We start from the raw sequence: 55,861 nt of genomic DNA on the forward strand, positions 1-55,861 counted from the left end.
AGTGGCAGTTCAAGGTCCCGTTCGTGTGCGGATGCCGGGACCTCGGCGAGGCGGCGCGGCGGATCGCGGAGGGGGCGGCGATGATCCGCACGAAGGGCGAGGCCGGAACGGGGAACGTGATCGAGGCCGTCCGCCACATGCGCCTCCTCAACGACCAAATCCGACGGATGGCCGGGATGAGCCGGGCCGAGCTCGTCTCCTACGGGAAGGAGCTCGGTGCCCCAGCGGAGATCCTCGAGCTCATCCAGGAGCACGGACGCCTCCCGGTGGTCAACTTCGCCGCGGGGGGGATCGCCACCCCGGCCGATGCGGCCCTGATGAGGCTGCTCGGCTGCGACGGGGTATTCGTGGGGTCGGGGATCTTCAAGAGCGCCGACCCGGAGAAGAGGGCGAAGGCGATCGTCCTCGCCTGCACGAACTACGACGACCCCCAGGTCCTGGCGCAGGTCTCGATGGGCCTCGGGGAGGCGATGCCCGGGATCACGATCGAGGCGATCCCCAGCGCGGAGCTGATGCAACACCGATGACGGTCGGGGTCGTCGCGGTCCAGGGGGATGTGCGCGAGCACCTGCGGACCCTGGCCCGCCTCGGGGTGGAGGGGTGCCCCGTGCTTCGGCCGGAGCAGTTGGCAAGGCTCGCGGGGATCATCCTTCCCGGGGGCGAGTCGACCGCGATGTGGCGGCTCATGACGCGGACTGGACTAGCAGCCCCGCTCCGGGAGGCGCTCGCGAGGGGGCTCCCCGCGTTCGGGACCTGCGCGGGGATGATCCTCCTCGCCCGCCGGATCACGAACTGGGGGGAGACGTTCCTCGGGGTCCTCGACGTCGCGGTGGAGCGGAACGCCACCGGCCGCCAGGTGGACTCGTTCGAGGCCCGCGTCTCCGCGGACGGGCTCGGGGAGATCCCGGCCGTGTTCATCCGCGCGCCCCTCGTGCGGCAGATGGGCCCGACCGTCGAGGCGCTAGGCTGGCTGGGCGATGTCCCGGTCCTGGTGCGGGAAGGCCGCCTCCTCGCCGCGAGCTTCCACCCCGAGCTCACCGACGACGCGCAGGTGCACGACTTGTTCATCCAGATGTGCCGAAAGGAGAGACCATGGCAGCACGTGTAGCGATCAACGGATTCGGACGAATCGGACGGATTGCCCTCCGCATCATCGCCACGGGCGGATGGCCGGTAGAGGTGGTGGCGATCAACGACCCGTTCCTCCCGGCCGAGACGGCAGCCCACCTCCTCCGCTACGACACGGTATACCGGCGGCCCCCGTTCCCGATCCACGTCGAGGGCGAAGCGCTCATCGTGGATGGACGGAAGATCCCGTTCCTCGCGGAGAAGGAACCGGGGAACCTCCCGTGGGCGAAGCACAAGGTGGACGTGGTCATCGAGTCGAGCGGGGTGTTCACCGATCCCGACAAGGCGGAGGCGCACCTCAAGGCGGGCGCGAAGCGGATCGTCCTCTCCGCCCCCCCCAGCGGGCCGCGCAAGGGCGAGGTGCTGCAGATCCTGTGGCGGGTGAACGAGGGTCAGTTCGCGGAGCGGGGGAAGCCAGCGATCGTGTCCGCTGCCTCCTGCACCACGAACTCGCTCGGGCCGGTGGTGAAGGTCCTCCACGAGGCGTTCGGGATCGAATACGGGTTCCTGACCACCGTCCACGGCTACACCGCAGATCAGCGCCTCGTGGACGCGCCCCACAAGGACCTTGCGCGGGCGCGGGCCGCGGCGGCGAACATCATCCCCACCTCCACCGGGGCGGCGCGGTCCATCCCCGCCATCTTCCCCGATCTCGCGGGCAAGCTCGACGGGATCGCGATGCGCGTCCCCGTCCCCGCGGGCTCGGTGTCGGACTTCGTGGCGAAGTTGCGGAAGCCCCTGCCGGGGAAGAGCGCCAAGGAGGCGGCGGCGCTCGTGAACAAGGCGTTCCACGCCGCAGCGCAGACGCCCCTCGGGGAGGCGATGGCCGTTGAGGACGACCCGATCGTGTCGAGCGATGTCATCGGCCGGAACCATTCGTCGGTCGTGGCCACGAGCTACACGATGGTCCTCTCCGACCGGCTGGATGTGGTGAAGGTCCTTGCGTTCTACGACAACGAGTGGGGTTATGCGGCACGTCTCATCGATGTGGCGAGGTTCGTCGCCTCCTAGAACGGCGCGGGCCGCGGCGGGGGCGGTGGGGCTCCTATTCCGGCCGGTCTGTTTCGTGTGCGAGGAGCCGGTACCGGATCTCGCCCCGCTCTGTAAGGCGTGTACGGATGCACTCCCTCGCTGGGAGGGGGCGATCTGCCTCGTGTGCGGGATGGGGATCGAAGAGGGGTTGGACCTGTGCCGGGCGTGTGCCGTCGCGGGGCGGAGCTACGCCTGGGCCCGCACGATTGGGCCCTACGAGGGGACGTTGCGAAGAGCGGTCCAAGCCCTGAAGTACGAGGGGGAACGCGCCCTCGCCCGACCCCTCGGGCGGCTCCTCGCGGCCGCGCTGGACGACGTCCCTTCCGCAGAGCTGACCACCGTCACCTGCGTGCCGCCGGACCCGCGCCGCCTGCGAGAACGGGGGTACCACCCCGCCGAGCTCCTGGCACGGGAGGTGGCAGCGACGTTGGGGATACGGTTCCGCCCCCTCCTCGCGAAGCGACGTCCGACCCCACCCCAGGTGGGGCGCCCCCGTGCCGAACGGGAGAAGGCGATGACCGGCCTCTTCTCCGCCCGCGTCCGCGGCGAGGGGGAAGCCGTCCTCGTGGTGGACGACGTGATCACGACCGGCGCTACCGCCTCCGAGGCAGCGCGGGCCCTCGGGGAAGCCGGGTTCGGGGAAGTCGGCGTCCTGGCCTGTGCCCAGGCCGTGCCCGGGAGGGAGGGATACTAGTGGAGTTCAAACGACTCGTGGTGGGACCACTGCGCACGAACGCGTACGTCCTGGTGGCGGACGGCGAGGCCGCGGTCGTGGATCCGGGCGACGCTGCGCCGGACCTCGCTGCAGCGTGGGACGGCCATGCGGTGCGGTACATCCTCCTCACCCATGGGCACTTCGACCACGCCGACGGGGCCGAGGCGATCCGCGCCCGCACCGGCGCCCCCATCCTCTACCACCCCGACGAGGTGGGCTCGTTTTGGCTAACGGGCCGTCAGCCTCCTCCCCTCGCGCGTCCCCTGGCCGAGGGCGACCGCCTCCCCCTCGGGGACGAGGAGCTCGTCGTGTGGCACCTCCCCGGCCACTCCCCGGGATCGGTCGCCTACCTGTGGGAGAAGGGGAAGGTGGCGATCGTGGGCGACGTCCTGTTCGCCCGGTCGGTGGGACGGTCCGACCTGCCCGGCGGCTCGTGGGAGGCGCTGTCGAAGTCGCTCCGCCGGCTGCTCAGCCTGGACGACACGTGGCAGGTCCTGCCCGGCCACGGCCTGACCACCACCATCGGCCGGGAGCGGGAGCGGAACCCCTACCTGGAGGGCCTTGGCGATGCCGAGCGTTGACGTCGAGGAGGTGAAGTCGCGGGTCAACATCGTCGAGCTCATCGGGCGGTACATCACCCTCAAACCCTCCGGCCAGAGGTTCAAGGGCCGCTGCCCGTTCCACCCCGACGACACCCCCTCCCTCCTCGTCTCCCCGGATAAGGGGCTCTGGCACTGCTTCGGCTGCCACGCCGGTGGCGACGCGATCGGGTTCCTGATGAAGATCGAACGGCTATCGTTTCCCGAGGCCCTGTCCCGCCTGGCCCGCGAGCTGGGGATCGAGATCCGCACCGCGGGAGGAGAGGGCAGGGCGAAGCTCCTCCAGGCAAACGAGCAGGCAGTCCAGTACTTCGCCCGCGAGCTACGGAGGCCCTCGGGGAAGAAGGCCCGCGACTACCTCCTCGGCCGGGGGCTGGAGGAAAAGGTGTGGGAGCGGTACAAGCTCGGCTACGCCCCGGAGGGCTGGGATGGGCTCCTCCGCACCCTCGGTCAGGTGGGGGTGGATACGCTCCGCGATTTAGGGCTGGTTGTGGCCGGCGAGAGGGGCTACTACGACCGGTTCCGGGACCGGGTCATGTTCACGATCGGCGATGATCAGGGCCGCCCCGTGGCGTTCGCGGGCCGGAGCTTCGCCGGCGATCCCAAGTACGTGAACATCCCCAATACGTCCCTCTTCACGAAGGGGACGCTCCTGTACGGACTCGATCTCGCCCGGGACGCGATCCGCTCCGCCGGCCGCGCCGTCCTCGTCGAGGGGTATACGGACGTGATCAGCCTCCAGACGGCGGGGATCGGGGAGGCGGTCGGCTCGATGGGCACCGCCCTCACCGACGCCCAGGCCCGCCTCATCGCTCGGCACGCGGACCAGGTCGTGATCGCCTACGACCGCGATGCGGCCGGGGAGGCCTCGGCCCTGCGCGGGCTCGTCATCCTCCGCGCGGCCGGGCTCAGGGTGGCAGTGGCCGTGCTCCCGCCGGACGAAGACCCGGATTCCCTCGTCCGCGGCCAGGGGGCCGATGCGGCGCGGGAGGTCCTCGCCCGGGCGCTCCCGTTCCATCGTTTCTTCGTCGAAGCCATCGCCAGTCGGCACGACGTGGCCACGGTGGAGGGCAAGGAGCAGGTCCTCGTCGAGGCGAAGACCTTCTGGCCCGAGATCCGCAGCGTCCCCCTCCAGCACGAGCTCGCCCGCGAGCTCGCCGCCCTCCTTTCCCTGCGCGAAGAGGAGGTGTGGGGCTACCTCCGCGGCGAGGCCCGCGTGGCCGTGCCCAACGAAGAGCGGCCCCGGATCGGGCCGGAGGAGATCTTCCTCCATTTTCTCGTCGCGGGGAAACTACCGGAGCGGGTGCTTGGCGACCTTGACCTCGCCGAATTCCGCCCCGAACACCGCCCGATCGTGGCGAAGTGGGTGGAGCTCTGGCACGGGGGCGAACGGCCGACCGCCAGCAGGCTGGCGAGCGAGCTCCCCCCCGATTCGGTGCAGGTCCTGACCCAAGTTGCCCTCCTCGACCTCCCGTTCTCGAACGAGGCGCAGGCCATCGCCGATGCGGAGACCCGCTTCCTCCACCTTCCGCGCCTGAACCGACGGTTGGATGAAGCCCGCCGGCGCCTCGTCGAGGCCGAGACGGCCGGCGATGCGGACGAGGTGCAGAGGCTCAACGCCGCGTTGCAGGCGCTGTGCCAGGAGCGCCTCCGGTTGATGCGAAGGAGGTGAGGATGCCCGACGACCCGGAGATCGTTCCCCCCAACCTGCCTGAACCGGGGACGACAGAGGAGGAGGAACTCACCGACCTCATCCCCCTCATCGCTGAGCTCGCCGACTCCGAGCCGGAGGAGGAGCCGGTGGAGCGGGGCCGCGACCCGGTGCGCACGTACCTCCGCGAGATCGGCCGCGTCCCCTTGCTCACCCGGGAGGAAGAGGTGGAGCTCGCCCAGAAGATCGAGGCGGGTACGGCAGCGCTGGAGGAGCTCGCCCAGGGGGTCGCGGATCCGGAGCGAAAGCGCGAGCTCGAGCGGATCCTCCACGAGGGGGAGGCGGCACGGGAGAAGCTCGCCGTGTCCAACCTGCGGCTCGTGGTCTCGATCGCCAAGCGCTACATGCACCGCGGGCTATCGTTCCTCGACCTCATCCAGGAGGGGAACATCGGGCTCATGCGGGCGGTGGAGAAGTTCGATTGGCGCAAGGGGTACAAGTTCTCCACCTACGCCACGTGGTGGATCCGCCAGGCGATCACGCGCGCGATCGGGGATCAGGCGCGCACGATCCGCGTCCCCGTTCACACGATGGAGGCGGTGCAGGAGCTGAGCCGGCTGCGGCGGGAGTACATCCGCGAGCACGGGGGGCCGCCGAGCTACGAGCAGCTCGCTGAGCTCCTCGGAACGAGCGTGGATCGGGTGAAGAAGATCGAGCAGGCCGCCGCGTTCACCACCTCGCTCGAGCGCCCGCTGTCCGACGAAGATGATGACACCTTAGGGGATTTCATCGCCGATGAGACGGCGCAAGACCCGGCCCAGGAAGCGATCCGGGCCCGGCTGCGGGACGAGTTGCGGGAGGCGCTGGCCGAGCTCGACCCGCGGGAGAGGGAGATCCTCGAGCTGCGCTACGGCCTCCTCGACGGCCATCCCCGCACGCTGAAGGAGGTGGCGAGCCAGTTCGAGATCACCCGGGAGCGGGTGCGGCAACTCGAACTGAAGGCGCTGGAGAAGCTGAAGTACCCAGCGCGGCACCAGTTGCTCCGTTCCCTACGGGAGCTCCTCCTCTCCGAGGAGGCATGACGGTCCTCCTCCTCGTTGGGCCCACCGCGGCGGGGAAGTCGGAGGTCGCGGTGGCGGTGGCGGAGGCGGTGGGAGGGGAGATCATCTCCGCCGATGCCCGGGCCATCTACCGGGGCTTGGAGATCGGGACGGACCGGCCTCCCCGAGAGGTCCTCGCTCGGGTCCCACACCACCTCGTCGGCACCCTCGACCCCTGGGAGCACTACGATGCGGCCCGGTTCCGTGCGGACTGCGAACGGCTTGTCGCCGAGATCCAGGGCCGCGACCACCGGGCGATCATCGTCGGCGGGAGCACGCTCTACGTGCGGGCCCTCACCCGCGGGCTCTCCCCCGGGCCGGCCGCCGACCCGGAGCTCCGGGCGGAGCTCGCCCAGCGCCCCACCGCGGAGCTCCGGGAAGAGCTTGCACGCGTGGATCCGGCGTCCGCCGCCCGGATCCACCCTGCAGATCGGGTGCGCCTCGTCCGCGCGGTGGAGGTGCATCGCCTCACCGGCCGGCCGCTTACCGCAGCGTGGGGGAGCGAGAAGGCGTTCCCGTGGCCGCTCGTCCCGGTCGGGCTCACCGTCGAGCGCTCGGAGCTCGGGCGGAGGATCGAGGCCCGTGTGGCGCGGATGCTCGCGGAAGGGCTGATCGAGGAGGCACGGCGGCTGTGGAACCTCGACCTCCCCTCGGATGCCCCGGCCGTACGCACGATCGGGTATCGGGAGCTCTTCCCCTACTTCGCCGGGGAGTACGACCTCGATGAAGCGCGGCGGCGGATCGTGCGGAACACGAAGGCCTACGCACGACGCCAGCTCGCGTTCTTCCGCGCCGAGCCGCGCGTCCACTGGCTGGACGTGACCGGCCGCCCGGCACCTGAGGTCGCAACGGAGGTCATCGCCCATTGGCAGGCTGCGGAGTCGGGCCTAGAATGAAACCCGTGCTGAAGGTGTTCACTGCGGAAGCGATCCGAACGCTCGACCGCCGCGCCGCCGAGCACGGGGTGGCCCCGCTCCTCCTCATGGAGTCGGCCGGACGGGGGGCCGCCGCGGAGATCAGCGCCTGGAACCGTGGCCTCGCCACCGGCCGCGTCCTCGCCGTGTGCGGGAAGGGCGGAAACGGCGGCGACGCCCTGTCCGCGACGCGGTGGCTCGGGCTCGCCGGGGCCGACGTACAGGCGGTCGTCCTCGGGACCCCCCACGGTCCCACCGCTGAACAGGAACGTGCATTCCGCGCGTCGTTCCCGGACCGACTCGTTGCCATCCGCCGCGCGGCTGAACTCAACGTGCTCCGCACGAGGATTGCTGAGGCAGATCTCGTGCTGGACGGGATCCTCGGGATCGGGCTTGCCCAGGGGGCGCGCGGTCTGGCCCGGGGGGCGATCGAGATCGTCGTCGCCTCCGGCTCCCCGGTGGTGGCGCTCGACCTTCCATCGGGACTGGTCGCCGACTGCGGCGCCGTCCCCGGCCCGGCGGTGCGGGCCGAGCTCACGCTCGCCATGGGGGCGCTGAAGCCATGCCACCTCCTCCCCCCCGCGGCGGGGCTATGCGGCGAGGCGCGGGTGGTGGATGTCGCCTACCCCCCGTCGGTGTGGGATGAGGTGAGCCCCGTAGCGCACGTCGTGGACGCGTCGTTCTGTGGTTCCCTCCTCCCCCGCCGGCCGCGGTTTGGCCACAAGGGGACGTTCGGGAAGATCCTCGTGGTGGCGGGCGCGGTGGGGATGGCCGGCGCGGCCGCCCTCTGCGCCGAAGGGGCGCTCCGCGCCGGTGCGGGCCTCGTCCACGTCCTGTGTCCGGAGCCCGTGTTCCCGATCGTGGCAGCCCTCCTGCCAGAAGCGCTCGTCCACCCCGGCCGGGCCGCGGACGGGATGCTCTCCCCTGAGGCGGCCGCGGAAGCGGTGCGGCGGGCTCAGGAGATGGACCTCGTCGTGGTCGGCCCCGGCCTCGGGCGGGGTCCCGGCCCCAAGGAGGTGGTGCACGCGCTCGTTGCGTCCGGGGTCCCGCTCGTCGTCGATGCCGATGCCCTGTTCGCCCTCGCCCAGGACCCGTCGCTCCTGCGGGCGGGGCATGGGGAGATCATCCTCACCCCGCACGTCGGCGAGTTCGCCCGCCTCGCGGCCGTGGATCCGGACGAAGCCATGTCGGACAAGATCCGCTGGGCACGGGGGATGGCCAGAAGCTCGCGCGCCACGGTGGTCCTCAAGGGGCCCCCCACGGCCGTTTCCGGCGGCGGGGACGTGTACCTCACCACGACCGGGAACACGGCCCTCGCCCACGGCGGTTCAGGCGATGTCCTCGCCGGGATGATCGGGGGCCTCTGGGCGGGCGGGGCAACGCCTCTCGCCGCAGCGGTTGTGGGGGCCTACGTCCATGGCCTCGCTGCCGAGCTCGCCACCGCCGGCGCCTCGGAGCGGGCCGCCCTCCCCCGCGACGTGGTGGGGTCCCTCCCGTGGGCGTTCGCCTCAATCGAGCCCGAGCCTCGCCGGGATTCATGAACCTGTTCGACACCCACGCCCACCTCGACTTCCCCCCGTTCGATCGCGACCGCGCGGAGCTCCTCGCCGCGCTGCGGGTGGAGGGAGTAGCGGTCCTCAACGTAGGGGTGGACCTCCGGTCGTCGGAGGCGGCCCTCGAGCTCGCCCGCCGGCACGGGCACGTGTTCGCCTCCAGTGGGCTCCACCCCCATGACGCGAAGGCGTTCACCCCTGAGCTAGAGGCGCGACTGGCGGGCCTCCTCCGCCAGGGGGCGGTGGCCGTCGGCGAGTGTGGGCTCGACTTCTACCGCGACCTCTCCCCGCATGAGGTCCAGATCGAGGCGTTCCGGTCCCAGCTCCGGCTCGCCAAGCGGCTCGCCCTCCCAGTGATCCTCCACGAGCGGGCGGCGTGGGATCCGTTCCTCCAGCTGCTCCGCGCGGAGCGGCCGCCCCGCGGGGTGGTGCACGGGTTCGGCGGGGACGAATCCCGGGCCCAGGAGATCGTGGGCCTCGGGCTCCACCTCGGCATCGGGGGCCCCCTCACCTACCGCCGGAACGACGCCCTCCGCCAGGCCGCCGCGGCGATCCCTCTCGAGCGGATCCTGCTCGAGACCGACTCGCCCTACCTCCCGCCCGAGCCGTTCCGCGGCCAGCGCAACGATCCGGGGAAGGTGCGCCCGGTGGCGGAGCGGCTCGCCGCGCTGCGGGGGATCCCCGTGCCCGAACTCGCGGAGGTCACGTGGGAAAGCGCGTGCCGGCTGTTCTCCGTGCATCCCTCGTTCGGGCCAGCGCCGGCCGGTCACGGAATGTAGCCCTGCTCGCGCAGCGAGGTGTGATTCGTCTTCGTCACGATGATGTGGACGAGGACCTCGATCCCCAGATCTTCCCCGCCTCGACGAGCTGGCGGGGGGGGGCGAGGTCGTCCCCGCTCCACCGCGCGAGCTGCGGACCGGCGTCCTCCAGGCGCGCTTGGGCCAGCTCGACCGCGCTCTTCCCCCTCGTCCCGGTGCGGATGAGGACGGCGAGGAATTCGGCGTCCGACAACGCCTTGGGACCCGCGGGCGCGGAGCTTCTGCGGCCGATCCATCTCCGGGAGGTCCTTGATCCCCATCGTAGCCCCCTGCCCCCAAATCGTAGCCCTCCGCCCGGCTCATTCACCCCGAAACAATAGCGCAGAGACAGATCTCACAGTACGACGGCCCCGCCTCGCGCCTCTCTCGCCGACGGCTGACCGTGGCGTACTGGAGGCCCAAGGCCTCGGCGATCTCCTTGAGGGTGTATCCGCGGCCTCCACCACGCAGGACGTGCCCCAGCCGGTTGTTCCGGCGGTTGAAGCCCGGGGGGTAGGCCCCGTTGAGGACCTGCATCCCCTGGGATTGGTTGAGCGCGTCTGCACAGGCCGGTGACAGTGGTTTGGCATCAAACAGGAGGCGTGACAGATCCAGTTGTACCGTGTGACGACGTCCTCCAGGACCTTCAAGAAGCTCAACCGGTCTTCGTCGTCCAGGAAGATATCTTGGCGGTCATTACCACGGCTTTTGATGTGGCACACCGCGCCCTCATATTCGATGCGTAACGGGCGTGCCACACGCCAAGTGTGTCGCGCCTAACACCAAAGGTGAAGACCTGACCCCTTCACTTCACTGGATGGAGTCGTTCTGGGCCCACTTTAAGGGGGAGAACGTGTCGCTGTTTCTAGACGCGGCGACGTTGGAGGAGCTGGAGTGGGTGATCGGGAGGCAGATGGACTACTACAACTGCGAGCGCAGGCACTCTAGCCTTGACTATCGATCGCCCATGGAGTATCTTGTAAATATAGGGTTTATCCCCGAAACGGTAGCGGAAAACGGGGGGGGTAAAAGTGGTTCCGCCACAGGGGCGCAGGGCCGGCGTGCCCGAACGGCTGTGGTGAATTCTGGTTGCCGGAGGAAGATGATGACGAGTGAAATGTAAGGAGGTACAGTCTAAAAGGAGGTAATACCAATGCTCAAGCTAGTCAAGTCCAAACAAACCCGTTGGGAAGAACTGGAGGCCAGAAAGCAGTCTTAGAAGGAGGTTTTCCGCATGGCTGTTTTGCTGGGTTATGGCATTGTTTGGCGTGGCTGGAATAGTTGTAACCTTAGTTATGCTGATTGTTAGATCTATCTTTAAACGCGACGGGGGCAAGAAAAGGCTTTGGATAATTGGTGCTGCGTCGTTAGTTCTGTTTATAGTTGGAGTAGTTACGGGGATATGGTCAGTGCCAGATGGATATAATGCAGGACAGCAGGTTGCAGAGGTTAGCGAACCCGTGTCTCTTCAACAAGAACAAGAGCAAAAACCAGAGCAAGAAATCGAGCAACCTTCCACTCCGGAACAATCGGCGGTTACCCCTATAGAAGAGGAACAAGTGTTTCAAAAAGAGGAAAAACCAAAACCATACCAGGAATGGCTTAAAAGCACGGTGGAGGCAGAAATCGGCGCAGAATCAAATTTGAATCTGCCACGGGTTGCGGGGATCGATTTCGAGAATGGCGATGAGTCTAAGCCGGTAATTTCTTTGGTCGCTGACGATAACCTAACGATTAATTTAGTAAGGACTGTAATGCTGTTTGATGCAACTAACGTTTTTAAGGCGATATTTGCTGATGGTAGAGCAAAGGTGGTCACCATCGTTTGGGGTCGGCCGGTTACTGATAAATATGGAAACACAAAAATGAAGGCTGTTATGGGAATAGAAATGTCCAGAGATACGGCAAACAAAATCAACTGGAGTAATTTTCTTCATAGCAATTTGCCTAAAGTGGCGGATGATTTCTATGAAGCGCCGCAGTCTGAATGGTGAGTTGAGTGAGGTCATGAGGGTCAGGTCTTCATTTTTGGTGTTTCCTCGCCTCCGCCACCCGGTTGGTGATGATGCTCACCGTCGAATAGTACAACCCCAATGCATTTGCCACTTCCTTGAGGGTATACCCGTAAACACGAACGGCTTGATAGATCCGTTCATTTCGATCGGACTTGTCCTTGATGCCGGAAAAGAGCTCCTCTAGTTTGGGCCGGGTCACCAGCCTCTCCCTCCGGGGAATCTCCACCGCGGAGGACCTCCCTCGCAATAGCGGTTCCAGCGCCTCCACGAACCGCTCCGTTCCCAGGATCACCCCACCGCGAAGATCGGCCCAGACGTCGATCCCGCGCCCCTCCTTGACAAACTTCCGATATTCCTTCTCCGCCCGAGCACGGTCCTGGTGAAATTGGGACAATACCCAATCCGTGGCGAGAAAGTCCGGGGGTTCTTCTTCCCCGGCTGTTGCTCGGTAGCTGCTCCACCGCCAGGCGCCAGGATGGCGGACGAGCCCTAAGGCAAGTCTACCACCCCCGGCGCCAAAAGTGATGACCATGCATTGCCTTTGGCGCACATCGAGTGTGCCGGTCTTGCCAGTATAATGCATCGCCTTAAGACGCACGGACCGATACAGGAGCTCACCCTCCGCTAGGCCCGGTTGGCTTGGGGGCAAGCCTCGGGTACCATCGCCCGCCGATGGGATCCAAGGTCCACGTCGCGTTCCTGTGGCACATGCACCAACCGTGGTACGCCCTCCCGGGGAGCGGAGAGAACCTCCTCCCCTGGACCCGCCTCCGGGCGACGAAGGACTACACGGACATGGCGGCGTTCATCGGGCGGGGCGAGGTCCCCGTGACGGTGAACTTTACCCCCTGCCTGACGGAGCAGCTGACCCGGTACGCCGCGGGTTCCTTGAGCGATGGCTACTTCCCCGCCACGGCGGGGGAGGGGGCTGTACGCGACCTCCTCTCCGGCGCAATCCCGCTCCCGGTGGCGCGGCGGGGGCTTCCGGTCCCGGATCTCAATCGCCTGCGGGCGGCCGCCGTCACGCCGGAGGGGGAGCGGGCGTTGTGGGGATGGTTCCTCCTCTCGTGGATCGGCCAGACCGTCCTCGATGGGGATCCCTCGCTCCGGGATCTGGCGCAGCGCGGCCGGTTCGCGCACGACGACCTGGAGTATCTGTCCGGCGTCCATCGCCGCCTCGTGGGCGAGGTCCTCCCCCGCTACCGGGCCCTCGCAGCGGAGGGGCTGGTCGAGCTCACGGCGACGCCGTTCTACCATCCGATCCTCCCCCTGCTCCTCGACTCCCAGGTCGCCCACCGGGCGCAGCCGAGCGACCCGATCCCGCCCCTCGCCGCCCCGGACGACGCCCGCGAGCAGGTCCTCCGGGCCCTCGCCCACCACGAGGCCACGTTCGGGGGCCGCCCCCTCGGGATGTGGCCGGCGGAGGGGGCGGTGAGCACGGACGCGGCCGCGGTGTTCGCCCAGGCCGGGGTGCGCTGGATCGCGACCGACGGGGCGATCCTCGCCCGCTCGCTCGGCCGACCTCCCCACCGCGAGGACCTGTACCGCCCGTGGCGCTTCGCGACCGGTAGGGGCGAACTGACGATCCTGTTCCGCGACACGTACCTCTCGAACCTCATCGGGTTCGACTACCACCGCTGGCCGGCGGCCGACGCGGCCGAGGACCTCGTCCGGCGGCTACGGGAGATCGGCCAGACGTGGCGCGGGGATGCACCCCCGCTCGTCCTCATCGCCATGGACGGCGAGAACGCCTGGGACTTCTACGAGCGGAACGGCCAGCCCTTCTTGGAGGCCCTGTACCGCCTCGTTCGCTCCTCCCCCGACCTCGTGCCGACCACGGTGTCGGGGTACCTCGATCCGCGGCCCTCCGTCCCGCGGACCCTGCCCGATCTGTGGCCCGGATCGTGGATCGACGCCGACTTCCGCACGTGGATCGGCCACCCCCAGCAGAACGCGGCCTGGAGCCACCTCGCACGGGCGCTCGATGCGGTCCGGTCCTGCCCGGATCCCGCGGCGCGGGCGCGGGCTCGCGACCACCTCCTCGTCGCGGAGGGAAGCGACTGGTTCTGGTGGTATGGTCCGCACCACACTTCTGCCCACGAACCCGTGTTCGACCGCGTGTTTCGAGGTCACGTCGCCGCTGCCTACGGCGAGATCGGCCTCCCCATCCCACCCGACCTCGGTTGAGCCGGGGATCGCGGCCCCGTGCGGCCGGGGACCACGCCCGGTAAAGTACGGGCGGTGCGAGAACGCAGCCGGGGTTACTCGCACGGGGAGGGCATGGTGAGCGGCGTACTGGCGTTCGTGCTGGCGGGCGGCCGCGGGCAAAGGCTCTATCCCTTGACCCGCGATCGGGCCAAACCGGCGGTCCCCTTTGCTGGCCTGTACCGCATCATCGACTTTACCCTCACCAACTGCCTCCACTCCGGGCTCCGCCACATCCTCGTCCTCACCCAGTACAAGTCCCTGTCCCTGGAGCGGCACATCCAAATCGGGTGGAGCATCTTCAGCCCTGCGCTGGGGGAGTTCCTCATCACCGTCCCTCCCCAACAGCGCGCGGCCGAGCACTGGTACCTCGGAACTGCTGATGCAATCTATCAAAACTGGTACTCGGTCGAGCGGTTCGCCATGGAGCAAGGGGCTCCCGAGGCGATCCTCATCCTCGCCGGGGACCACGTGTACAAGATGGACTACCGGCCCATGGTGCGGTTCCACCAGGAACGGGAGGCCGATCTCACGGTGGGGGTGGTGGCGGTGCCCCTCGCGGAGGCCGCGGGCGAGCTCGGGGTCCTCGTGGTCAATGGCGAGGGCAGCGTGCTCCACTTCCAGGAGAAGCCAGCCCAGCCCGCCCCGTCCCCCACCGATCCGGCGGTGTGCCTGGCCTCGATGGGGATCTATGTGTTCCGACCCGAGGTCCTCGCCCGGCGGCTCGAAGAGGACGCCCAGACCGCGGACTCCTCGCATGACTTCGGCCGGGACGTCATCAACCGCATGGTGGGCGAGGATCGGGTGTTCGCCTTCCCACTCGAGCGTGCGAACAAGAACCCCCTTCCCTACTGGAGGGATGTGGGGACCCTGGATGCGTACTGGGAGGCCCACATGGACCTCGTCGCCATCACCCCCAAGTTCAACCTCTATGACAGGGAATGGCCCATCCACACCTACCACGAGCCTTGGCCCCCCGCCAAGACGGTCCATGATGAGCCGGACCGCACTGGAACCGCAGTGAACTCGCTCCTCTCCCCAGGCTCCATCGTGTCTGGGTCGCACGTGGCGCGGTCGGTCCTCTCGCCGGGGGTCCGCGTGAACAGCTACGCCACCGTTGAGGACTCGGTCCTGTTGGCGGGGGTGGACGTGGGGCGGGGGGCGAGGATCCGCCGCGCGATCGTGGATAAGGGGGTGCGCATCCCCCCCGGGGAGAGGATCGGGTACGATCCCGAAACGGACCGAGCTCGGTTCACCATCACCGAGGCCGGGATCGTCGTCCTCCCCAAGGAAGCTCGCTTCTAGCGGTATCATTACGGGAGGAAGGAGGCCGTCCTATGCCCTACTTGGGAGGAAGAGAACTGGCACAGGTGTACCGTCGCGCTCACGAGGAGCGGTTCGCCCTCATCGCCAACAACTTCGCTGAGCCGAATGTCCTCCTCGGGCTCCTCGCCGCCTACGAGCAAGCGAGAAGCGATCTATTGGTCCAAGTGTCGGTCGGGGCCGCAAAGTTCGCCGGGGGGGGCCGCCCCCTCGCTGGACTGCGGGCCCTCGTCCGCTACGTCCAGGCGGTGGCCGCGGACGCGAAGATCGGGGTGTTCGTGAACCTCGACCACGTCACGCCCGACCAGAGCGACGGGTTCATCCGCCCCGCCCTCGCCGAGGGCCTCTGCTCATCGGTGATGGTGGATGCCTCGGCGCTCCCGTTCGCGGACAACGTGCGCGCGACGCGGGCCGTGGTCGAGCTCGCCCAGCCCTATGGGGTCCTCGTGGAGGGGGAGTTGGGGGTGATCCGGGGCGCGGAGGACGAGATCGTCTCCGACGCCGCGTTCTACACTGACCCAGAACAGGCCCTTCAGTTCGTCGCGGAGACCGAGGTCGATCTCCTCGCGGTCTCGGTGGGGACCGAGCACGGGGTCTCGGCAGGGCGGGAGCTCTCCTTACGCGTGGACCTCGCGCGCGCGATCTCGGACCGGCTACGGGCGGGCCGCCGGCCGCGCCCGCTCGTCCTCCATGGGGCATCGGGGCTGTCCTCTTCTCAGGTCGGGGCCCTCGTCGCGGCGGGCGTGTGCAAGGTGAACAAGGACACCACCTACCAGTACGTGTACGCCCGCACCGCGGCGGAGTTCTTCGCCGACCACCGCGCAGAGATCCTCCCCCCTAGAGGGGTGGCGTTCGATCCGATCACGTTTGATGCCGGGGGAAGCCCGTGGCGCCCCAACAAGAAGCTGTTCGACCCCCGGGTGGTGGGGAAGGAGATCCAGGAGGCGATCTGCTCCGTCGCGACGGACATGATCGCCCAGGTCGGTTCAGGAGGGAGGTCTCTCTATGCCTAGCGTGAAGAGGATCGGGGTCCTCACGGGGGGCGGTGACTCCCCGGGGATCAATGCGGCGATCCGGGCCATCGTGCGGCGCGCCGAGCCGGCAGGCCTCGCGGTGGTCGGGTTCCGCGACGGCTGGCGGGGAGCGGTGGAGGACGACCTCGTGCCGCTCGGCCGGAGCGAGGTCGCGGGGATCCTGCACATCGGAGGCACGATCCTCGGCACCTCGCGCACGAACCCGTACGAGAAGGATCCAGCGACCGGAACATGGACGCCCACCCCAAAAGTGGACCGGATCCTGGACACCCTGAACCGGCGGCGGGTGGATGCGGTGCTCGCCATCGGGGGGGATGACACCCTCGGCGTGGCCCACCGACTGGCGAGCCACGGCGTGCGGGCGGTGGGGATCCCCCAGACGATCGACAACGACATCGGCGGCACGGACTACGCGATCGGGTTCCACTCGGCACTCGCCGTGGTCACGGAGGCCCTCGACCGGCTGCACACCACGGCCCATGCCCATCACCGGGTGCTGATCGTGGAGGTCATGGGGCGCGACGCGGGGTGGATCGCGGTCCTCGGCGGGCTGGCCGGCGGGGCAGACGTGATCCTCGCCCCCGAGGAACCGTTCTCGGTCCCCCAGGTGGAGGAAGCGCTCCAGTGGCGGCTCGACGCCGGGCGGCGGTTCTCGATCATCGTCGTCGCCGAGGGCGCTCGGCCGCTCGAGCTCGGGAGCCGCCCGGTGGCCGAGGAGGCCAGAACGGACGCGTTCGGCCACGCCCAACTGGGCGGCGTAGGGTATTGGCTCGCGGCGGAACTGGAGAAGACGGGCCTCCCGTTGACCCCGCGGGTGACCGTCCTCTCCTACCTGCAGCGGGGCGGCGGCGCCACCCCGTTCGATCGCCTCCTCGCGACCCGGTTGGGGGTCGCCGCGGTGGAGCTCGCCTGCGCCGGGCAGTACGATGCGATGGTCGGCTTCCATGGCACGGACGTGGGGCCGGTCCCCCTGGCCGCGGCCCTCGCCGGGTGCCCGAAGCCGGTGCCGAGGGAGTACCTTGAACTGGCCCGAAACATCGGAGTGAGGTGAGCGAGATGGTGCGGAAGTCGTTCGTCGCGTTGCTGCTCGTGGGCGTGCTCGCCATTGGCGCCGCCCCCGGCGATACCCTGTTCTCCCCGCTCGGGCAGGTCTACCAGCTCATCCACGATTACTACTACCGAGCCGATAAGATCTCCGACTCGACCCTCCTCCATGGGGCGATCAGGGGGGTGGTGGAGTCCTTGGGCGACCCGTACTCCACCTTCTTCACCCCCGAGGAGTACCAGAGCTGGGAGGAGTCCCTGTCCGGGGAGTACTCCGGGGTGGGGATCGAGATCACCCTCCGCGACGGCCGCATCACGGTGGTGGCACCGTTCCCGGGGACCCCGGCCGAAGCGGGGGGGATCCGCCCCGGGGATTGGATCCAGGCCGTGGACGGGGAACTGACCGAGGGTTGGACCCTGGAGAAGGCGTCGTCGCACATCCGCGGCCCGGAGGGGACGGTGGTCGTCCTCACGGTCCAGCACGACGACGGCACCGTCGAGGAGATCCCCCTCGTCCGGCAGAAGATCCAGATCGAGTCCGTGTGCTCCGAGTACCGGGCGGAGGAGAAGGTCGGCTACGTCCAGATCTTGAGGTTCGACTTCGATACCCCGGGGCTCCTCGGGAGGGCGCTGTTCTCGTTCCCGCTCCAAGACCTAGCCGGCATCGTGATCGACCTCCGCAACAACCCGGGAGGGATCCTATCCGCAGCGGTGGAGTCGGCGAGCTACTTCGTGGACCGCGGGCCCATCGTTCGCGTCCAGGGCCCATCGTTCGGGGAGCGCACCTACAGCTCGCGTGGAAACAGCGTCCCCAACATCCCCGTGGCGATCATGGTCAACGAGGGGACCGCGTCCGCAGCGGAGATCATGGCCGGAGCGATCCAAGATCACAGCATGGGCATCCTCGTCGGCCGACCCACGTTCGGCAAAGGGCTCGTCCAGGAGATCGTGATGCGCCTCCCCGACGGGGGAGCGATCAAGCTCACCACCGGTGAGTACTTCACCCCACTCGGACGGACCGTCCACGATGTCGGCCTGACCCCGGAGATCCTCGTCGAACGGACCGAGGGAGAGGAAGGGGATCCCGAGCTCGAGGCCGCTCTCGCCTGGATCCGAGACGGGGCCCCCATCCCGGTGGGAGCGGGACGATGAAAGAGCAGGTCTGGAAGAGGATCGATGAGCTTGGGCCTCAGCTATGGGACCTCGCCCTGCGCATCCACGACCACCCTGAGCTCGGGTTCGAGGAACACCAGGCCGCGGCGTGGCTGGCGGAGGCCCTGGAGGGGGGCGGGTTCCGCGTTGAACGGGGAGCGGGCGGGATCCCGACCGCGTTCCGCGCCGTCCACCCCGCCGCAAAGCCAGGGCCGCGGGTGGCGCTCCTCGCGGAGTACGACGCCCTGCCTGAGCTCGGGCACGCCTGCGGCCACAACCTGATCGCCGCGATCGCGGTGGGGGCCGCGCTCGGCCTCGCCCCAGTCAAGAAGGACCTCCCAGGAGCGCTCCTCGTCCTCGGCACCCCCGCCGAGGAGGGAGGCGGCGGCAAGATCAAGCTCATCGAGGCCGGCCTGTTCCGGGACCTGGACGCAGCGATGATGGTCCACCCCTCAGACCAGACCGTCGTGGACCGGGGCTCGCTCGCCATCACCGAGGTTGGGATCGAGTTCCATGGGGTGGCCGCCCACGCCTCGTCCGAGCCGGACAAGGGGGTCAATGCCCTCGATGCGGTGATCCAGACGTTCGTCGGCCTAAACGCCCTCCGCCAGCACATCCGCGACGGGGCGCGCATCCACGGGATCATCACCCACGGGGGCCTCAAGCCGAACATCGTCCCGGAGCACGCCGCGGCCCGGTTCTACGTCCGCGCATCCGACAATGGGTACCGGGACGAGCTGGTGGAGAAGCTGCGGCGGTGCGCAGAGGGGGCAGCTCTGGCCACGGGGGCTCGGCTCGAGTTCCGCCTCGTGGGCCATGCCTACAAGGCGATCCGCCCCAACCGCGCCCTCGCTCACGCGTTCGCCGAGCACCTCGCCCCCCTCGGGTTCCCCGTGGAGGAGCCCACGGGAGGCGTGGGGTCCACGGACATGGGGGACGTGTCGTGGGAGGTCCCCGCGATCCACCCCTACATCCGCATTGCGGAGGGCACCGTGCCCGGGCACTCCCGCGCGTTCTGTGAGGCAGCCCGAGCGGAGCCGGCGCGAGCGGCGATGATCGCTGCCGCCAAGGCCCTCGCCGCGGTGTGCCTCGACCTATGGACGAACCCCGCCCTGATGGCGGACGTGGCGCGCGAGTTCAGCGAGGGTCAGGGGACGGGATCGTAGCCGCCGGGGTGCCACGGCCCGCAGCGGACGAGCCGCCGCAGGGCGAGCCATCCTCCGCGGAGGGGGCCGTACCGGAGGATGGCCTCCCGGGCGTACTCCGAGCACGAGGGGACGAACCGGCAGCGGCGGGGGAGGAAGGGGGACACGGCCCGCTGGTAGACGACGAGCGGGAGGATGAGCACCCGCCTCACCACAGGTGCGCGGTGGCGGTGATGACGATGCTCTGCTTCCACGCCGGGGCCTCCGCCAGCTTCACGAATTCCATCTGCAAGGTCATGCCCACCCAGCGCTGGCTGATCTCGAGCTGGAACGAGGCCGACTGCCGGCCGGCGGGGAGCTGGCCGAGCGGCTTGTCCTGGAACAGGCTGTAGCGGGTGGAGAAGCTGATCGCGCTGTCGAGCTGGACATCGAACGTCACGTCCAGGGCGAGGGTGTACTGCTCGGTGATCCAGTACGGGCCTGAGACCCGGGCCCTGAAGAGGAGCTGGGAGTTCGGTTCGGGGGCAAGGGCGGCGTCGAGGGCCAGGGAGAGGAGGAAGTCACGGGTCGCCCCGTTGGGATCCAGGAGCTCGTGGGCGAAGCCCGCCTGCACCGTCCACCCGCAGTACCTCTCCCGGCCCGTGGCCGCGAGGGCCTCCTCGATCAGGAGGACCGTGGTCGGATCGAGCTCCCGCCCGGCCTCCGCCTCGATGAGCGACACCACCGCGGCCACCCGCTCCGCCACCACCTCCCCCTCCACCCGCTGCCCGATGGACTTGGCCACGGCGAGGAGGTTCGCATCGGTCAGGGGCACCGGCAGGATGCCCCGCGTCAGCAGCTGTCCCTCGATCTGGAGCGCCTTGGCGAGCGGGGTCACGTCGTAGAACCGGCCGTACCCCAGTCCAGCCTGGGCCTCCACCCGCGGTTGGGGGAAGGCGGTATCCAGGGTCGCCGCGAAGCCCCCGAAGGTGAACAGGGGGAGAGGGCTCTCCAGGTACTGCCGCACCGCACCGCTTGCGCCAACCTCCGCCTGCGTCAGGCTCAGCTCCGCGAACCCCACCTGGCCACTCCCCGCGAGGGTGAACCCCTCCGTCATGCTGTCGTACTGCCGTCGGGCATCGAACGATAGCCAGCCCGAGCTGAGGTCCACGCTGGGGGTGGTGGGGTCATCCGTGTGTTGGTAGAAGAACGACACCTTCCCCTGGAGGAACTCCGTGGTTGGGGTCCGGTATTCGCAGAGTCCAACCCCGAACCCGGTCACGGCGACCCCGATCGCTGCCGCAATCCCCCCTAGCCGCTTCATCATTCCCCCTCCCCGCGCCACGACCGCAGTATACCCTAGCTCGGCCGGCGGTCCCCGCCGGGGAATCCGAGGGTGAGACGCTCCGGCCCATGGCGGGAGAGGACCTCGCGCAGGGCGTCCGTGAGCGCCGAGGGAGCGAACAGGTGCTCAGGGCGAAACGTCGCCGGGACAAGCCCGGCCAGCCCGACCCCGAGGAGGCGGACCCCGCTCTCGGCGTGGAGCCCACCCCGGTCGAGGAGCGCCACCGCCTCGTCGGCGATGAGCACGGGGTGATCCGTCGGCTCCGGGAGTTGGACTTGCCGGGTGCGGGTGGTGAAGTCCGCCCACCGGATCTTGACCCGCACCGTGGTCGCGAGCAGCCGCTCCTCGACCAACCGGGCCGCCAGGGCGACCGCGAGCTGCCGCACCTCACCCGCGATGACCTCCTCCTGGAACAGGTCCTCGGGGTAGGTCACCTCCTGGGAGATGGACTTCGCCTCCCGCGCCGGGACGACCGGAGAGTCGTCCAGGCCGCGGGCCAGCCGCCACAGGTGGGCACCGCCCCGCGGTCCAAACCAGGAGCAAAGGAGGCTCGCATCGACGTCGCGCAGGTCACCCCCAGTGTGGACCCCCCGCTCGGCGAGGACCTTCGCGGTGTGCGGGCCGATCCCCCACAACCGGCCGACGGGCAGGGGAGAGAGGAAGCCCTCCACGTCCTGTTCGTGAACGACATGGATCCCACCTGGCTTGGCTGCCTCCGACGCCAGCTTAGCGAGGAGCTTGTTCCCGGCGAGGCCCACCGAACACGCCAGGCCGGTCTCGGCCCGGATCCGCCGGTGGAGGCCGTGGGCCGTCTCCTCCGCCGGCCCGTGCAGGCGCTCCGTCCCCGTGAGGTCCACGAACGCCTCGTCAAGGGACAGAGGCTCGACCAGGGGGCTGTACGAGGCGAGGATCGCCCACACCTGCCCAGCCACCTGCTCGTACCGCGCGAAGCGGGGCGGCACGAACGCGGCATGGGGACACAGCATACGCGCTTTGGCGATCGGCATCGCGGAGTGCACCCCAAATGCCCGCGCCTCGTACGATGCCGTGGCGACCACGCCCCGCGGTCCCAGGCCGCCCACGACCACCGGCTGGCCGCGCAGCATAGGGTGGTCGAGCTGCTCCACGGCAGCGAAGAACGCGTCCATGTCCATGTGGAGGATCCACCGCGCCATGGGCCAATCGTAGCCGGTTTCGGGGCCCGAGGCGGAGGGCGCACCGTTGCCCCGCCGCGAGGACACCGCTAGAATCTAGCGCACACACCACGTCCCCATGGTCATCCCAGAGCACGGGTGAACGAGGAGGCAAACATGGAGATCCTCAAGGTCGCAGCTACGTCCAATCCCAACGCGGTCGCGGGGGCCATCGCCGGGGCACTGGAATCGGCGGGGCTCGTCGAGGCGCACGCCATCGGGGCGGGGGCCGTGAACCAGGCCATCAAGGCGATCGCCATTGCCCGTCGGCTCGTGGAGCGGGAGGGCGAGCCGGAGATCAAGGTCGTCCCCGGGTTCATCGACGTCGAGATCGGCGGCGAGGTCAAGACGGGCATGCGGTTCGTGATCGAGCGGTAATGCGGCTCGAAGCCTTGGTGCGGGCCGCAGTGGTGGAGGCGCTCGCGGCGGGGGGGAAGCCGGTCCCCGCGGAGGTCCCCATCGAGCGGACGACGCGGCCGGAGCACGGGGACCTGTCGACGCGGGTCGCGTTCCTCCTCGCCCGGGAGCTCGGGGCACCGCCGGCTACGATCGCAGCCGAGCTCGCCGCCCGACTCGCCGCAGATCCGTCCTTCCTCAAGGTCCAACCGGCGAACGGGTTCGTCAACTTCACCCTTCACCCCACGACCCTCCACTCTGTCCTGCGGCAGATCCTCTCCTCCGGCGACCGCTACGGGCGGGGGGAGGAGGGGGAAGGGAAGACGGTGCAGGTCGAGTTCGTGTCCTCGAACCCCACCGGCCCCCTCACCATCGGCCACCTCCGCCAGGCCGCACTGGGGGATGTGGTGGCCGAGCTCTACGCTCAGCTCGGCTGGCGGGCAGTCCGCGAGTACTACCTGAACGATGAGGGGAGACAAATGGATCTCCTCGCCCAGTCCCTGTGGGCCCGCTACCGCCAAGCGTTGGGCGACGACCAGCCGATCCCGGAGGGGGGGTATCAGGGGGCGTACCTCGCCGAGATCGGAGCGGAGCTCGCCCAGGCATGGGGCAACGCCCACCCCAGATGGGATGAGGCGGCGCGCGCCGTGTTCCGGAGCGAAGCCGTGGCCCGGATGATGGCGATGATCCACGAGGACCTCGACGCGATCGGGGTCCGGTTCGACGTGTGGACGAAGGAGGGCGACCTCCACCGGCGGGGCCTCGTCCAGGAGGCGCTCGCTCGGCTCAAGCAGCGGGGGGCGGTGTACGAGAAGGACGGGGCGCTCTGGCTCGCCAGCACCCGCCATGGGCTGGACCGCGACCCCGTGCTCCTCCGCTCCGACGGGACCCCGACCTACACGCTGGTGGACATCGCCTACCACCTGGACAAGGCCCGTCGCGGGTTCGACCTCGTCATCAACGTTCAAGGGGCCGACCATGTGGACGAGCAGCGCCAGGTCCTGCTCGCCCTGAAACTCCTCGGGCTCCCCGACGGGTTCGTTCGCTACTGCCTCCACCAGTTCGTGACCCTCAAGGGGGAGGAGGGGATTCAGCGCATGTCCACCCGCGCCGGGCGGTTCCTGCGCCTGAAGGACCTCGTGGCCGACGTCGGGCGGGACGTAGCCCGCTACTTCATGGTCATGCGCAAGCCCGGAAGCCACCTCGTGTTCGACTACGCCCTCGCGCGGGACACGAGCCTGGAGAACCCAGTTTACTACGTGCAGTACGGCTATACCCGCATCGCGTCCCTATTCCGGGAAGCCGAGCGAGCGGGCGAGAGGCCGCCCGATCTCCGCACCGTGGACCTGTCCCCCCTCACCGACGACCGCGAGCTCGCCTTGATCAGGGAGCTCGACCGCTTCCCGGACGTGGTGGAGGTCGCGGCCCACGAGTTCGCTCCCCACCTCTTGTGCGAGTACCTGGAGGGGCTGAGCGGGCTCCTCCACCCCTACTACGCCCACGTGAGGATCCTCGGGCAGGGCCCGGCCACCCCTGCCCGGCTCGCCCTCCTTGGCGGGATCCAGCTCGTCCTCGGGCGCGGCCTGGGGATTCTCGGCGTCTCCGCCCCGGAAGCGATGTAGGCGACCGATGACCGAGAACCGGCCGGCGGATGACGGCTCCCGCACGATCTGGGACCGCCTGCGACGGGGATTGGCCCGCACCCGTGATGGCCTCCTCGGCCCGCTCCAGGGGACGAAGGACTCCGTTGGGCCTGAGATCCTCGCCCGGCTGGAGGAGGTGCTCCTCTCCGCCGATGTGGGCCCGGAGGAGACCGCGACCATCATCGCCCAGGTGGAGGCAACCCTCGCCACGGCGGGAGCGGACTGGCCGGCGGTGGAAGGGGCGCTCGCGGCCGCCCTGCGGGGCGCGCTCGCGGGCGCGGAGCGGGGGTTCACTCTCCCCCCCGTGCGGCCGGCGGTGCTCCTGTTCGTCGGCGTGAACGGGTCGGGGAAGACGACGACCGTGGCCAAGGTGGCCCACCGCCTCTCCCAGGACGGGGCACGACCGCTCCTCGTGGCAGCGGACACGTTCCGCGCTGCCGCCATTGACCAGCTCGTCAACCTCGCCCGCGAGAGCGGGGTCGAGGTGGTCGCCCATCGCCCGGGAGCCGATCCCGGCGCCGTGGTCCACGACGCGCTGGAGCACGCCCGCACTGCCGGGTATGATGCCGTCTTGGTTGACACCGCTGGACGCCTCCAGACGAAGCGGCCCCTGATGGAGGAGCTGGGGAAGGTGCGCCGCGTGGTGGAACGCCTCCAGGGTCGCCCCCCCGATGAGCGGCTCCTCGTTGTGGACGCCACCGTAGGGCAAAACGCGATCTCCCAGGCGGAGCTCTTCCACGAGGCGGTGGGGCTCACCGGCCTGGTGGTGACCAAGCTGGATGGGACGGCCCGCGGGGGGGCGGTGATCCCGATCTCGCGGGCGCTTGGCCTCCCCATCCTCTGGATCGGGCTGGGGGAAGGACTGGACGAACTTGAGCCGTTCCGAACTGATGATTTCGTTCGGGCGCTCGTACGGGGGTAGATGATGGCGAAGTACGTGTACGTGTTCGGCGCCGATGCGACCGAAGGGTCGGCGGAGATGCGGGACCTGCTGGGCGGCAAGGGGGCGAACCTCGCCGACATGGCGCGGCTGGGGATCCCGGTTCCCCCGGGGTTCACGATCACGACCGAGGTATGCGCCTACTACTACGCTCATGGACGGCAGTACCCCCCTGAGCTTGCGTCCCAGGTCGAGGCAGCCCTTGGGGTGGTGGAAAAGGCGACCGGCCGACGGTTCGGAGATCCCGAGAATCCTCTCCTCGTCTCTATTCGCTCCGGCGCGCGACGCTCGATGCCGGGGATGATGGAGACGGTCCTCAACGTCGGCCTCACCGAGCAAACCCTCCGCGGCCTCATCGCCCAGACGGGGAACGAGCGGTTCGCCTACGACGCCTACCGCCGCCTGGTGATGATGTACTCCGACGTAGTGATGGAGAAGGGAGCGGGGATCGAGCCGGCGGAGGGGAAGGGGATCCGCCGGATCCTCGATGCCCGCCTGGCCGCCCTCAAGGCGCGGCGCGGGTACGGGTCCGATGTGGAGTTGACCGCATCCGACCTCAAGGCCCTCGTTGCTCGGTTCAAGAAGACGGTCCGGGAGCGGCTGGGGCAGCCGTTTCCCGAGGATCCGTGGGACCAACTGTGGGGGGCGATCGGGGCCGTGTTCGCGAGCTGGATGGGCAAGCGCGCGGTCGAGTACCGGCGCATCGAGCGGATCCCCGACGACTGGGGCACCGCGGTCAACGTCCAGGCGATGGTGTTCGGGAACATGGGCGATGACTCCGCCACCGGCGTCGCGTTCACCCGCAACCCGGCCACGGGCGAAAACGCGTTCTATGGCGAGTACCTCATCAACGCGCAAGGAGAGGATGTCGTCGCCGGGATCCGCACCCCTGCTCCCCTGAACGCTCACTCCCGCAACGAGCAGAGCCGCCACCTCCCGACCCTGGAGGAGGTGATGCCCGCCGCGTACCGAGAGCTCGTCGGGATCCGGGACAAGCTCGAGCGTCGCTACCGCGACATGCAGGACATCGAGTTCACGATCGAACGCAGGAAGCTCTACATGCTCCAGTGCCGCACCGGGAAGCGCACGGGCGTGGCCGCAGTGCGGATGGCGGTGGACATGCTCGATGAGGGGCTGATCGATGCCCGGACCGCTGTGCGGCGCGTGGACCCGCTCCAGCTCGTCGAGCTCCTCCTCCCGCGGCTCGATCCGCAGGCGGAGAGCAAGGCCACGCCGATCGCAACGGGGCTCCCCGCTGGGCCGGGGGGGGCCGTCGGGCGGGCCGTGTTCACGGCGCACGACGCCGTGGAGTGGGCCTCCCGGGGGGAGAAGGTGATCCTCGTGCGGGAGGAGACCTCCCCTGAGGATGTGGATGGGATGCACAAGGCTCAGGCCGTGCTCACGTCCAAGGGTGGGATGACCTCCCACGCCGCCCTCGTCGCCCGCGGGTGGGGCAAGTGCTGCATCGTCGGGTGCGGGGACATCGAGATCGGCCGCGATGGCCGCTCGTTCCGCGCGCGGGGGGGGCAGGTCGTCAAGGAAGGGGATTGGATCAGCCTCAACGGGACCTCAGGCCGCGTGTACGTGGGGCAGCTGCCCCTCGTGCCAGCCGATCCGGAGGGGAACCCGTTCTACGTCCGCCTGATGAAGCTCGCCGACGGGTTCCGCAAGCTCCACGTGCGCACGAACGCCGATACCCCCAAGGATGCGGCCCAGGCGATCGCGTTCGGGGCGGAAGGGATCGGCCTCTTCCGCACCGAGCACATGTTCTACGGCGAGGGGAGCGAGGAACCCTTGTTCCTCCTCCGCAAGGTGATCATGAGCTCAACCGAGGAGGAGCGCCGCCGGGCCCTGGATGAGCTCTTCCCCTACGTCAAGGCTGATGTGAAGGCGACCCTCGCGGTGATGGATGGGCGTCCGGTCACGATCCGGCTCCTCGATCCCCCGCTCCATGAGTTCGTCCCCCACGATCGGGCGAAGCTCGCCCGCCTCGCCGAGGAACTGGGGATCACGATGCCGAAGCTCCGCAAGCGGGTGGAGGCGCTGCGAGAGACGAACCCGATGCTCGGGCACCGCGGCGTGAGGCTGGGGATCACGTACCCCGAGATCACGGAGATGCAGATCCGGGCGATTTTTGAGGCCGCTGGCGAGCTCCTGGCGTCCGGAAAAAATCCGATCCCGGAGGTGATGATCCCCGTCACCTCCACCGTCCGCGAGCTCGACCACCAGAAGGCGATCTTCGATCGGGTGCGCGATGAGGTGCGGTCCCAGCTTGGGCTAGCTGAGCTTCCGTGCCTGTTCGGGACGATGATCGAGATCCCCCGCGCCGCGCTGCGGGGGGGGGACATCGCGGCCACGGCCGAGTTCTTCAGCTTCGGCACGAACGACCTCACCCAGATGACGTTCGGGTTCAGCCGGGACGACATCGGAGGGTTCCTCCCCGACTACCTGCGGAGCGGGATCCTGCCAGCCGATCCGTTCCAGACGATTGACCAGGACGGGGTGGGGGAGCTCATCGCCCTCGGCATCGCCCGCGGGCGGGCGACCCGCCCCGAGCTGGAGGTCGGGATCTGCGGTGAACATGGGGGAGATCCCGAAAGCGTCATGTTCTGCCATCGCGTAGGGATGGACTACGTGAGCTGCTCCCCGTTCCGCGTCCCGATCGCCCGCCTCGCTGCCGCCCACGCCGCTCTGGCCGGCCCCGAGGAGGAAGGCAACTAGCCCCCTCGCCATGCTCCGGTTCGTGCTCGGGCGGGCGGTGGCGCTCCTCGGCACGGTGCTGTTCGCCGCGCTGGCGGTGTTCCTCCTTCTCACGGTGATCCCCGGGGACGCAGCCCGGCTCGTGGTGGGGCCGGAGGCCACGCCCGAGGCCTACCGCGCGGCCCGGGAGGCCCTCGGCCTTGACCGGCCGTGGCCGGCCCGGTTCGGGGACTGGCTCGGCCGGGCGCTCCGGGGGGACCTCGGGATGTCGTGGGTCTACCCGCGGCCGGTCGGCGAGCTCCTCGTCCGCGCCCTCAGCGTTACCCTCCCCCTCGCCCTGCTCGCGATCGCCGTCGCCAGCATCCTCGGCCTCGGTGTGGGGATCCTCGCTTCCTCCCACCTCGGACGGGCTGCCGACCTCGGGCTGATGGCCCTCGCCCAAATCGGGATCGCTGTCCCCGAGTTCTGGGTGGGGATCCTCCTCATGGGCTGGTTCGCGGTGGGGTGGCGCATCCTCCCCTCGGGCGGGTTTCCGGGGTGGGGGGAGCCAGGGGCACTGGCGTACCTCGTCCTCCCCGCCCTCGCCCTCTCCCTCCCGCGGGGGGCGTACCTGGCGCGGATGGTGCGGGCGGCTGTGGCAGACGTGCTCTCCAGCGACGCGATCCGCACCGCGCGGGCGAAGGGGCTCCCCGAGCGGCGGGTGATCCTCGTCCATGCCCTGCGCGGGGCGCTCGTCCCGGTGGCGGCGGCGTTCGGCCTCACCTTCGCCCGGCTCATGGCGGGGACGCTCGTGATCGAAAACGTGTTCTCCCTGCCGGGGGTGGGCTGGTACGCGGTGCGGGCCGCAAACGGGCGCGACCTCTACCTCCTCCTCGGGATCGCCGTCACCGCGGCGGCTCTGGTGGGCCTGGTGAGTGCAGGTGCGGATCTCGCCTACGCTTTCCTCAACCCGCGGATCCGTTACCGATGACCTCCCTGCGCCTGGGGGCGATCCTCGTCGGGCTCGGGCTGGGGCTCGTCCTCCTCGGGTTGATCTGGCTCCCTGCCCCTCCCACCTCCCTCGGCCCGGTGCAGTTCTCCCCACCCTCGCTGCGCCATCCGCTGGGGACCGATTGGTTCGGCCGCGACATCCTGAGCCGGGTGATGGTGGGGGGACGGGTGAGCTGGGCCGTGGCTGCGATCGCGGTGGGCGTGGGCGGAACAGCGGGGATCATCCTCGGGGCGATCGCCGGACACGCCGGCGGCATCGTCGGCGAGGCCCTGATGCGCGTTCCCGACCTCCTGCTCGCGTTCCCGGCGGTCCTCGTGGCGCTCCTCCTCTCCACCGTGCTCGGGCCAGGGCTCCTCGGGGTGACGCTCGCCATCTCCCTGTTCACCCTCCCCTACTTCGCCCGGCTCACACACTCCAGCGTCCTCGCCCTGCGCGAGGAGGAGTTCGTCGTCGCGGCACGGGCGGTGGGGTGCTCGCCGGGGCGGATCGTCCTCCGCCACATCCTCCCCAACCTCTCCTCCCCCCTCCTCGTCCAGGCGTCGGTGAGCCTCGGGAGCGCCTTCCTCGCCGAAGCGGCCCTGTCCTATTTGGGGCTGGGGACCCAGCCGCCGGACCCGGCGTGGGGCCGCATGCTGCGGGAAGCGCAAACCTACGTGGGCCTCTCCCCATGGCCGGCCGTGTTCCCCGGCCTCATCCTCGGCCTCACCGTGCTCGGGCTGAACCTCCTCGGCGACGGGCTGCGCGACCTCGCCGACCCCCTCACCCGCCGCCTCATCCCTTGGCGGCGGCCGTGAAGTCGAGCACGTAGTGGGGCAGGATCTTGACCCCCGTCACCCCGGCCCGTTGGACGAGGATCTGGTGGGGGGCGACGAGGAACACGTTGACCGCCTCCGTGGCGAGGATGTACTGGGCCGCGGCGTAGATGCGCTGTCGCTCGTCGGGGTCCGCCACCGCAATCCCCCTCCGGAGAAGCTCGTCGAGCTCCGGTGAGCTCCACCCCCGACGGAAGTAGTAGTCCGGCCGGTCCGGGCCGTACGCCCTCAGGATCGGCGCCGGGTCGAGCCGACCGATCTGGGCGACCACGGTGAGGTCGTAGTCGGCCTGCCCGTACACGCGGTCGAGCCACGTCCCCCAGTCTACGATCTGCAGCTCCAGCCGGATCCCCACCTCCCCAAGCTGGGCAGCGAGGAGCTCGCCCGTGCGGACGTGTTGTGGGTAGTTGCCGGGGAGGGTCAGGGTCGCCGAAAACCCGCGAGGGTACCCAGCGGCGGCGAGGAGGTCCCGCGCCGTGGCCGGATCGTAGGGATAGACCCAGGTCATGTCCGCGTAGTAGGGGACCGAAGGGGCGAGGTGGCTCCCCACCGGCGAGGCGAACCCATAGTAGACGAGGGAGATCAGCTGCTCCCGATCCACGGCGTGGGCGAGCGCCTGGCGCACGCGGAGGTCGGAGAACGGGGCGCGGGCGGTGTTCGTGGCGAGGATCTGCACGAGGTCCTGAGGCTGGGACACCACCCGCAGCTGCGGGTCCTGGGTCAGGGTGGCCGCGATCTCGGGGACGACCTCCGCCACGAGGTCCACATCCCCCGCCCGGAGCGCGGCGAGCTGGGCCGCCGGATCGGTGATGAACCGGAACGTCAGGGCCTCAAGGACGGGGAGCGCGGGGAGGTAGTAGTCGCTCCAGCGCACGAGGCGCAGGCTGTACCCCGGCCTCCACTCCTCGAACCGGAATGGCCCAGTCCCGACCGGGTTCCCGGCCAGATCCTCCCTCCCCGGAGGGACGATCACCGAGTCCCCGAGGGCGAGCACGGTGAGGAACGAAGCATCCGGGGCCCGGAGTTGGAAACGCACCGTCCGCCCATCGGGGGATTCGATCGCGTCCACCCCGGCAAAGTACTCGCGATGGGGGTGCCCGGTCTGGGGATCCATCGTCCGCAGGAAGCTCTTCCGTACAGCGTCCGCATCGCAGGGGGTCCCATCGTGGAACCTGATCCCCTCCCGGAGGTGGAACGTGTACACGAGGCCATCGGGGGAGATCTCCCACGCGGAAGCGATCTGCCCGTGGAGGTCCCCCGTCTCATCCACCTGCACGAGGTTCTCGTACAGGTTGTGGTGGAGGAGGAGCTTGATCACACCCGCCGAGTTCGTCGTGGGGTCCAGGCCGGGGGGCTCGGTGGACACGGCGATCACGAGTTCGGCCGCCGGGGCGGCGACCACCAAGGCCAACATCAGAAAAGCGAACATCACCTTCGACACGGAGTGTCACCTCCCGAAAGATTGGAGTGTCACCTCCGCGGGGAAGACTACCGAAGGGGCGGGGGCCCGTCAACGGGGGTTGCGGTCAGAGATGAGGCGCAGCCCGTCCAGGGTCAGCCAGGGATCGCTGACCACGATCTCGGGGATGAGGGGAGCGAGGAGCGGGGCCAGCTCCCCCGTCGCCACCCCCACTGCCCCCGTCCCCAGTTCATCCCCGATTCTTCCCACCAGGTGGCGCACCAGGCCCACGTGTCCAAGGACGACCCCCGCCTGCATGGCATGGACGGTGTTCTTGCCGAGGACGGATGACGGGGGGAGGAGGGAAGCACGCGGGAGCCCGGCCGTCCTCTCGGCAAGGGCCTCCGCCCCCGTGCCCAAGCCCGGGGCGATCGCGACCCCCACGAGCGCGCCCTGGGCGGAGACCGCAGTGAACGTGGTCGCGGCCCCGAACCCCACGACCACGCACGCCCCCCTCGCCATGGCATGGGCCGCAACCGCCCCCGCCACGAGGTCCGCCCCGACCTCGCTCGGGTGGTCCACGCGCAGGTCGAGTCCTGTCTTCACCCCCGGCCCGAGGACGAGCGGCCGGGAGCGAGACAGGCGCTCCACCACATCGCCGAACACCTCGGTGAGCGCCGGGACGACGCTTGCGAGCACCGCGCGCCGGGGCTCCGCCCCCAACCGGAGCTCCCGCAGCATCTTCCCGATCAGGAATGCGTACTCGTCCCCCGTCCGCCCGACCACGGTCTGCAGGCGCCACCGGGCCCGCCAGCTCTCACCATCGTGGACCCCGAGGGCGATCGTGCTGTTGTTGACCTCGACCGCGAGAAGCATGGGACGATTGTAGCAACGGGGGCAGGCGACGCTCAGCGGAGAGCCGGGTGCCCGCGATCCCGGCCCCTCATAGCCTCCTACGGGAACGCATGAGGGAGCGATGGATGGCGGTCGCAGACCGCTTGCCCGCCCCCATCGCCGAGATGACGGTCGCCGCGCCCGTCGCGATATCCCCCCCGGCGAACACGCCTCCCCGGCTGGTGGCCCCATCCTCGTCGGTCCAGATCGTTCCTCCCTCGGCCACGCGAAGGCCGGGCGTCGTCCGGGGGACGAGGGGATGGGGTTGGTTCCCGATGGCGACGATCACCGTGGCCACGGGGAGGACGAAGTTCGAGCCGGGCACGGGCACCGGCCGGCGGCGGCCGGACCCGTCCGGTTCCCCAAGCTCCATCCGCAGGCACTCCACCCCCTCGACCCGACCACCCTCCCCCAGGAACCGCACTGGGTTCACGAGGACGTGGAGCTCGACCCCTTCCTCCTTGGCGTGGTGGACCTCCTCGACCCGGGCCGGCATCTCCGCCTCGGTCCGGCGGTAGAGGATCATCACCCGCTCGGCCCCGAGGCGGAGCGCGGTGCGGGCGGCGTCCATCGCCACATTTCCCCCCCCGACGACGGCCACCGTCTTCCCGACCTTGACCGGGGTGTCGTACTCCGGGAAGAGGTAGGCGCGCATGAGGTTGACGCGGGTGAGGAACTCGTTTGCGGAGTAGATCCCGGTGAAGTTCTCCCCGGGGACGCCGAGGAACTGGGGGAGGCCAGCCCCCGTGCCGATGAACACCGCCTCGTATCCGTCGGTGAACAGGTCATCCACCGTGAGGGTCCGGCCGACCACGGCATTCACCTCGATCGCCACCCCCATCTTCCGCAGGTTCGCGATCTCCCCCTGCACGATGCGCTTAGGAAGGCGGAACTCGGGGATCCCGTACATCAGCACGCCCCCCGGCTCGTGCAGCGCCTCGAACACGGTCACGGCATGCCCCCCGCGCCGCAGGTCGGCCGCGCAGGTGAGGCCAGCCGGGCCTGATCCGACCACCGCGATCCGAACCCCTGTCGGGGGCGCCACTTCCGGGACCTGCACCCCGTGCTGGGACTCCCAGTCCGCGGCGAACCGCTCCAGGCGACCGATCGCCACGGGCTCGAACCTCCGCCCGAGCGTGCAGGGAGCCTGGCACTGCACCTCCTGGGGGCACACCCGGCCGCACACCGCGGGGAGGTTGTTCGTCTGCTTGATCGTGGTGATCGCGGCCCGGAAGTCCCCCTCCCGGATCTCGCGGATGAACTTGGGGATGTGGATGTTGACGGGGCACCCGTTCATACACGGCGCGTCCCGGCACTGCAGGCAGCGTGCTGCCTCCTCCTGTGCCTCGTCGGGGGTGTACCCGGCGGGGACTTCGTCGAACGTGCGGGTGCGGGCCTGGGGGTCCCGCTCGCGCATCGGAACCTGGGTCGGGCGGATCACGAGCGCCCCCCCTGCGCCGCGACGTAGCGCTCCAGGGCGTACCTCTCCTCATACGTGAACGTCCCCAGCCGGGAAAGGAGGAGGTCCCAGTTCACAAGGTCCCCCGGGAACTCCGGGCCGTCCACGCACGTGAACCGTGTCTCCCCTCCGACCTCAACCCGACAGGCCCCGCACATCCCCGTGCCATCGAGCATGATCGCGTTGAGGGAGACGGTCGCGGGCACCCCGAACTCCTGGCAGGTCCTGGCGCAGAACTTCATCATGATCGCGGGGCCGATCGCCCACACGTGCGCGACCTTTCGCGTGGCGAGCACCTCCTGGAGGGGGGTCGTGACCACCCCCTTCACCCCCTGGCTCCCGTCGTCGGTGGCGATGTGGAGCTCGGAGGAGACCTCGGCAATGCGGTCCAGCCACAGCAAGAGGCCCTTCGTGCGCGCCCCCACAACCGCGATCACCTCGTTCCCCTCCGCGCGGAGCGCCCGGGCGATGGGATAGATGGGGGCGATCCCCACGCCTCCCCCCACGCAGACCACGGTCCCGTAGCGCCGGATCGTAGAGGGAGATCCGAGCGGGCCGACCACGTCGCGGATCGTGTCCCCGATGCCGAACCTCTCCCCGAGCTCCCGCGTGCTCTTCCCCACCATCTGCACCACCAGCGTGATCGTCCCCCGCCCGGGGTCCCAGTCCGCAAGCGTGAGGGGGATCCGCTCCCCCCGCTCATGGAGGCGCACCACCGCGAACTGGCCCGCCCGGGCCCGGGCGGCGATGCGCGGGGCCTCCACCACGAGCTCCACGACGTTCGGGCCCAGGGGTCGCTTCGCAAGGATCATGTTCATCATCGTTCACCTTCCCGGCGTTGATCCCTGATTATGACCCGCATCGCCCCATCGGGGGGGGCGCTGCCTGGACGCGCCACCTCTGTTCCGATGGCCAAAACGGGCCAAAACCGCCATGGGGATAAGACTTTTCCCCCCTTCACAGCGAGGCCATTTCGTGCTATAGTCCCTCCTAGACGTGAGAGGATCGTTTCATCCCCCCGTTTTCGCACGCACACCTGTGCACAATGGAGGCTCAAGGAGTGACCCGATGGAAGTGGTGAGGTTTGGCAACGAAGTGACCGAAGACCAGGATGCCGCCGAAGAGGAAGTCACGTGGTGGGACACCGAACGGGAAAGCCGGCGTAGCCCGGAGAACCCGATTCGGACCTACTTTGATGAGATCTCGCGCGTCCCCCTCCTCACAAAGGAAGAGGAGGTGGCCCTCGCCCAGCGCGTCGAGGCGGGGGATAAGGAAGCCAAGGAAAAGCTCGCCGAGGCCAACCTGCGCCTGGTGGTGTCGATCGCCAAGAAGTACCGCGGGTGCGGACTCCCGTTCTTGGACCTGATCCAGGAGGGGAACCTCGGCCTCATGAAGGCGGTCGAGAAGTTCGACTGGCGCAAGGGGTACAAGTTCTCCACCTACGCCACGTGGTGGATCCGTCAAGCGATCCTGCGCGCGATCACGAACCGCTCGCGCACGATCCGCGTCCCGACGCACATCAACGAGCTGATCCGCAAGATCCACCAGGCGGAGCGGGACCACCTCAAGGAGCACGGGATCGGGCCGAGCCTGGAGGAGCTCGCCGAGGGGCTGGATACGACGGTGGACAACATCGTCAAGGCGAAGAAGACCTCCCAGTACACGGCGTCGCTCGATACCCCGATCGGGTACGACGACGAAGGAGCGGTCCTGGGCGACTTCATCGAGGATGAGGGCGCGGTCTCCCCGACCCGCGAGACGTTCAAGGAGCTCCTCCAGCACGAGCTTCAGAAGGCCCTCAAGGAGCGCCTGACCCCCCGCGAGCGGCGGGTGATCGAGCTCCGCTATGGGCTCGATGGGAACCCGCCCAAGACCCTCGACGACGTGGGAGATATCTTCGGGATCTCCCGCGAGCGGGTCCGCCAAATCCAGAAGGAAGGCCTGGAGAAACTGCGGGACTCCTCGGTGCTGCGGAAGCTCGAACAGTTCAGGCAGATCCTCGAGGAGAGCTGAGCTAGCTCTTCCGCTTCTTCGCAGGGCCCTGTTTCGGCCTCGTCGCGGCCGGGGCGGAGTCCTCGTGGGTAGGGCAAAGAGCGTTCGAGCAGCGCACGCCCCGCCGCGGGTCCTCATAGATCACGCCCCCCCCGCACGTCGGGCAGGCTCCGATCGGACGCCCGGCAACGAGGAACCGGCAGTCCGGGTAGCGGGAGCAGGCGTAGAAGGTGCCGTAGCGCTTCCCGAACCGCTCCACGAGCTCCCCCTCTCCACAGCGGGGGCAGGTGACCCCGGTCGGGACGGGGGACGTGGTCCGGCAGCTCGGGCAGGAGAGGTACCGCCCGTAGCGGCCGTGTCGGACGACCATCGGCGTCCCACACTTCGGACAGGGGGTGGCGGGAGCGGACTCGGCCGCGGACAGGCCCGCCGCGAGTTCAACGCGATCCGACGTGTAGCGGAAGGGGACGTTGGGGGGGAGGGCCTTCGTGGTCCGGCACTCCGGGTACCGGGAGCACCCGAGGTACAGGTTCCCCCGCCACACGCGGACCTCCATCGGCGCCCCGCAGGATGGACAAGCCACATCGCTCAGGGCGCGGAACGGCTTTCCTCCCTTCGAGAGCGCCTCCTCCACCGTGTGCAGTCGGGGCGAAAACCAGCGGTAGAACGAACGGAGGAGCTCGCCCCGCCCGAGGTCGCCTTCCTGGATTCGGTCGAGATCGGACTCCATCCGGGCGGTGAACGCTTCCTCCACCGTCTCCGGGAAGTACAGGCGCAGAAGATCGGTCACGAGGTGCCCGAGGAGGGTCGGTCGAAGCGAGCTCCCTTCGCGCACCACGTACCCGCGGTCCTGGATGACGGACACGATCTGGGCGTAGGTGCTGGGGCGCCCGATCCCCTCCTGCTCGAGCTTGCGCACGATCCCCGCCTCGGTGAACCGCTTCGGGGGCTCGGTCGTGCGCTCCTCGACCTCGATCTCCGGGCGCGGGAGCTCCAGGCCGGGCGTAAGCCCGTCGGGGAGGGAGGCCTCCTCATCCTCGAGCGGGGCCACAGGGAGCACGGAGGTGAACCCCGGGGAGATCATCCGCGACGAGGAGGCGCGAAACGTCCGGTCGCCGGCACGGATCGTGACCTTCCGGCGAACCCAGATCCCGTCTGCCATCTGGCTTGCGACGAACCGTCGCCAGATGAGGTCGTAGAGCTTGCGCTGGTCCGGGGCAAGGTGGGGCGCCACCTCGTCCGGCGTGCGGGTGACCTGGGTGGGGCGGATCGCCTCATGGGCATCCTGGGCCCGCCTCTTGTTCCGGAAGTGGCGGGGCTTCGGGGACAGCGCCTTGGCCCCGAACTCCGACTTCACGAACGCCCGCGCGGCGGCGATGGCCGAGTCCGCCACGCGCACGGAATCCGTGCGCATGTAGGTGATAAGGCCCACCATCTCCCCACCGATTGCCACCCCCTCGTACAGGCTCTGGGCGATCTGCATCGTGCGTTTGGGGGAGAACCCAAGCTCGCTCGACGCCGCCTGCTGAAGGGTGGAGGTGATGAACGGCGGCGATGGCCGACGGAGGACCTCCTCCTCCTCAACCGCCTCCACCATGAACCGCGCCCGGGCGAGATCCTGGGTCAGGGCCGCGACTTCGTCCGGGGCGGTGAGCCGGCCGTCGAGGCGCGCCGCGAACGGGGGCTCTGATGGGAACAGGGCAGCCACTTCCCAGTACGGTTCCGGGACGAAGCTCTGGATCTCCAGCTCCCGATCGCAGATGAACCGCAGGGCGACGGACTGCACGCGGCCCGCCGACAGGCCTTCGAACCGCCGGCCCGCCAGCACCCGCGACAGCAAGGGGCTGATCTGGTATCCAACGAGTCGGTCCAAGATCCGGCGCGCTCGTTGGGCCTCCACCTTGGCGAGGTCGATCGGCCCGGGGTGAAGGAGGGCCTCCCGCACCGCCTGGGGGGTGATCTCGTGCAGGAGGACCCGCACGTACCTGCCCCCATCGCCGAGGAGCTCCATCAGGTCGTAGGCGATCGCCTCGCCTTCCCGATCGGGGTCGGTGGCGAGGTAGACCCGGGACGCATCCTCGGTCTTCTTGCGCAGCTCGGCAAGGAGCTTGCGGTCCCGCACGACCCACTTTGGGGTGAAGTCGTCGTTCAGTTCAACGCCGAGCTCATCCTCGGGGAGATCGCGGACGTGTCCCTTGGAGGAGAGGACGACGAATTCATTGCCGAGGAAGGAGGCGAGGGTGCGGGCCTTCGTCGGTGACTCGACGATCACAACATCCTTGGGCATGGTTTCAGGCGCGCATTATCAGGGGGGAGGTCGTGGGGCGCAAGGGACCGAAGAGCCGAGCCCCGGCCACGAGGCCGGGGCTCGGCATCGGTTGCCCGTTGACCTAGTACTCGGGCGGAGGCGTGGGCATCGCTTCCTTCTTCTCCTCCTTGATCTCCGCCACCAGCGCCTCCGTCGTAAGGAGCATCCCCGCGATCGAAGCCGCGTTCTGGAGAGCAGTCCGCGTGACCTTGGTCGGATCGATGATCCCGGCCTCGAACATGTCGCGGAACTCCTCGGTCTCGACGTCGAACCCGATCACGTTCTTCTCCTTCTTCAGCTGTTCGACGATCACCGCTCCCTCGAACCCGGCGTTCTCCGCCAGTTGCCGGGCGGGGAGCTCAACCGCCCTCCGCAAGAGCTGAACGCCGACCTTCTCGTCGCCTTCGAGCTCCTTCTCGAGCTTCTCGAGCGCCTTGAGGGTCCGCAGGAGGGCCACCCCGCCGCCGGGGAGGATCCCCTCGTCCACCGCGGCCTTCGTCGCCTCGAGGGCGTCCTCCATGCGGTGCTTCTTCTCCTCGAGCTCGGTCTCCGTGGCCGCCCCGACCTTGATCACCGCCACTCCACCCGCGAGCTTGGCCTTCCGCTCCTCGAGCTTCTCCCGGTCGTAGTCGGAGTCGGTGCCCTTGATCTGCTCTTCGATCTGCTCGATGCGGGCCTTGATCGCCTCGGGGTTCCCCTTGCCCCCGATGATCGTCGTGTCCTCGTGATCCACGCGGACCCGCTCCGCCCGGCCGAGCATGTCGAGGGTGGTGTTCTTGATCTCCATCCCCGCGTCCTCGGCCACCACGACGCCGCCGGTGAGGATCGCGATGTCTTCAAGCATCGCCTTCCGCCGGTCCCCGAACCCGGGGGCCTTCACCGCGCAGGAGAGGAGCGTGCCCTTGAGCTTGTTGAGGACGAGGGTGGATAGCGCCTCGCCAGTCACGTCCTTGGCGATGATGAGGAGAGGCTTCCCGGTCTGGGCCACCTTCTCCAAGAGGGGGATCATCTCCATCGCGTTCTTCAGCTCACGATCCGTGACGAGGATGTAGGGGTTCTCGAGCTCGACCTCCATCTTCTTGGGGTTGGTGACGAAGTAGGGGGAGATGTACTCTCGGTCGAACTGCATCCCCTCCACGACCTCATAGTAGGTCTCGATCGTGTCCGAGTCCTCAACGGTGATGACCCCGGCCTCGCCCACCTCCTCCATTGCGTCGGCGATGACGCGGCCGATCTCCGGGTCGTGGGCGGTGATCGAGGCGACCTGGGCCGTCTCCGCCTTGGTGGAGAGCTTGCGCGACATCTTCGTCAGCTCCTCCACCACCACCTTCACCCCCTTCTCCATCCCCCGCTTGAGGGCCATCGGGTTCGCGCCCGCGGCGACCATCTTGAACCCCTCCTTGAGGAGGGCATGGGCGAGGACCGTGGCGGTGGTCGTCCCGTCGCCGGCGACGTCGTTCGTCTTGGAGGCGACCTCCTTCACGAGCTGGGCCCCCATGTTCTCGAACGGATCCTGGTACTCCTGCTCCTCAGCGATCGTGACGCCATCGTCCACGATGTCGGGGGACCCGAACTTCTTCTCGATCCCAACGTGGCGCCCGCGGGGACCGAGGGTGACGCGCACCACGCTCGCGAGCTTTTCGACCCCCGAGAGCAACTTGCGACGCGCTTCTTCTCCGAATAGGACTTCTTTCGCTGCCATGGTTCCCTCCTAGCCTTCCACGATCGCGAGGACGTCCGTGGTCTTGACGAGCAAGTGCTTCTCCTCGCCGATGCGGATCTCCGTGCCGGAGTACGCGGAGATCAGTACCGTGTCCCCGACCTTCATCTCGAACTTCTCGCCGGTCCCGAGGGCGACCACTTCGCCCTTGACCGCCTTCTCATCCTTCACCGATTCGGGAAGGACGATCCCGCCCGCCGTACGGCGCTCTTCCTCCTCGATCTTCTTGACGAGGATCCGATTCCCCAAAGGCTTTACCTTCATCGGCACCTCCTTGGTGTGAGTTTAGCACTCCTGGGGTACGGCTGCTAACCGGTGGCATTGTACCGGCCCCCTCTACGGCGTCAAGGTTGAGGCGCGCGGGGGGGGCGCCGGACGATCCTGACCGCTCCGGTTGGTCCCGAGCGGACGGCCCCGTTGCCATCGGGCCCGGAGCGCGACTACAATGAGCACCGACAATGGCCAACCGCATCACCGCCCCCGAGCGCCAGGAGGGCGACCTCACCGGTCGCACCCTGCGGCCCCAATCCCTGGCCGAGTTCGTGGGGCAGAACGCGATCCGGGAGCGGTTGCAGGTGTACATCCAGGCGGCCAGGGCGCGGGGGGAGCCGCTCGACCACGTGCTCCTCCTCTCGCCGCCGGGGCTGGGCAAGACGACGCTCGCCTACATCATCGCCCGGGAGATGGGGAGCGAGATCAAGGTCTCCTCCGGGCCGGCGATCGAACGGCCGGGCGACCTCGCCGCGATCCTCACCCACCTTGCCCCAGGGGACGTGCTGTTCTTGGACGAGATCCACCGCCTGCGGCCCCCCGTAGAAGAGGTCCTCTACCCGGCGATGGAGGACTACAAGCTCGACATCGTGGTCGGAGAGGGCCCCCACGCCCGCTCGATCCGGCTCGACCTGGCGCCGTTCACGTTGGTGGGGGCCACGACGCGGGAGGGCCTCCTCACCACTCCGCTACGGGACCGGTTCGAGGTCGTGTTCCGCCTCGACTTCTACGCCCCGGAGGAGCTGGCGGAGATCCTCGCCCGTGCTGCGCCCCGCATCGGGTGCGAGGTGGACCGCGATGCGGCCAGGGAGCTGGCGCTGCGGGCGCGGGGGACGCCGCGGATCGCGATCCGGCTCCTCCGCCGGGCGCGCGACGTGGCCCAGGTGACCGGCACGAGCCGGATCACCGCCGCCGCGGCCCGGGAGACCCTGACCATGCTCGGGATCGACGAGCTGGGGCTTGACACGTTGGACCGTCGGATCCTCACCATCCTCGTGGACCGCTTCGATGGGGGACCGGTGGGGTTGGACACGCTCGCCGCCGCGCTGGGGGAAGATCCGGATACGATCGCTGACCTCTACGAGCCTTTCCTGATCGCGCTCGGGTTCATCCGCCGCACCCCCCAGGGGCGGGTGGCGAGCGAACGGGCCTACGCCCACCTCGGGCGGACGCCGACCCGTCTCCTCTAGGGCCGGCGGAGGAACGCCCGCGCTCCGGAGAGGAACTCCCCCACCACCCCGATGAACCGGCGCCAGTCGATGATCAACGCCACGGTGGTCCAGATGAGGCCAGCGTAGACAACGACTGGGTCGTGCCACAGGCCGACGACGAACGGCAGGAACACCCAAGGGCAGGCCAGGATCATCGTCACGGACTTGAAGCGGGGGAACTCCCCCGACCACTTGAGGACCGCGAGCGAGATCGCAGCCCCCACGAGGAGGTACAGCACCGCCGGGAGCGGGGGGACGAAGCCCGTCAGGATGAGGTAGATGGCCGAGGAGAGGACCATCAGCATGTCGATGTGGAACTCGTGCTCGCCGATCCACGTCGGGTCCTTCTCCCAGCGGCGGGCGAGCCGCCCGTCGGCCATGTCCGTCGTCCACCCGAGGAGGAGGAGGAAGGCCACCGTCCGCAAGGCAGATGGCCCGACGGGCACGAGGCCGAGGATCGCCACCGCCGCCAGCGCGCGCGCCGCCGTCAGCCAATCCGGGATCCACTTCTTCTTGGCCATACCACCCGCACAAGTATAACCCATCGTTCCACGCGGGGCGGACGGTTGGGATCCTAGTCCCCGAGGCGCAACCCTTCATCGAGGGGGGAGAAGCGGACCTTGGCCTGGGCGAACGCCGGCACCTCAAGCGAGAGGCGGATCCCACCCAAATGGGCGGCCAAGCCGAGGCGTAGGCAGCCCGCGATCGAACGAACGATCCCCCCCTCGAGCTGCACGAGGCTCCCGGTCCGGAAGTCGTACTCGATCGCCCCGGAAACGAACCAGTCCGGGGTGAGCGCCCACTCCACGCCTGCCGCCATCCGGCTGAGGGCCACCGGGGCCATCCCCAGGCGGGCCGCCGCGAACCAGGAGATGGACCCATCGGACCACGACGCCCTCGCGACCGTATCCTCCCACGCGCCGTCGCCCTTCGTCCCGCCCGTCACCGCGAGGCGGGCCGGCCCGTTCTGCACCGCAAGCGACCACCTCGCCCGGGCTAAGGCGAGGGGAAAGGTGAAGGAGAGGTCAGACGAGAACCCTGCTCCGGCCACGCTCCACCTGAGGGGGAGCGGGGCGGCCGCGGCGAGGTCCCATCCCCACGTCAGCCGCTCCTGCCACCCACCCAGCTGGGCCGAGAACCCGATCGAGAGCTGGTTCACCGGCGGCTCGGCGTCGAACGCAAACGGCGACCGGCCGATCACGCCCCGCCCGAGGTAGGAGAGGGAGAACGGCCCCCAGGAAAGGCTGGGGCCGATCTCCCCCGTCACGCGTTCCCCGGTCGCGTAGTGGGCGAACGATGCCTGCCACGGCAGGGAGACGGAGAAGGGGCCGACCCCTCGCTTTCCCGTCCAGGAGAGGCGGAGGGCCTGCCGCCACCCGGAGACCTCCTCCTCGCGGAATACGCCGCCGGAGAGGTGAAGGGAGAGGTCCCCCCCGAGCCAGTCCCTCTCCGTCCGCGCGACGGTGATCTCCGGGGCGCGTTCGTAGCGGGTGTCCTCCCTCTCCACCCACCCCCAAGTCGCGGCCCACTTCCACCCCTGCCAGTCCCCGGAGAGGTCCGCCTGGCGTGTGGTCGAAGTGAGGTGGAGCGCGCCCGTCCAAGGGGCGTCACCTCTCCCTCCCGAGAACTCGAGAGCGAAGGAGGACGGCGTCAAGGCGAGCGACCCGTTCTCCCACAGCGCCCGGAGCGACGGATCAGCACGGCCCGTCCCGGGGTACCAGGTGATGCCGACCGCCCCGACCAATCCCTCCCCGAACGCCCACGGGATCGCCCACCGCAGGAAGAGATCCCCCCTCGTCCACCCGACCTCCGGGAACAGGGGGAACCCCTCCTCGCCCAGGCGGGCGGCATAGAACGGGAGCCAACCCACCGGGATCCCGAACGAGGTCACGACGATGGACCGCGCATACAGCCACTGCTCGGGCACGAGCTCGAACTGGGAAGCCTCCACGATGTAGGGGGCAGCGGAGAAGCAGGGGCAGGTTGTGAACCGGACGCCGTGGGCCTCCACCCGAACGAGCTCGCCTGAGGTGAACTGGGCCTCGCCCTGCTCCCCGAAGAAGAGAAGCGTCTCCTCCTTCTCCGGGCCGCGGAACGACGAGGCGCCGCTGAACCCGCTCGCCGTGACGGAGGACAGCTCACCCGCGGGGCTGAGCTGGGCCACGAGGTGGGACGCGCGCAGGTCCCCATCGGGGGTGAGGAGGAGGGCGCCCTCGGCCACGACGGACCAACCCTCCGCCTCCTCGCGGGCGCGAAGGGCTTCCGCCTCCAGCACATACACGTCGAACTCCGCCCGAACCCCGCGGCCCTCCAGGGCGGTTGCCCCGTCGGTCACGATGAGTTCGTCCGCACGGAGGGACGAAAACGGTGGCCCCGCCGCTCCCGAGAAGTCACCCACCAGGAGCAAGAAGAGGAACGGAAGGAGCCCGCGCAGCCGTAGACGGTCGGAGGTCACCAAGAGGAGGAGCCCCAGCAGGCCGAACACAAGGTGGGGGATCCACGCCCCAAGGGAGGGGGGGATGACGCCCCGTTGGGCGAGGGTCCGGGCCCACACGAACATGCCCTGCGCCGCCGCGGCGAGGAGGAACCCCGCGATCGCCCCCGCCGCCCGCCCGCGGCGGCCGAGCAACAGCCCAAGCGGCGCCCCGAACAGCACGAACACGAACGCGGCCACCGCCACCGCGATCTTCGAGTGGTACTCCACCACGAACGACCGCGGGTCGAGCCCCGACCGGCGGAGGAGGTCAATCCGCTCCGCAAGCTCGCGCAGCGACATCTCGGCCGCGGTCTTCCCCCCGAGCACCGCCCGCCGCAGGTCCTCCTCCACCTCAAGGGTCAACCGCTCGAACCGCACGAGCTCGGTGAGGCCCCCATCGGGGGCGAACCGCAGCACCCGCCCGGTGGTGAGCTCGAGCGTCCCCCTTTCGAACCGCCCTTCCTGGGCGGTGATCACCGTGGGGAACCGCCCTTCCACGGGGTAGATCCGCCCGGTGAGGTCGTAGATGAGGATCCCCGTGAGCCGCTCGCCCTCGCTCCGCTCCACGTAGTACGTCTCCCCGTACAGCCCGCGGAAGAACACGGCCTCCTGGACTTGGGGGGCCGCCCCCCGGTAGAGGAGGGCGAGGAGCTCTTGACGGTAGGCAGCCTCCGCCGGGGGGACTGCAAACTCCCCGAGGGAGAACGAGACCGCGCTGGCAACGGCCCCAAACGCAAGGAAGGGCACCGTGAGGCGCCGCAGGGAGTACCCGAGGGCCTGGAACGCGAGGAGCTCCCGATCCGCGGCGAGGCGCCCCAGGGCGAGGAACGTGGCGAGGAGCGCCGCAGCGGGGATGGCGTAGGTGAACAGGGTCGGCAGCTTGAACGCCACCAGCCGGAGGAGCTCAGCGGCCCCGGCGCCGTGGGCGAACACGGTATCGGAGAGGGAGATCACGAGTTGAAGCCCAATGAAGACCAGAAACGCAAGGATCGCCACGAAGAACGGCGGCACGATCTCCCGGGCGAGGTAGCGATCCACCCTCCACTTCACGCTCGATCATACCGGGCCGGGTTCGGGCCGACTACGTCTGGACGGTGTGGGTCGCTCGGGCGCGAAGCCGGCGGTCAGCCCGCGGGCCGCGATCGCACAGGAGTGCGCCCGGGCAAGGTGAGCTCGTCGCCGATGCGGCCCAATGCCTCCCGGGCGAGCGGCGCCCGCTCGGGATCGTCCAGCCACCGCCTCAGTTCGGTCCCCACCGCATCCGGGCACGTCGCGGCCAGCCGCACGAGGGCGCGCGCCACCGCCGCGCGCACGTAGCGCCGCCCATCGAGGGCCACCCGCCGCAGCACGATGAGCGCCTTCCGGGCAACGGCCTGGGGAGCCTGCCCAAGCACGGTGGCCACGTGCCACAGCACCTGTTCGTCGTGGGAGGCGGACCACAGGGTCAACTGCTCGAACAGGTCGTCGGGGTAGGAGGGGAAGAACGCGCGGGCGAGGACCCCTTCGACCGCGCTGCGCACCTCGGGGGCCCGATCGTGGAGGAGGGGGTCGAGGAGGCGAAGGAGGGGCTCGACCCGGTCCATCCCCAGGGGATGGACCGCCATGCCGGACACGAGGACCGCCGCCCGGCGCACGAGGGGATTCGCGTCCGTTCGCCAGGCACCGAGGAGGGGATAGGCTTCGTTGAAGTGGCAGTGGAGGATCTCCCCCGCGGCCCGAACGGCCGCGTCGCGGGTGTAGCGGTCGTCATCGGCAGCCAGCTCCCGTAAGCGGAGCAGGGCGTCCGCGGGATGGGGGGAGCGGCCGAGGAGCGTCGCCGCAAGCCGCCGGCCCTCCACAGAGCCGGGGACGAGCCGGGCAACCCACTCGAGCACGTCCTCCTGGGAAAGCTCCACCAGAACACGATCACGCGATGCCCCCCCTCGTCGCCACGCCTCCAGGACCTGCTCGTGCGTCATGGGGGGAGCATAGCAACGGGATCCACATCCCGTCAAATCGGCTACCGCGAGGCGTCGGGCGGCCCTCTGGCGCCCCTCCCCCCTCGGATGGGGTAGGATCGTAGCTGTGACCAACGCACTGTGGCCGAAAGCGTACCGAATCAAGGTTGTCGAACCGATCCGCCTCCCAGAGCGGGAGGAGCGGGAGAAGCTCCTCCGCGAGGCAGGGTACAACGTGTTCAACCTCGCAAGCGACGATGTGTATGTGGACCTCCTCACCGACTCCGGCACGGGGGCGATGTCCCAGGCCCAGTGGGCGGCCCTCATGGAGGGGGATGAGTCCTACGCGGGGAGCCGCTCGTTCGCCCGGTTCCGGGAGGTGGTCCAGGGCATCACGGGGTTCCCCTATGTCCTGCCCACCCACCAGGGACGAGGGGCGGAGCACGTGCTCTTCTCCACCCTCCTCCAGCCAGGGGACGTGGTGCCCTCGAACGCCCACTTCGACACGACGCGGGCGCACATCCTCGCCAGCGGGGGCAAGCCGGTGGACCTCCCGATCCCGGACGCCCTCGATCCCGACCTCGACCGGCCGTTCAAGGGGGACATCGACCTCGCGGCGCTGGAGGCGCTGCTCCGCAACCCGCCAGGGCGGATCCCGGTGGTGATGCTCACCGTCACCAACAACACGAGCGCCGGGCAGCCGGTGTCGCTGCAGAATGTCCGCGCCGCATCCGCCCTCGCCCGGGCGTACGGCGTCCCTCTATTCCTCGACGCGTGCCGCTACGCGGAGAACTGCTTCTTCGTGCGGGAGCGGGAGCGGGGCTATGGGAGCGCCGAGCCGCGGGAGATCGCAGCGGAGCTCTTCTCCCTCGCCGACGGGTGCACGATGTCGGCGAAGAAGGACGGCCTGGGGAACATCGGGGGGTTCCTCGCGATGCGGGACCGCCTCCTCTACGGGCGGTGCCGGGAGAAGCTGATCCTCGTCGAGGGGTTCTCCACCTACGGCGGCCTCGCCGGCCGCGACCTCGCCGCGATCGCCGTCGGCCTCGACGAGGCCCTCGACCTCGGCTACCTCCGGGATCGGATCGGCCAGGTGCGGTGGCTGGGGGAGCGCCTGCGGGAGGAGGGGATCCCCGTGTACTGGCCGCCCGGTGGGCACGCCGTGTACGTGAACGCGGAGCGGCTCCTCCCCCACATCCCCCGGGATGCGTTCCCTGGCCAGGCCTTGGTGGGCGCGATCTATGTCGAGGGCGGGGTGCGTGCGGTCGAGGTGGGGTCAGCGATGATGGGTCCCGAGGCGCGGCTGGAACTCGTGCGGTTGGCGATCCCCCGCCGCACCTATACCCAGGAACACCTCGCAGCAGTGGTGGAGGCGCTGGGCCGTGTCCGGGATAAGGCAGATACGGTCCCGGGCCTGCGGCTGGTGGAGGGGGAAGGCCCGCTGCGCCACTTCGTGGCCCGGTTCGAACCGATCGCGTAGACCGGGAAGGGGGAGCCAGGGCGCCGAACCCGCGACCTACCGGGTCACTCGCCGAGCTTCCAGAGGGGGATGCGCGGGTCGTCCGCAGCGAGGGGGACAAGAGATAGGTCCCGGACTTCATCCCCCCGGGACGCCCGGACGGCCACTGGCTCGTCGGGGCGGGCGTCGCTGTACCGGGCGGCGAGGCGGGCCGCGAGCCCCAGCTCAGCGTCGGTGGGCTCCCCCTCCACGAGGGCGACGGGCCCGGGGACGCGCGGGAAGGAGAGGACCCACCGCCCGGGGGCGAACCCAGCGAGCACCGCGTTCTCCCGTTCGTTCCTCCCCACGATCACCTTGACGGTGGGAGAGACCCGGAAGTGGCGGCCGAACCGGAGGAGGGCGAACTCCTCACGCGTCAGGTTGTCGCGGCCGCGGACGGCGAACGCGTCCCGCAGGCGGACGGCGTACGTGCGGGTGAGGAGGAGGCAACATCCTCCCGACGGTTGGACGAACTCGGTGAGCCCCCAGTCGCGGGCGAGCGCGAGCTGCCGCTTGCGGGACCGACCTTGGATGTCGAGCCAGTCCTCCCGTCGCACCCACCCCTCCCGTTCGGGGGAGGTGGCGGGGAGGAGGCGACCGGACAGGGGGCGGACGAGCCTGTCCCCGACGCCCGATTCGCGGGCCACGAGGTCGAGCGCCCGGCGGTGCTGGGACATCGGGCGCTGCCCGAGGACCTCCCCCGTGACCACAAAGTCCGCTCCCTCCTCCTCCATCACCCTCCCCGCCGTGCGCACCATGAGGATCCGGCAGTCCAGGCACGGGTTCATCCCCGATCCATATCCGAACTTCGGATCCCGGACGACGGCGAGGAACTCCTCCCCCACATCGAGGAGCCGGAGGGGGATCCCCAGCCGCTGGGCAAGGGCGAGGGCCGTATCACACCGTCCCTCCCCGACACAGAACCCGGTGGCGAGGTTGACCCCCACCACGTCGAACCCCAGGCGGAGGGTGAGTGCGCACGCCAACGCCGAATCGAGCCCCCCCGACAGGAGGGCGACCGCCTTCTTGGCCATGGGCCTATCATAGGGGGAGGAGCCGCCTCCCCTCCACAAGATCTCCACAATCGGTACATCGGTCGTACAATGCGATGCGGGTAAGTTCAGGCCGGAGGTGGATGCATATGAAGAAATCGTGGCGCGTGTCGGCGCTGGCCCTCCTGATCGGGCTAGCGGTGGTGGTACCGTCGGTCCAGTTCATCCTCGGGGGCGGGGACACCGGGGTGGCGACCGCTCAGCTCGCCCCCCTCGTCCACGCCCAGACTGTACAGGAAGAGATCGCGGCATCGGGACAAGCCGCGGTCAAGGCGGCGATCAACGCGGTCGCCCCGGGCGTGGTCAAGGTCGAGGTGGTGAAGAAGTCGGCCAGTCTGTGGGACACGTTCCTCGATGATCCCTTCCTGCGCCGGTTCTTCGACCTCTCGCCGCTCGAGGAACAGGAGGTGACCTCGGTCGGGTCGGGGTTCGTCGTCGAGTACGGCGGCGTGAGGTACGTGCTCACCAATGCCCACGTGGTGGAGGGTGCGGTCTCGATCCGCGTCACCGCGAAGACGGGGAAAGAGCTCGCGGCTGAGGTGGTGGGCACGGACGCCCTCCTCGACCTCGCCGTGCTCGCGATTGAGGACTCGTTGGATATCCCGGCGGTGAGCCTCGGGGACTCCGACCTCCTCGAGATCGGGGACTGGGTGATCGCGATTGGGAACCCGCTCGGGCTCTCCCACACCGTGACCCTGGGGATCGTGTCCGCCCTCGGACGTGACGTCCCCCGGCCGGACGGGAGCGGGTACTACCGGCGGATGATCCAGACCGATGCCGCGATCAACCCCGGCAATTCCGGCGGGCCGCTCGTGAACGCGTTCGGCCAGGTGGTGGGGATGAACACGATCATCGCCCGCAGCACGGACAGCGGCGTGGCGGTGGAGGGGATCAACTTCGCCGTCCCGATCAACGAGATCGTGCAGGCGCTTTCCCAGATCGCCGCGCAAGGGAGGGTTGTTCGGGCGTGGCTCGGCGTGTACATCCAGGACATCCCTGCGGGGATGGAGACGCGATTCGGCGTCAGCGCAGGCCAGGGCGTGCTCGTGTCGGACGTCGTCCCCGGTGGCCCGGCCGCCCAGGCTGGCATTAAGGCGGGCGACGTGATCACCGCCATCGCGGGCCGGGCGGTGGGCACGAGCAATGACCTACAACTGGAGGTCATGTACCGCGCGGTCGGAGAGAAGGTGACCGTGTCGATCCTCCGGGACGGGAAGCCGATCTCGGTGGACGTCGTCCTCGGCGAGCGCCCGGAGGAGGTGGCCTCTTCCTCCCCAGCTGCCGAGCCGGAGCAGGGGCAGGAGAAGTTCGGGCTCACCGTGCAGGCGATCACGCCCGAGCTCGCCGCCCGGTACAGCCTCCGCCAGACGACGGGCGTGGTCGTGACCAAGGTGGCCTCCGGCTCGCGAGCGTACTGGGCGGGGATCGAGGTCGGGGATGTGATCGTGGAGGTCAACCGCGAGCCCGTGGAGTCGATCAGCGACTGGGACAGGATTGTGGCCGGAATCGGCGATCGCGATGAGGTCCTCCTCACCGTGGTGAGCGGCGACTTCACGCGGTTCGTCTTCCTGCGCTAGAGGCCATGGGGTAACATAGGGGTGGCGGAGAGTAGCGCAGGTTGGTCAGCGCGCATGGTTCGGGACCATGAGGTCGGCGGTTCAAATCCGCCCTCTCCGACCACACGGGGCCTTCCGCGGCCCCGTTGTGCTGGGTGGGGAGGACCGATGAAGGTCTACGTGAGCGCCGACATTGAAGGGATCGCCGGTGTCACCCACTGGGACGAGACGGAGATCGGGAAGCCAGGGTACGAGGCATCCCGCCGGCAGATGGCCGCCGAGGTGCGGGCGGCGTGCGAGGGCGCGGCGCAGGCCGGGGCGCGAGAGATCCTCGTCAAGGACGCCCATGACACCGGCCGCAACCTCACTCCGGCGGACCTGCCCCCTGGGACGGAGCTCCACCGTGGGTGGGCCTCCCATCCCCTCGCGATGGTCGAGGGACTGGATCCCTCGTTCGCCGGCCTCCTCCTCGTGGGATACCACGCCCCGGCGGGGTCGGTGGGAAGCCCGCTCGCGCACACCCTGTCCCCCCAGCTCCACGCCGTAACGATCAACGACCGTCCTGCCTCAGAGCTCCTCCTCGTCGTCCACAGCGCGGCCTACGTTGGCGTTCCGCTCCTGTTCGTATCCGGGGACGCGGAGACCTGCGCCGAGGCCCAGCGCCTGAACCCGCACATCGTCACCACCGCCGTCAAGCGGGGCGTGGGCGGGGCGACGGTGAGCGTGGACGCGGGCCGGGCTGTGGAAGGGATCCGCACCGGGGTGACCGCCGCCCTCACCGGAGATCCCGCACGGTGCCTGATCGCTCTTCCGGAGCGGTTCTCGGTTGGGATAACCTACCGGGATCACCCACCGGCGTACCGGGCGTCGTTCTACCCGGGGGCGTCGCTCACCGGACCGCGGTCGGTGGGGTTCTCCGCGAGCGATTTCCTCGACGTGCTGCGGTTCCTCATGTTCGTGGCGTAGACCTCGCGCTCGGCGAGGCGTCGTTGACGATGCCGGAGGGCGGCCATAGAATCCTTTCCGGTCGTCGGCACGCGGGTATAGCTCAATGGTAGAGCCCTGGCCTTCCAAGCCAGAAACGCGGGTTCGATTCCCGCTACCCGCTGAGAGGACAGTCGCTAAAGGCTGTGTTCGTGCGCCCGTAGCTCAGTTGGACCAGAGCAGCGGCCTTCTAAGCCGCAGGCCGGGGGTTCGATTCCTCCCGGGCGCGCCACACGAACAGTCGTGAGCAAGTCCTAAACTGAACCACCTCGATGGGGAGCGTAGCTCAGTTGGCAGAGCACCGCGCTGTGGCCGCGGCGGTCGCGGGTTCAAGTCCCGTCGCTCCTCCCAGGGTGGACCGTCCCACGCCGGCGGACAGGGTGGGGGCGGCATGATCGCGCCCGTAGCTCAACGGACCAGAGCATCGGCCTTCGGAGCCGAGGGTTGGGGGTTCAAGTCCTCCCGGGCGCACACCACTTCGCTTTACCCTTGCGGGGCTTCCAGATCCCCTGGCGCGGCAGGGGCCAAACCGCGAACTTGCCCTCCCAAGTGGAGGCTGTAGAATGGGAAACGTGCGAACGAACGCTCGTTCGGAGCTCGGGACCGTTCCCTTGCACCCGGAGGAAGGAGCACCCGCCGCTGGGCCGGGAGGGGAGCCTGAATGCCCACCGGAAGGGGTCGCCACCCCGCTGCCCCACCGCACCGTCGGGTAGCCCCAGACGGAGTCCGGCGGGGGCACGATGTCGTGGGCAAGGGGGAGGCGGGTGCGCTAGCGAAGCGGCCCTCCGCTCAAGGCCCAGACGAGCTGGCGAACCTGGTCTGGAGAGCTCTGCGTGCGGAAGGAGGTACCTGATGAAAAGGTTGCTATTGGCCCTGGCAGTGGCTTCGGCGATGTGCGCAGTCGCCACAGGCCAGGTGCGGCTCCTCATCGTGGACGAGACGGAGACGATCGAGGAATCCATGCGCATTGAGGTCCTCGCCCGGAGGCTCGTGGCCACCGGCGCGTTCGTCGTCCGGGCGACCCAGACGATGCCGACCGCCCCGTGGAACGGGGGCGAGTTCGACCTCGTTTTGGTGATCCCCGCGCGGAGCCGGTTCGTGTGGCTGTGCGCCCCGGTTGTGGTACCGGTCCAGCCACCCCCGGCTGGGCTCCCTTCCCTGCCGGACGTGCTCGAGCTCGCGTTCGGTGGTACCCGGGAGGTCCGCACTCCCGCCGACGACCTCTACCCCCTTCTCCTCTCCAGCCTCTTCGCGCGGATTGGGGTTTTCGGGGGAGATGATGGGGCCATGCGATGAGAAGGCTGATGGGTTGGATCGTGGATCACCCATGGTGGGTCATCGCCCTGACCGGGGCAGTTACTCTCCTGTTCGCGGCGTTCATCCCCGGGATCAAGACCGAACAGGACTTCCGGGAATACCTGCCTAGGGACGACCCCGCCGTCCAGGCACTGGAGGAGGCGGAGGAGCGCTACGGCGCCCAGATCTTCTCCTTGATCGCCTTCGAGGCCGACGACACGGTGTTCCAGGTCTCCACCCTCGAAAAGATCAAGGACCTCGAGGACCGGATCGCCGAGATCCCGGGGGTGGAGGAAGTCCAGAGCCTGCTCACCGCTCAGATCATCACCGGGACCGAGGCGGCCATCACCGTGGGCCCCGCGGCCCCGGGCGGACGGGTCCCGGAGTCCCCAGAAGAGCTCTCGGCCTATCGCGACCGGGTCATGGGGAGCCGCCAGCTCAGGGGGATGTTCGTATCCGAGGACGGCCAAGCGGCGGCGATCATGTTCAAACTTGACCCCCGGCTCTCCACCGTGGAGACGGAGGAGATCGCCCGCAAGGTGGAAGTCATGGCCCGGGAGTACGAAGGCCCGGAGCGGATCTACCTCGCTGGGGGGATGTTCGAGGCCCTGGAGGCCCAGCGGATGATGACGCGCGACCTCAAGGTTCTGTTGCCCGTCGCCGTCGTGATGATCGTGGTGGTCCTCTACCTCAGCTTCCGCAGCCTGCGCGGGGTGGTGATCCCCCTCGTGGTGGTGTGCCTGGGGGTGATCTGGACGGTGGGGGCGATGGCCATAGCCGGCGTCCCGTTCACCGTGATCTCCATCATCATCCCCGTGATCCTCCTTGCCATGGGCACCGCCGATGGGATCCACATCGTGAATCGCTACTACGAGGTGGCAGCCCGGGGGCTCCCCAAGCGGGAGGTGGTGCTCGCGACCATGAGCGAGATGACTTCTCCTGTGGTGATGACCTCCCTCACCACCATCGCCGGATTCCTCTCGCTCCTCGCCACGTTCCTCGTCCCGCAGCGGCAGTTCGGCGTGTTCACCGCCGTGGGGATGGCCGCTGAGCTCATCCTATCGTTGACCCTGATCCCGGCCCTCCTTTCCTTGCTCCGCCTCCCGGCGACGGGAACGAAGGAACAGCAGCTGGAACATGGCCTCCTCTCCCGCGGGCTCGCCCGGTTGGGGAGCGGCGTCGTCCGCCACCGGGCGTGGGTGCTCGCGACCGCGGTCGTACTGGTGGCCATCTCCCTGGTCGGGGTGCCCCGGCTGCGGCTCGAGACCGAGCTATCCCAGTACATCGGCGAAGACAGCCCCATTGCCCAGACGATGCAGGTGATGGATGACCGGTTCGGGGGAGCGATGCAGCTCGCCATCGAGATCGACACCGGCCGGCGCGATGGGCTGAAGGACCCAGAGGTGCTCGCCAGGATCGCCGCGCTCGAGGGGTTTCTGGAGGCGGAACCCGCGATCAGCACCACGAGCTCCATCGCGGACATGGTGCGGGAGATGAACCAGAAGTTCCACGGGGACGACCCCGCCTACTACGTGATCCCTGAGGACGGGCGGCTAGTGTCCCAGCTTCTGTTCCTGTTCACCTTCCAAGGTGGGTCCTTGGGGAGCATGGCCCTCGGGGATTTCTCTGCCGGAGAGGTGTTCGCCCGGGTCAAGGGCATCGACTCCACGCAGGAGATCGAGGACCTCATGGAGAGAGTCCAGGCCTATCTGGATGAAAACTTCAATGCCCACGGCATTCGGGCGCAGGAGGTCGGCATCGCCCAGGTCTCCATCTCCCTCCTCAACCGCCTGGTGGCGAGCCAGGCCACGAGCCTAGGAACGAGCATGGTCGCCGTATGGGCGATCGTCGCGCTGTTGATGAGGTCGCTTTTGGCGGGGCTGATCAGCCTGATCCCGCTCGTGATCACGGTGGCGTTGAACTTCGGGTTCATGGCCTACACTGGCCGGCCGCTGGACATCGCGACGATGATGATCGGGTCCATCGTGATCGGGGTGGGGATCGACTACGCCATTCATTTCCAGTCCCGGTTCCGGCTTGAGTACGCCCGGACCAAGAACCCCAATCCCGGTCGGGCCATCGAGCAGACGATGCGCACCTCCGGCCGGGGGATCGTGTACAACGCCGTCACCGTCGGCCTCGGGTTCGCCGTGCTCGTCTTCTCCACGCTGAAGGGGACGGCCATCTTCGGGTCGCTCATCGCCACGGCGATGGGGTTGTCCGCCCTCGCTGCCCTCACCGTCATCCCCGCTCTGTTGGCGACCCTGCGGCCGCAGTCTATCACGAGGGGCAAGGGCGGTCCCAAGCGTTCGAACCGAAAGAACAAGGTTAAAGGAAAAGGAGGTAAACGATGAGGAAGCTTGTGCGTGGAGCAGCGGTGTTCGGGGCGTGCGTTCTCCTCGGGGCGATGGCCATCGCCCAGGGGGAGCTCACGGGCAACGATATCTTGGATCGGATGCGGGAGAAGGGGGTCCTGTTCCTCCAGGAGGGGGACCTCATCTTCCAGGCCCGGTTTGACCTCGTGTTCGCTGATGGCACGCAGGGACAGAACGAGTTCGAGATCTTCATCTCCCAGGGCGACGAGGCCACGGGGGAGCCCGATCGGCTCTTGATCTATTACCTAACGCCGGAGGACATCGCCGGGACCATCTTCCTGTCGGTGATCCCGCCGGAGGGGGATGCCCGGATGTGGCTGTACCTCCCGGCGTTGGGCTTCGTCAAGGAGCTCATCTCGGAGTCCGAACAAGCTCAGTCCTTCGCCGGGACCACCCTCACCTACGAGCAGATCGGTGGCGCAGTCGACTACTCCGCGGACTACACGGCCACCCGCCTCGCCGATTCATCCGTCTCCGTGACTGTGGATGGGGCCTCGAGCGAGCGGTCGGTGTACGTGCTCGAGATCTCCGCCAAGCCGGGGGCCACGGTGGACTACCCCAAGGGGAAGCTGTGGGTGGATGTGGAGGAGCTGACCCCGGTGCGGTCCGAGTTCTACGACAAGCTCGGCCGGCTCGAGATCGTGCTGGAGATCCTGAGGTTGGAGACGTTCGAGGACGATCTGGTGCCGACCCTGATCAAGGCGTGCAACCAGAAGGACGCGACCTGCACAACGATCGAGGTGCTGGCGAAGCAGCGGGCCGCACTGCCGGCGGAGATCTTCACCCCGGCGGCGCTACCCACCTTCACCCCCGACGCCTATCGGTAAAGGGGACGTGCTCCCGCGCGAAACGCCGGCTCAGGGGCGTTCATCGCGCTTGGGAAGTGGAGGCGGCCCCCGGGCCTGGCCGCCAGGCGGGCCACGGTAGGATGGGGGTGACGGGATGGCGTGGGTTGCGTTTGCCCTGTCGCTAGCCGTCCTCCTCCTCCTCGCCCGGTGGAGCCTATGGGGGGCGATGATGGTGGGGGCGCTCATCCTGGGGGGGCTGACCCTCCCATTGGGCGAGGTGGGAATGGCCTTCGCCTCGGTGTGGGTCAGTCCGAGCGTGCTCCTCCTGGCGCTGGCGATGACGCTGATCCCCCTCATCGGCGGGGCGTTGGTCGCGAGCAAGCGCATGGACCGCCTTCTCGCCGGACTGCCCGGAGGCCGGCGGACCGTCTATGCCCTCGGCCCCGCGATCCTGGGGATGCTCCCCATGCCCGGCGGGGCGCTCCTTTCGGCACCGCTCGTCGAGCGGGCCGGCGGAGCCCCGCCCGACGTCCGTGCCGCCGCCAACGTGTGGTTTCGCCACACCCTGCACTCGATTTACCCCCTGTCCCCCGCCCTCATCACCGGGGCAACCCTGGCGGGCCTCGATGTGTGGGGTGTGATCCCCTACCAGCTCCCGGCGGTGCTCATCCTCGTCGCCCTCGGGTACGCGGCGTTCCTGCGCCGGGTGTCAGGCCCGGTCGAGCTCGACGGGCCCCGGTCAAGGCGGAACCTGGTCGTCCCCCTGGGGATCCTCCTCGTGGCCCCCGTTCTCGATCTCGTGCTGAAGCGGGTGGCCCCGATCCCCGTCCCCGAGCTCGCCACGTTCCTCGGGGTCACGGCGAGCCTGATCCTCGCCACGGTGGGCACGGTCTCCTGGTCGGACCTCATCGCGATGGTCCGCCGGGAGAGGCCGTGGCGGTTCGGGCTGATCGTGATCGGGGTGTTCACCTACCTCGCCGTATTCCAACGCTCCGGGCTGCCGGCGCGGATCGCCGGGCTCGCCCTTCCTCCGGCGGCGCTCTGCGTGGGGGCAGGATGGCTCCTCGGGTTCGCCACCGGTCGCCAGCAGGCGGCGTTGTCCATCGTGATCCCGATCTACACGGGGGCCCAGGGCGCGATGGCCCCGTGGGCATTCGCCGTGACCTACTTCGCCTCGTACCTCGGGTACCTCCTCTCCCCACTTCATCCCTGCCTCACGGTGTCGGCAGAGCACGCCGGC

The 55,861-nt window shown here is 69.0% G+C and carries 50 protein-coding genes and 5 tRNA genes (2 of these 55 running past the window's edge); 38 read left to right on the plus strand and 17 right to left on the minus strand.

Annotated elements, in window-relative coordinates; translation table 11 throughout:
- The 10 genes in view from pdxS to BARAN1_RS04720 are tightly spaced (at most 5 nt apart) and all read left to right on the plus strand, a layout consistent with a single transcriptional unit that may run on beyond the window.
- On the plus strand, positions 1 to 527 hold the 3' portion of the coding sequence (gene pdxS / locus BARAN1_RS04675; protein WP_122031364.1) for a pyridoxal 5'-phosphate synthase lyase subunit PdxS. It extends 349 nt beyond the left edge of the window; 527 of the gene's 876 nt are visible here — the last part of the coding sequence; the start codon falls outside the window, past its left edge; it ends in the stop codon at positions 525 to 527.
- A complete protein-coding gene (gene pdxT / locus BARAN1_RS04680; protein WP_122031366.1) occupies positions 524 to 1,108 on the plus strand; it encodes a pyridoxal 5'-phosphate synthase glutaminase subunit PdxT in 585 nt (194 codons plus the stop codon). The genes pdxS and pdxT overlap by 4 nt, the downstream gene beginning before the upstream one ends.
- Positions 1,093 to 2,139: a type I glyceraldehyde-3-phosphate dehydrogenase gene (locus BARAN1_RS04685; RefSeq protein WP_122031368.1), complete on the plus strand. Its 1,047-nt coding sequence runs from the start codon at positions 1,093 to 1,095 to the stop codon at positions 2,137 to 2,139. The genes pdxT and BARAN1_RS04685 overlap by 16 nt, the downstream gene beginning before the upstream one ends.
- Positions 2,096 to 2,854: a ComFC family protein gene (locus BARAN1_RS04690; protein ID WP_122031371.1), complete on the plus strand. Its 759-nt coding sequence runs from the start codon at positions 2,096 to 2,098 to the stop codon at positions 2,852 to 2,854. Before BARAN1_RS04685 ends, BARAN1_RS04690 begins: the two co-directional genes overlap by 44 nt.
- On the plus strand, positions 2,854 to 3,456 hold the full coding sequence (locus tag BARAN1_RS04695; protein ID WP_231944241.1) for an MBL fold metallo-hydrolase: 603 nt from the start codon (positions 2,854 to 2,856) through the stop codon (positions 3,454 to 3,456). The genes BARAN1_RS04690 and BARAN1_RS04695 overlap by 1 nt, the downstream gene beginning before the upstream one ends.
- The gene (dnaG, locus tag BARAN1_RS04700) at positions 3,443 to 5,146 is read left to right on the plus strand and encodes a DNA primase (protein ID WP_122031374.1); all 1,704 of its coding nucleotides are present in this window, start codon (positions 3,443 to 3,445) and stop codon (positions 5,144 to 5,146) included. The genes BARAN1_RS04695 and dnaG overlap by 14 nt, the downstream gene beginning before the upstream one ends.
- Positions 5,147 to 5,148: 2 nt before the next feature.
- On the plus strand, positions 5,149 to 6,207 hold the full coding sequence (locus BARAN1_RS04705) for a sigma-70 family RNA polymerase sigma factor (protein ID WP_122031376.1): 1,059 nt from the start codon (positions 5,149 to 5,151) through the stop codon (positions 6,205 to 6,207).
- Positions 6,204 to 7,121, plus strand: a complete 918-nt coding sequence (gene miaA, locus BARAN1_RS04710) for a tRNA (adenosine(37)-N6)-dimethylallyltransferase MiaA (protein ID WP_122031379.1) — start codon at positions 6,204 to 6,206, stop codon at positions 7,119 to 7,121. The genes BARAN1_RS04705 and miaA overlap by 4 nt, the downstream gene beginning before the upstream one ends.
- A 5-nt stretch (positions 7,122 to 7,126) precedes the next feature.
- Complete coding sequence (locus BARAN1_RS04715; RefSeq protein WP_162297751.1) at positions 7,127 to 8,680, plus strand: NAD(P)H-hydrate dehydratase; 1,554 nt, start codon at positions 7,127 to 7,129, stop codon at positions 8,678 to 8,680.
- Positions 8,677 to 9,471 carry a TatD family hydrolase gene (locus BARAN1_RS04720; RefSeq protein ID WP_122031385.1) on the plus strand — a complete coding sequence of 265 codons (795 nt, stop codon included), beginning with the start codon at positions 8,677 to 8,679 and terminating at the stop codon, positions 9,469 to 9,471. The genes BARAN1_RS04715 and BARAN1_RS04720 overlap by 4 nt, the downstream gene beginning before the upstream one ends.
- 34 nt (positions 9,472 to 9,505) lie before the next feature.
- Here BARAN1_RS04720 and BARAN1_RS04725 read toward each other — a convergent pair whose 3' ends face one another.
- A complete protein-coding gene (locus tag BARAN1_RS04725) occupies positions 9,506 to 9,703 on the minus strand; it encodes a UPF0758 domain-containing protein (RefSeq protein ID WP_122031388.1) in 198 nt (65 codons plus the stop codon).
- A 110-nt stretch (positions 9,704 to 9,813) separates the two neighbouring features.
- Complete coding sequence (locus BARAN1_RS06720) at positions 9,814 to 10,026, minus strand: helix-turn-helix domain-containing protein (protein ID WP_231944242.1); 213 nt, start codon at positions 10,024 to 10,026, stop codon at positions 9,814 to 9,816.
- A 280-nt stretch (positions 10,027 to 10,306) separates the two neighbouring features.
- On the opposite strand from BARAN1_RS06720, the gene BARAN1_RS06870 reads away from it, so the two are divergent.
- A complete protein-coding gene (locus tag BARAN1_RS06870) occupies positions 10,307 to 10,612 on the plus strand; it encodes an integrase core domain-containing protein (RefSeq protein ID WP_122031394.1) in 306 nt (101 codons plus the stop codon).
- A gap of 130 nt (positions 10,613 to 10,742) precedes the next feature.
- Positions 10,743 to 11,483: a hypothetical protein gene (locus BARAN1_RS06525; protein WP_157959483.1), complete on the plus strand. Its 741-nt coding sequence runs from the start codon at positions 10,743 to 10,745 to the stop codon at positions 11,481 to 11,483.
- Between the two features lie 28 nt (positions 11,484 to 11,511).
- Here BARAN1_RS06525 and BARAN1_RS04740 read toward each other — a convergent pair whose 3' ends face one another.
- Positions 11,512 to 11,898 carry a hypothetical protein gene (locus BARAN1_RS04740; protein WP_122031397.1) on the minus strand — a complete coding sequence of 129 codons (387 nt, stop codon included), beginning with the start codon at positions 11,896 to 11,898 and terminating at the stop codon, positions 11,512 to 11,514.
- 278 nt (positions 11,899 to 12,176) lie between these two features.
- Between BARAN1_RS04740 and BARAN1_RS04745 the strand changes: the two genes are divergently transcribed.
- The 6 genes from BARAN1_RS04745 to BARAN1_RS04770 all read left to right on the plus strand — a co-directional run bounded on the left by BARAN1_RS04745 (position 12,177) and on the right by BARAN1_RS04770 (position 19,428).
- Positions 12,177 to 13,691, plus strand: coding sequence for a glycoside hydrolase family 57 protein (locus BARAN1_RS04745; RefSeq protein ID WP_122031399.1), 1,515 nt, complete (start codon positions 12,177 to 12,179; stop codon positions 13,689 to 13,691).
- A 93-nt stretch (positions 13,692 to 13,784) separates the two neighbouring features.
- Positions 13,785 to 15,014 (plus strand): glucose-1-phosphate adenylyltransferase, encoded by a 1,230-nt coding sequence (gene glgC / locus BARAN1_RS04750; protein ID WP_122031401.1) that lies wholly within the window; start codon positions 13,785 to 13,787, stop codon positions 15,012 to 15,014.
- A 32-nt stretch (positions 15,015 to 15,046) separates the two neighbouring features.
- Complete coding sequence (locus BARAN1_RS04755) at positions 15,047 to 16,045, plus strand: class II fructose-bisphosphate aldolase (protein WP_122031403.1); 999 nt, start codon at positions 15,047 to 15,049, stop codon at positions 16,043 to 16,045.
- The gene (locus BARAN1_RS04760) at positions 16,038 to 17,117 is read left to right on the plus strand and encodes a 6-phosphofructokinase (RefSeq protein WP_174202508.1); all 1,080 of its coding nucleotides are present in this window, start codon (positions 16,038 to 16,040) and stop codon (positions 17,115 to 17,117) included. The genes BARAN1_RS04755 and BARAN1_RS04760 overlap by 8 nt, the downstream gene beginning before the upstream one ends.
- A 5-nt stretch (positions 17,118 to 17,122) precedes the next feature.
- A complete protein-coding gene (locus BARAN1_RS04765) occupies positions 17,123 to 18,262 on the plus strand; it encodes a S41 family peptidase (RefSeq protein ID WP_231944298.1) in 1,140 nt (379 codons plus the stop codon).
- Positions 18,259 to 19,428: a M20 family metallopeptidase gene (locus BARAN1_RS04770; protein WP_122031407.1), complete on the plus strand. Its 1,170-nt coding sequence runs from the start codon at positions 18,259 to 18,261 to the stop codon at positions 19,426 to 19,428. The genes BARAN1_RS04765 and BARAN1_RS04770 overlap by 4 nt, the downstream gene beginning before the upstream one ends.
- Here the strand turns inward: BARAN1_RS04770 and yidD are convergent.
- From yidD to BARAN1_RS04785, 3 genes are read right to left on the minus strand one after another with little or no spacing between them, the layout of a single operon-like run.
- Positions 19,410 to 19,619, minus strand: coding sequence for a membrane protein insertion efficiency factor YidD (yidD, locus tag BARAN1_RS04775; protein WP_420196449.1), 210 nt, complete (start codon positions 19,617 to 19,619; stop codon positions 19,410 to 19,412). The two genes, BARAN1_RS04770 and yidD, sit on opposite strands and share 19 nt — an antisense overlap.
- A complete protein-coding gene (locus tag BARAN1_RS04780) occupies positions 19,616 to 20,710 on the minus strand; it encodes a hypothetical protein (RefSeq protein WP_157959484.1) in 1,095 nt (364 codons plus the stop codon). Before BARAN1_RS04780 ends, yidD begins: the two co-directional genes overlap by 4 nt.
- Before the next feature lie 35 nt (positions 20,711 to 20,745).
- Positions 20,746 to 21,906: a DNA polymerase IV gene (locus BARAN1_RS04785; RefSeq protein ID WP_122031414.1), complete on the minus strand. Its 1,161-nt coding sequence runs from the start codon at positions 21,904 to 21,906 to the stop codon at positions 20,746 to 20,748.
- Positions 21,907 to 22,041: 135 nt separating this feature from the next.
- On the opposite strand from BARAN1_RS04785, the gene BARAN1_RS04790 reads away from it, so the two are divergent.
- From BARAN1_RS04790 to BARAN1_RS04815, 6 genes are read left to right on the plus strand one after another with little or no spacing between them, the layout of a single operon-like run.
- Positions 22,042 to 22,302 carry a stage V sporulation protein S gene (locus BARAN1_RS04790; protein ID WP_122031787.1) on the plus strand — a complete coding sequence of 87 codons (261 nt, stop codon included), beginning with the start codon at positions 22,042 to 22,044 and terminating at the stop codon, positions 22,300 to 22,302.
- Positions 22,302 to 23,942: an arginine--tRNA ligase gene (gene argS, locus BARAN1_RS04795; protein ID WP_122031416.1), complete on the plus strand. Its 1,641-nt coding sequence runs from the start codon at positions 22,302 to 22,304 to the stop codon at positions 23,940 to 23,942. Before BARAN1_RS04790 ends, argS begins: the two co-directional genes overlap by 1 nt.
- Before the next feature lie 7 nt (positions 23,943 to 23,949).
- The gene (gene ftsY / locus BARAN1_RS04800; RefSeq protein WP_122031419.1) at positions 23,950 to 24,885 is read left to right on the plus strand and encodes a signal recognition particle-docking protein FtsY; all 936 of its coding nucleotides are present in this window, start codon (positions 23,950 to 23,952) and stop codon (positions 24,883 to 24,885) included.
- Between the two features lie 3 nt (positions 24,886 to 24,888).
- A complete protein-coding gene (gene ppdK, locus BARAN1_RS04805; RefSeq protein WP_122031788.1) occupies positions 24,889 to 27,624 on the plus strand; it encodes a pyruvate, phosphate dikinase in 2,736 nt (911 codons plus the stop codon).
- A gap of 10 nt (positions 27,625 to 27,634) precedes the next feature.
- Positions 27,635 to 28,573 (plus strand): ABC transporter permease, encoded by a 939-nt coding sequence (locus BARAN1_RS04810; protein ID WP_122031421.1) that lies wholly within the window; start codon positions 27,635 to 27,637, stop codon positions 28,571 to 28,573.
- Positions 28,570 to 29,388 (plus strand): ABC transporter permease, encoded by an 819-nt coding sequence (locus BARAN1_RS04815; protein WP_122031423.1) that lies wholly within the window; start codon positions 28,570 to 28,572, stop codon positions 29,386 to 29,388. Before BARAN1_RS04810 ends, BARAN1_RS04815 begins: the two co-directional genes overlap by 4 nt.
- On the opposite strand, the gene BARAN1_RS04820 is transcribed toward BARAN1_RS04815, so the two are convergent.
- From BARAN1_RS04820 to BARAN1_RS04835, 4 genes are all read right to left on the minus strand, one after another.
- Entirely contained in the window at positions 29,366 to 30,847 is a 1,482-nt protein-coding gene (locus BARAN1_RS04820) for an ABC transporter substrate-binding protein (RefSeq protein WP_122031425.1), read from the minus strand. The genes BARAN1_RS04815 and BARAN1_RS04820 overlap by 23 nt on opposite strands.
- A 69-nt stretch (positions 30,848 to 30,916) precedes the next feature.
- A complete protein-coding gene (locus tag BARAN1_RS04825; protein ID WP_122031427.1) occupies positions 30,917 to 31,681 on the minus strand; it encodes a type III pantothenate kinase in 765 nt (254 codons plus the stop codon).
- A gap of 67 nt (positions 31,682 to 31,748) precedes the next feature.
- Positions 31,749 to 33,116: an NADPH-dependent glutamate synthase gene (gene gltA, locus BARAN1_RS04830; RefSeq protein ID WP_122031429.1), complete on the minus strand. Its 1,368-nt coding sequence runs from the start codon at positions 33,114 to 33,116 to the stop codon at positions 31,749 to 31,751.
- A gap of 20 nt (positions 33,117 to 33,136) precedes the next feature.
- On the minus strand, positions 33,137 to 33,970 hold the full coding sequence (locus BARAN1_RS04835; protein ID WP_320410384.1) for a sulfide/dihydroorotate dehydrogenase-like FAD/NAD-binding protein: 834 nt from the start codon (positions 33,968 to 33,970) through the stop codon (positions 33,137 to 33,139).
- Positions 33,971 to 34,226: 256 nt separating this feature from the next.
- Between BARAN1_RS04835 and BARAN1_RS04840 the strand changes: the two genes are divergently transcribed.
- A complete protein-coding gene (locus BARAN1_RS04840) occupies positions 34,227 to 35,171 on the plus strand; it encodes a sigma-70 family RNA polymerase sigma factor (protein WP_122031431.1) in 945 nt (314 codons plus the stop codon).
- Between the two features lies 1 nt (position 35,172).
- Here the strand turns inward: BARAN1_RS04840 and topA are convergent, their stop codons facing one another.
- The 3 genes from topA to BARAN1_RS04855 all read right to left on the minus strand — a co-directional run bounded on the left by topA (position 35,173) and on the right by BARAN1_RS04855 (position 39,442).
- The gene (gene topA, locus BARAN1_RS04845; RefSeq protein ID WP_122031433.1) at positions 35,173 to 37,437 is read right to left on the minus strand and encodes a type I DNA topoisomerase; all 2,265 of its coding nucleotides are present in this window, start codon (positions 37,435 to 37,437) and stop codon (positions 35,173 to 35,175) included.
- Between the two features lie 103 nt (positions 37,438 to 37,540).
- A complete protein-coding gene (gene groL / locus BARAN1_RS04850) occupies positions 37,541 to 39,160 on the minus strand; it encodes a chaperonin GroEL (RefSeq protein ID WP_122031435.1) in 1,620 nt (539 codons plus the stop codon).
- A gap of 9 nt (positions 39,161 to 39,169) precedes the next feature.
- Positions 39,170 to 39,442, minus strand: a complete 273-nt coding sequence (locus BARAN1_RS04855; protein ID WP_122031437.1) for a co-chaperone GroES — start codon at positions 39,440 to 39,442, stop codon at positions 39,170 to 39,172.
- Positions 39,443 to 39,636: 194 nt separating this feature from the next.
- Between BARAN1_RS04855 and ruvB the strand changes: the two genes are divergently transcribed.
- Entirely contained in the window at positions 39,637 to 40,638 is a 1,002-nt protein-coding gene (gene ruvB, locus BARAN1_RS04860; RefSeq protein ID WP_122031439.1) for a Holliday junction branch migration DNA helicase RuvB, read from the plus strand.
- Here the strand turns inward: ruvB and BARAN1_RS04865 are convergent.
- The 3 genes from BARAN1_RS04865 to BARAN1_RS04875 form a co-directional block, all read right to left on the minus strand.
- Positions 40,635 to 41,180: a CDP-alcohol phosphatidyltransferase family protein gene (locus BARAN1_RS04865; protein WP_157959485.1), complete on the minus strand. Its 546-nt coding sequence runs from the start codon at positions 41,178 to 41,180 to the stop codon at positions 40,635 to 40,637. The genes ruvB and BARAN1_RS04865 overlap by 4 nt on opposite strands.
- A 53-nt stretch (positions 41,181 to 41,233) precedes the next feature.
- Positions 41,234 to 44,185, minus strand: a complete 2,952-nt coding sequence (locus BARAN1_RS04870) for an LptF/LptG family permease (protein ID WP_122031443.1) — start codon at positions 44,183 to 44,185, stop codon at positions 41,234 to 41,236.
- Between the two features lie 74 nt (positions 44,186 to 44,259).
- A complete protein-coding gene (locus BARAN1_RS04875; protein WP_122031445.1) occupies positions 44,260 to 45,093 on the minus strand; it encodes a HEAT repeat domain-containing protein in 834 nt (277 codons plus the stop codon).
- Between the two features lie 106 nt (positions 45,094 to 45,199).
- On the opposite strand from BARAN1_RS04875, the gene BARAN1_RS04880 reads away from it, so the two are divergent.
- A complete protein-coding gene (locus BARAN1_RS04880) occupies positions 45,200 to 46,552 on the plus strand; it encodes a tryptophanase (protein ID WP_231944243.1) in 1,353 nt (450 codons plus the stop codon).
- 44 nt (positions 46,553 to 46,596) lie between these two features.
- On the opposite strand, the gene BARAN1_RS04885 is transcribed toward BARAN1_RS04880, so the two are convergent.
- Positions 46,597 to 47,604, minus strand: coding sequence for a hypothetical protein (locus BARAN1_RS04885; RefSeq protein WP_122031448.1), 1,008 nt, complete (start codon positions 47,602 to 47,604; stop codon positions 46,597 to 46,599).
- 107 nt (positions 47,605 to 47,711) lie between these two features.
- On the opposite strand from BARAN1_RS04885, the gene BARAN1_RS04890 reads away from it, so the two are divergent.
- The 11 genes from BARAN1_RS04890 to BARAN1_RS04940 form a co-directional block, all read left to right on the plus strand.
- Positions 47,712 to 49,199: a trypsin-like peptidase domain-containing protein gene (locus BARAN1_RS04890; protein ID WP_157959486.1), complete on the plus strand. Its 1,488-nt coding sequence runs from the start codon at positions 47,712 to 47,714 to the stop codon at positions 49,197 to 49,199.
- A gap of 25 nt (positions 49,200 to 49,224) precedes the next feature.
- Positions 49,225 to 49,302: transfer RNA gene (locus BARAN1_RS04895), tRNA-Pro, on the plus strand.
- A gap of 44 nt (positions 49,303 to 49,346) precedes the next feature.
- Positions 49,347 to 50,144: a M55 family metallopeptidase gene (locus BARAN1_RS04900; RefSeq protein ID WP_157959487.1), complete on the plus strand. Its 798-nt coding sequence runs from the start codon at positions 49,347 to 49,349 to the stop codon at positions 50,142 to 50,144.
- Between the two features lie 71 nt (positions 50,145 to 50,215).
- A tRNA-Gly gene (locus BARAN1_RS04905) sits at positions 50,216 to 50,286 on the plus strand.
- Between the two features lie 30 nt (positions 50,287 to 50,316).
- Positions 50,317 to 50,394: transfer RNA gene (locus BARAN1_RS04910), tRNA-Arg, on the plus strand.
- Between the two features lie 43 nt (positions 50,395 to 50,437).
- A tRNA-His gene (locus BARAN1_RS04915) sits at positions 50,438 to 50,513 on the plus strand.
- A 46-nt stretch (positions 50,514 to 50,559) separates the two neighbouring features.
- A tRNA-Arg gene (locus tag BARAN1_RS04920) sits at positions 50,560 to 50,633 on the plus strand.
- A gap of 381 nt (positions 50,634 to 51,014) precedes the next feature.
- Entirely contained in the window at positions 51,015 to 51,458 is a 444-nt protein-coding gene (locus BARAN1_RS04925) for a hypothetical protein (RefSeq protein WP_157959488.1), read from the plus strand.
- Positions 51,459 to 51,466: 8 nt separating this feature from the next.
- A complete protein-coding gene (locus tag BARAN1_RS04930) occupies positions 51,467 to 53,812 on the plus strand; it encodes an efflux RND transporter permease subunit (protein WP_162297752.1) in 2,346 nt (781 codons plus the stop codon).
- Positions 53,809 to 54,660, plus strand: a complete 852-nt coding sequence (locus BARAN1_RS04935) for an outer membrane lipoprotein-sorting protein (protein WP_122031456.1) — start codon at positions 53,809 to 53,811, stop codon at positions 54,658 to 54,660. The genes BARAN1_RS04930 and BARAN1_RS04935 overlap by 4 nt, the downstream gene beginning before the upstream one ends.
- Positions 54,661 to 54,775: 115 nt before the next feature.
- Positions 54,776 to 55,861: the 5' portion of a DUF401 family protein gene (locus tag BARAN1_RS04940; RefSeq protein ID WP_122031457.1), read on the plus strand. Its footprint extends 90 nt past the window's final position; only the first 1,086 of its 1,176 coding nucleotides appear in the window; the start codon lies at positions 54,776 to 54,778; the stop codon falls past the right edge of the window.

Origin of the sequence: Candidatus Bipolaricaulis anaerobius (assembly GCF_900465355.1) — a bacterium.
GTDB lineage: Bacteria > Bipolaricaulota > Bipolaricaulia > Bipolaricaulales > Bipolaricaulaceae > Bipolaricaulis > Bipolaricaulis anaerobius.

What these genes read in the sequence shown, in the direction of transcription:
- pdxT (WP_122031366.1), top strand. Translation starts at nt 524, where the DNA reads ATGACGGTCGGGGTCGTCGCGGTCCAGGGGGATGTGCGCGAGCACCTG.
- BARAN1_RS04685 (WP_122031368.1), top strand. Translation starts at nt 1,093, where the DNA reads ATGGCAGCACGTGTAGCGATCAACGGATTCGGACGAATCGGACGGATT.
- BARAN1_RS04690 (WP_122031371.1), top strand. Translation starts at nt 2,096, where the DNA reads ATGCGGCACGTCTCATCGATGTGGCGAGGTTCGTCGCCTCCTAGAACG.
- dnaG (WP_122031374.1), top strand. Translation starts at nt 3,443, where the DNA reads ATGCCGAGCGTTGACGTCGAGGAGGTGAAGTCGCGGGTCAACATCGTC.
- BARAN1_RS04705 (WP_122031376.1), top strand. Translation starts at nt 5,149, where the DNA reads ATGCCCGACGACCCGGAGATCGTTCCCCCCAACCTGCCTGAACCGGGG.
- miaA (WP_122031379.1), top strand. Translation starts at nt 6,204, where the DNA reads ATGACGGTCCTCCTCCTCGTTGGGCCCACCGCGGCGGGGAAGTCGGAG.
- BARAN1_RS04720 (WP_122031385.1), top strand. Translation starts at nt 8,677, where the DNA reads ATGAACCTGTTCGACACCCACGCCCACCTCGACTTCCCCCCGTTCGAT.
- BARAN1_RS06720 (WP_231944242.1), bottom strand. Translation starts at nt 10,026, where the DNA reads ATGCAGGTCCTCAACGGGGCCTACCCCCCGGGCTTCAACCGCCGGAAC.
- BARAN1_RS06870 (WP_122031394.1), top strand. Translation starts at nt 10,307, where the DNA reads ATGGAGTCGTTCTGGGCCCACTTTAAGGGGGAGAACGTGTCGCTGTTT.
- BARAN1_RS06525 (WP_157959483.1), top strand. Translation starts at nt 10,743, where the DNA reads ATGGCATTGTTTGGCGTGGCTGGAATAGTTGTAACCTTAGTTATGCTG.
- BARAN1_RS04745 (WP_122031399.1), top strand. Translation starts at nt 12,177, where the DNA reads ATGGGATCCAAGGTCCACGTCGCGTTCCTGTGGCACATGCACCAACCG.
- glgC (WP_122031401.1), top strand. Translation starts at nt 13,785, where the DNA reads ATGGTGAGCGGCGTACTGGCGTTCGTGCTGGCGGGCGGCCGCGGGCAA.
- BARAN1_RS04755 (WP_122031403.1), top strand. Translation starts at nt 15,047, where the DNA reads ATGCCCTACTTGGGAGGAAGAGAACTGGCACAGGTGTACCGTCGCGCT.
- BARAN1_RS04760 (WP_174202508.1), top strand. Translation starts at nt 16,038, where the DNA reads ATGCCTAGCGTGAAGAGGATCGGGGTCCTCACGGGGGGCGGTGACTCC.
- BARAN1_RS04765 (WP_231944298.1), top strand. Translation starts at nt 17,123, where the DNA reads ATGGTGCGGAAGTCGTTCGTCGCGTTGCTGCTCGTGGGCGTGCTCGCC.
- BARAN1_RS04770 (WP_122031407.1), top strand. Translation starts at nt 18,259, where the DNA reads ATGAAAGAGCAGGTCTGGAAGAGGATCGATGAGCTTGGGCCTCAGCTA.
- BARAN1_RS04780 (WP_157959484.1), bottom strand. Translation starts at nt 20,710, where the DNA reads ATGAAGCGGCTAGGGGGGATTGCGGCAGCGATCGGGGTCGCCGTGACC.
- BARAN1_RS04785 (WP_122031414.1), bottom strand. Translation starts at nt 21,906, where the DNA reads ATGGCGCGGTGGATCCTCCACATGGACATGGACGCGTTCTTCGCTGCC.
- BARAN1_RS04790 (WP_122031787.1), top strand. Translation starts at nt 22,042, where the DNA reads ATGGAGATCCTCAAGGTCGCAGCTACGTCCAATCCCAACGCGGTCGCG.
- argS (WP_122031416.1), top strand. Translation starts at nt 22,302, where the DNA reads ATGCGGCTCGAAGCCTTGGTGCGGGCCGCAGTGGTGGAGGCGCTCGCG.
- ftsY (WP_122031419.1), top strand. Translation starts at nt 23,950, where the DNA reads ATGACCGAGAACCGGCCGGCGGATGACGGCTCCCGCACGATCTGGGAC.
- ppdK (WP_122031788.1), top strand. Translation starts at nt 24,889, where the DNA reads ATGGCGAAGTACGTGTACGTGTTCGGCGCCGATGCGACCGAAGGGTCG.
- BARAN1_RS04810 (WP_122031421.1), top strand. Translation starts at nt 27,635, where the DNA reads ATGCTCCGGTTCGTGCTCGGGCGGGCGGTGGCGCTCCTCGGCACGGTG.
- BARAN1_RS04815 (WP_122031423.1), top strand. Translation starts at nt 28,570, where the DNA reads ATGACCTCCCTGCGCCTGGGGGCGATCCTCGTCGGGCTCGGGCTGGGG.
- BARAN1_RS04825 (WP_122031427.1), bottom strand. Translation starts at nt 31,681, where the DNA reads ATGCTTCTCGCGGTCGAGGTCAACAACAGCACGATCGCCCTCGGGGTC.
- gltA (WP_122031429.1), bottom strand. Translation starts at nt 33,116, where the DNA reads ATGCGCGAGCGGGACCCCCAGGCCCGCACCCGCACGTTCGACGAAGTC.
- BARAN1_RS04835 (WP_320410384.1), bottom strand. Translation starts at nt 33,970, where the DNA reads ATGATCCTTGCGAAGCGACCCCTGGGCCCGAACGTCGTGGAGCTCGTG.
- BARAN1_RS04840 (WP_122031431.1), top strand. Translation starts at nt 34,227, where the DNA reads ATGGAAGTGGTGAGGTTTGGCAACGAAGTGACCGAAGACCAGGATGCC.
- topA (WP_122031433.1), bottom strand. Translation starts at nt 37,437, where the DNA reads ATGCCCAAGGATGTTGTGATCGTCGAGTCACCGACGAAGGCCCGCACC.
- groL (WP_122031435.1), bottom strand. Translation starts at nt 39,160, where the DNA reads ATGGCAGCGAAAGAAGTCCTATTCGGAGAAGAAGCGCGTCGCAAGTTG.
- BARAN1_RS04855 (WP_122031437.1), bottom strand. Translation starts at nt 39,442, where the DNA reads ATGAAGGTAAAGCCTTTGGGGAATCGGATCCTCGTCAAGAAGATCGAG.
- ruvB (WP_122031439.1), top strand. Translation starts at nt 39,637, where the DNA reads ATGGCCAACCGCATCACCGCCCCCGAGCGCCAGGAGGGCGACCTCACC.
- BARAN1_RS04865 (WP_157959485.1), bottom strand. Translation starts at nt 41,180, where the DNA reads ATGGCCAAGAAGAAGTGGATCCCGGATTGGCTGACGGCGGCGCGCGCG.
- BARAN1_RS04875 (WP_122031445.1), bottom strand. Translation starts at nt 45,093, where the DNA reads ATGACGCACGAGCAGGTCCTGGAGGCGTGGCGACGAGGGGGGGCATCG.
- BARAN1_RS04885 (WP_122031448.1), bottom strand. Translation starts at nt 47,604, where the DNA reads ATGGCCAAGAAGGCGGTCGCCCTCCTGTCGGGGGGGCTCGATTCGGCG.
- BARAN1_RS04890 (WP_157959486.1), top strand. Translation starts at nt 47,712, where the DNA reads ATGAAGAAATCGTGGCGCGTGTCGGCGCTGGCCCTCCTGATCGGGCTA.
- BARAN1_RS04900 (WP_157959487.1), top strand. Translation starts at nt 49,347, where the DNA reads ATGAAGGTCTACGTGAGCGCCGACATTGAAGGGATCGCCGGTGTCACC.
- BARAN1_RS04925 (WP_157959488.1), top strand. Translation starts at nt 51,015, where the DNA reads ATGAAAAGGTTGCTATTGGCCCTGGCAGTGGCTTCGGCGATGTGCGCA.
- BARAN1_RS04930 (WP_162297752.1), top strand. Translation starts at nt 51,467, where the DNA reads ATGGGTTGGATCGTGGATCACCCATGGTGGGTCATCGCCCTGACCGGG.
- BARAN1_RS04935 (WP_122031456.1), top strand. Translation starts at nt 53,809, where the DNA reads ATGAGGAAGCTTGTGCGTGGAGCAGCGGTGTTCGGGGCGTGCGTTCTC.